The following is a 54,298-nucleotide window of genomic DNA, read 5'->3' on the forward strand; positions in this document are numbered from 1 at the left end:
CTCAGACGCCGGATAGATGAAAGCAAGCCAAACACGCATCAAAAACAGTATTGCAGAAAAGGGGGTAACCATAGATGTGGGAGCGGGCTTGCTCGCGAAGGCGTCATCACATTCAACATCGATGTTGAATGACATACTGCTTTCGCGAGCAAGCCCGCTCCCACATTTAGGGCTCAGTGCACCGCCGCAATGCACCGTGAACCGCAATCGCGCACGGCAACAGATCCGAAATCCCGCCTGCGTTCGCAATCGAACCCCTATCGAAAAAACACAAAAGCCCCGAATTACGGGGCTTTCAGCGCTGCTCAGCGGCTTTCTGTTTCAACTTGTTAAAACCTGGCACGCCCCCTGCAATAGTCCATTCAGTGATTCAGTTCACTACCCGGTTTCGGGGACCTTGGTACAGGCAGGCCGGGGATTCCCCTCTTTACATCGGGCTCACACCGCACAAGCGACGAGCCCAAGCAGTTTTGGGGCCCTTGATACAGGCAGGTCAGGGGTTCCTTCTTTACACCGGGCTCACGACGCAATGCGCGAGCCCTGCCGTTTTGGGAACCTTGGTACAGGCAGGCCGGGGATTCCCTCTTTTATTGCTCTCGGAGATGGATCTCCAGCCGCCAGCGGTCATCGACCTCACTACCGGTCCACTCACCCTGCAGTGGCCGGGCCGCCACCACCGTCAGCAACAACCCTCCATCACTCAAACGCACCCGCCAGTTCACGCTCTTGTCGTTGATTTTGAGCTGACCTTTCTGCGCCTTGCCTTCAGCCTCGAACAGCAGCGCGAGGCTACCGTCGACGAACTCGCCGTGAGCCTTGGGTTCGTTGTTGAACCACACCACCAACCCGTCGTTCGTCACCTCGACCTGCTGCAATTCACTGGGGTCGGGCGTGGTCAGGCGACCGATCATCAGCCCCACCATCACCCCGACAATCGCCAGTGAAGCCATCACTCGCGGGAATAGCTTCGAACGCGGGTCTGCTTCAGGCGTAGAATGCCGCTCATCTTTACCTTCGGAGCCGTGCATGTTTCACGTCATCCTTTTCCAACCAGAAATTCCGCCGAATACCGGCAACGTTATCAGGCTGTGCGCCAACAGTGGCTGCCACCTGCATTTGATCGAACCGCTGGGCTTCGAGATGGACGACAAGCGTCTGCGCCGGGCCGGCCTCGATTACCACGAGTATGCCACCCTGCAACGCCACGCAGACCTCGCCAGCTGTCTGGAAAGCCTCGGTCATCCTCGGCTGTTCGCCTTCACCACCAAGGGCTCGCGGCCGTTCCACGATGCCAGCTTCGCCGAGGGCGATGCGTTCCTGTTCGGCCCGGAAAGCCGTGGTTTGCCGGCCGAAGTACTCGATGCCCTGCCCGGCGAACAGCGCCTGCGCCTGCCGATGCGTGAAGGCTGCCGCAGCCTGAACCTGTCGAACACCGTGGCGGTTGCCGTGTACGAAGGCTGGCGCCAGCTGGGCTTCAAGTAACCCCGCATAACAAATGTGGGAGCGAGCCTGCTCGCGAAGGGGTCATAACATTCAACATCATCGTTGTCTGTTACACCGCTTTCGCGAGCAAGCCCGCTCCCACATTGGACTTGCTTTGACGCACAGACCGCTTATTGAACGGTTGGAGTCTCGCCAGCCGCCTGCATGCGTTGCAGCTCTTGTGCGTACAGCGCGTCGAAGTTCACCGGGGCCAGCATCAGCGCCGGGAACGAACCACGGGTGACCAGGCTGTCCAGGGTTTCGCGAGCGTACGGGAACAGGATGTTCGGGCAGAACGCGCCGAGGGTGTGGCTCATCGAAGCGTCGTCGAGGTTCTTGATCAGGAAGATCCCGGCCTGTTGCACTTCAGCAATGAACGCCACTTCGTCGCCGTTCTTCACGGTGACGGACAGGGTCAGTACGACTTCGTGGAAGTCGCCTTCCAGGGCCTTTTGACGGGTGTTCAGATCCAGACCGACGCTCGGTTCCCACTGCTGGCGGAAAATGGCCGGGCTTTTCGGGGCTTCGAAGGACAAGTCACGTACATAGATGCGCTGCAAGGAGAATTGCGGTGCGGTTTCTTCTTCGCTAGCTGCAGTGTTCTGTTGGTCAGTCATCTCAGATCCTTTCTGATCTTGGGGTCTTATAGGGAAGGCATTCAGGCCTTGAGCATCGCGTCGAGCTTGCCGGCGCGCTCAAGGGCGAACAAATCATCACAACCACCCACGTGGGTGCTGCCGATCCAGATCTGCGGCACGGACGTACGTCCGGCCTTCTGAGCCATGGCGGCACGCACCTGCGGCTTGCCATCGACCTTGATCTCTTCGAAGGCCACGCCTTTGTTCTCGAGCAGGTACTTGGCTCGCGAACAGTAAGGGCAGTAATCGCTGGAATAGACGACGACGTTGCTCATATCACTTCACCAGCGGCAGGTTGTCGCCTTTCCAGCTGGAAATACCGCCGGAGAGCTTGGCGGCGGTGAAGCCGGACTTCATCAGTTCGCGGGCATGAGTGCCAGCAGTCTGGCCCATGGCGTCGACCAGGATGATGGTCTTGGCCTTGTGCTTTTCCAGTTCGCCGACGCGAGCGGTCAGTTTGTCGTGAGGAATGTTCACCGCGCCAACGATGTGACCGGCGGCGAAATCCTTGGTCGAACGAATGTCGATCACAACGCCCGCGTCCTTGTTGACCAGCCCGGTCAGTTCACCGGTGCTCAGGCTGCGGCCGCCGCCTTGCATCTGATAGGCCAACAGCAAGGCCGCCAGTACGACGAAGATACCCACGAGAATGTAGTGGTTGGTGGCGAATTGAATCAGATGTTCAACCATCGAAGGAGGTTCCAGGGCGTTAAAATGTCGGCCAGTATACACAGCCACTATGGTGGGCCAAACCCCGTCCGGCGGTGACGCCGTCGGAACTTAGCTTTAAACTGCCACTCCCTTTTCCATCGCCCTCTTTTAACTCAGCCACGAGTGGAATCCATGACTACCACGCCTAAACCTTTGGTCCTGATTATTCTCGACGGCTTCGGTCACAGTGAGAGCCCTGAATCCAACGCCGTCTTTGCGGCGAAGAAGCCCGTGCTGGACCGTCTGTGGGCCACCGTGCCGAACAGCCTGATCTCGGGCAGCGGCATGGACGTCGGCCTGCCGGATGGCCAGATGGGTAACTCCGAAGTCGGCCACATGAACCTCGGCGCCGGCCGCGTGGTGTATCAGGACTTCACCCGCGTGACCAAATCGATCCGCGACGGCGAGTTCTTCGAGAACCCGACCATCTGCGCCGCTGTCGATAAAGCCGTCGCTGCCGGCAAAGCCGTGCACTTCATGGGCCTGCTGTCCGATGGCGGCGTTCACAGCCATCAGGATCACCTGGTTGCCATGGCTGAACTGGCTTTCAAGCGCGGCGCTGAAAAAATCTATCTGCACGCCTTCCTTGATGGTCGCGACACGCCGCCGAAAAGCGCTCAATCGTCCATCGAACTGCTGGATGCGGCCTTCCAGGCCCTCGGCAAAGGCCGGATCGCCAGCATTGTCGGCCGTTACTTCGCCATGGACCGCGACAACCGTTGGGACCGCGTGTCCCAGGCTTACAACCTGATTGTCGATGGCAACGGCGAATTCAACGCCGCCACTGCACAGGAAGGCCTGCAAGCCGCGTATGAACGCGGCGAGAGCGACGAATTCGTCAAAGCCACCTCCATCGGCGAGCCGGTAAAAGTCGAAGACGGCGACGCCGTGGTGTTCATGAACTTCCGCGCCGACCGCGCCCGAGAACTGACCCGCGTATTCGTCGAAGACGATTTCAAGGAATTCGAACGTGCCCGTCAGCCGAAGCTGGCCGGCTTCGTCATGCTGACCCAGTACGCCGCCAGCATTCCCGCGCCATCGGCCTTCGCCGCGGGCAGCCTGGACAACGTGCTGGGCGACTACCTGGCGAAAAACGGCAAGACCCAGCTGCGCATCGCCGAAACCGAGAAGTATGCCCACGTGACCTTCTTCTTCTCCGGAGGCCGTGAAGAACCGTTCCCGGGCGAAGAACGCATCCTGATCCCGTCGCCAAAAGTCGCCACTTATGACTTGCAGCCCGAGATGAGCGCCCCGGAAGTCACCGACCGCATCGTCGATGCCATCGAAAACCAGCGTTACGACGTGATCGTGGTCAACTACGCCAACGGCGACATGGTCGGCCACAGCGGTGTGTTTGATGCAGCGGTGAAAGCCGTAGAATGCTTGGACCTGTGCGTCGGCCGCATCGTCGATGCGCTGGAAAAAGTCGGCGGCGAAGCGCTGATCACTGCCGATCACGGCAATGTCGAGCAGATGTCCGACGAGACCACTGGCCAGGCGCATACCGCGCACACCACCGAACCGGTGCCGTTCATCTATGTCGGCAAGCGCGACTTCAAGGTTCGCGACGGCGGCGTGCTGGCGGATGTGGCACCGACCATGCTGATGTTGATGGGCCTGGAAAAACCGGCGGAAATGACCGGAATGTCGATTCTGGTGTAATCGGTCTCTCAGACACCACTAAACCCTGTGGGAGCGGGCTTGCTCGCGAATGCGGTGCGTCAGTCAACGTTGGTGTCGACTGACGCACCGCATTCGCGAGCAAGCCCGCTCCCACATTGGTTTTGCGGTGTTTTCACCCCCGAACCTACTCCAGTTATCACACAGCCCCAATTGGGCGTTTTTTTTGCAGCGCTTGGCGGGCATACTAGGCTGTCCCTTTCCCTGGTGTCGCCCGCCTCTATGCTTCGCGTCCTGATAGCCCTTGCTCTGACTTGCCTGCTCCAACCGGCCTTTGCTGACGAGCGCGCGCAAACCCAACAACAGTTGGACGCCACGCGTCAGGACATTGCCGAGCTGAAAAAGCTGCTGGGCAAGCTCCAGGAAGAAAAGTCGGGTGTGCAAAAAGACCTCAAAGGCACCGAAACCGAGATGGGCAAGCTCGAGAAGCAGGTCGATGCCCTGCAAAAAGAGCTGAAGAAAAGCGAATCCGAGCTGCAGCGACTCGATGCCGAGAAAAAAAAACTCCAGAGCGCGCGCATTGAACAGCAGCGACTGATCGCCATTCAGGCCCGCGCGGCCTATCAAAACGGCCGCCAGGAGTACTTGAAGCTGCTGCTCAACCAGCAGAACCCGGAAAAATTCGCCCGCACCCTCACCTATTACGACTACCTGAGCCAGGCCCGCCTGGAGCAGCTGAAGAATTTCAACGAAACCCTGCGCCAACTGGCCAATGTCGAAAAAGACATCGCCATGCAACAGGCGCAATTGCTGGTGCAGAAAAGCAGCCTCGACAGCCAGCGTGACGAACTCGACAAAGTCCGCAAGGAGCGCCAGCAAGTCCTGGCCAAGCTTAGCGACGACGTGAAGGCTCGCGATCAGAAGCTGGCAGCCCGCGAGCAAGATCAGGCAGACCTGTCTAAAGTCCTTAAAACCATTGAAGAAACCTTGGCCCGTCAGGCCCGTGAGGCAGAAGAAGCGCGGCAAAAAGCGCTGATCGCCCAGCAGGAAGCCGAAAAAAAGCGTTTACGTGAGGCTCAGGCTGCAGCAGATGCAGACGCCACTGATGCCCCACGCAAACCCGTTAAATCGACACCCGGCGCATTGGTTTCAAGTTCAGGCGAGACCTTTGGCGGCCCCTTTGCTTCAAGCCGGGGAAAACTTCCGTGGCCCGTTGATGGTCGACTGCTGGCACGCTTTGGCGAAACCCGTGGCGACGACGCCCGCACCAAGTGGGACGGCGTGATGATCAGCGCCTCCGCCGGCAGCCAGGTGCACGCCGTGCATGGCGGTCGCGTGGTGTTCGCCGACTGGTTGCGAGGCGCCGGGCTGCTGGTGATTCTCGACCACGGCAACGGTTTTTTGAGTCTTTATGGTCACAACCAGACGCTGCTCAAGTCTGCAGGTGACGTGGTAAAAGCCGGTGAGTCCATCTCCACTGTGGGTAGTAGTGGCGGGCAGGACACACCAGCGCTGTATTTCGCTATTCGTCAGCAGGGTCACCCGAGTGATCCGGCGCAATGGTGTCGTGCGCAAGGATAAGTACGCCATCTACTTCAGGAGTTCGTTCGACATGCTGCATTTGTCCCGCCTTACCTCGCTGGCCCTGACGATCGCCCTGGTGATTGGCGCGCCTCTGGCGTTCGCCGCTCAACCGGCCCCGGCAGTCGCGCCTGCGGGCACTGCTGCGACCACCAAGGCGCCGTTGCCTCTGGAAGAGTTGCGCACCTTTGCCGAGGTCATGGATCGGATCAAGGCCGCCTATGTCGAACCGGTGGACGACAAGACCCTGCTGGAAAACGCGATCAAGGGCATGCTCAGCAACCTCGACCCGCACTCTGCCTACCTGGGCCCGGAAGACTTCGCTGAGTTGCAGGAAAGCACCAGCGGCGAATTCGGCGGCCTGGGCATCGAAGTGGGCGCTGAAGACGGTTTCATCAAGGTGGTTTCGCCGATCGATGACACCCCGGCTTCCAAGGCTGGCATTCAGGCCGGCGACTTCATCGTCAAGATCAACGGCCAGCCGACCCGCGGCCAGAGCATGACCGAAGCCGTGGACAAGATGCGCGGCAAGATCGGCCAGAAAATCACCCTGACCCTGGTGCGCGACGGCGGTACACCGTTCGACGTGACCCTGGCCCGCGCCATCATTCAAGTGAAGAGCGTGAAGAGCCAGCTGCTGGAGTCCGGCTACGGCTACATCCGCATCACCCAGTTCCAGGTCAAGACCGGCGACGAAGTCTCCAAGGCCCTGGCCAAGCTGCGCAAGGACAACGGCAAGAAACTCAAAGGCATCATCCTCGACCTGCGTAACAACCCGGGCGGCGTGCTGCAAGCGGCGGTGGAAGTGGTTGACCACTTCATTACCAAGGGCCTGATCGTTTACACCAAGGGCCGTATTGCCAACTCCGAGCTCCGCTTCTCCGCCACCGGCAAGGACGAAAGCGAAGCCGTGCCAATGGTCGCGCTGATCAACGGCGGCAGCGCCTCGGCGTCGGAAATTGTCGCCGGCGCCTTGCAGGATCAGAAACGCGCGGTGGTCATGGGCACCACCAGTTTCGGTAAAGGCTCGGTACAAACCGTCCTGCCGCTGAACAACGAACGCGCACTGAAGATCACCACGGCGCTGTATTACACGCCGAACGGTCGCTCGATCCAGGCTCAGGGCATCGTCCCGGACATCGAAGTGCGCAAGGCCAAGATCACCAACGAGCAGGACGGCGAGTACTTCAAGGAAGCCGACCTGCAAGGTCACCTTGGCAACGGCAACGGCGGCGCCGACAAACCGACCAGCTCCAGTGGCAAAGCCAAGGCCATGCCGCAGGATGATGACTATCAATTGGCCCAGGCCCTGAGCCTGCTCAAAGGGTTGAGCATCACCTCCGGCCGCTGAGATGCGCCTGCGGTTATTCCTCGGTCTGCTATGTTGTCTGGCGGGTGTTGCTCACGCAACGCCCGCCCCTCAAAAGGCCTACATCACTCTGATCATCGATGACCTGGGGCAGAACCTGCCCCGGGATCGTCGCGTGCTGGCCCTGCCCGGCCCGGTCACCACGGCGATCATGCCCGATACGCCCCACGCCACCGAATTCGCCCGCGAAGCCCATCGCGCCGGAAAGATCGTCATCCTGCACATGCCTATGGACCCGGCCACCGGGCCGTTTGCCTGGCATCCCGAGATTCCCATCGAAGAACTGGAAAAGCGTCTTGATGCGGCGTTCAAAGCCGTGCCTTACACCAGCGGCATCAACAACCACATGGGCAGCCGCATGACCGCCCAGCAACCGGCGATGGCCTGGCTGATGGCCGAGCTGCAGGGCCGGCACAAGTTCTTTGTCGACAGCCGTACCAGTGCTCAGACAGTCGCCGCCGCCGAGGCGCAGAAGATTGGTCTGGCCAGCGTCTCGCGAGATGTATTTCTCGATAATGAGCCCACTGAAGCCGCGATTTTTACTCAGCTACAGACGGCTATCAGCCTGGCGCGCAAGCAGGGTTCTGCAGTGATGATCGGGCATCCGTATCCGCAGACATTAGCGGTGCTTGAACGTGAATTGCCCAAGCTCAAGACTCAGGGCATTGACTGGATCGACATCAAACAGATGATCAGCGTGCGCGGCAATCGTGCAACGGCAGCGCACGGCAAGGATGGCCAGTACCGCCTCCCGACCTCCCGATAATTCCTCGCAGCCCACTCCATTTCGCGATAACTATTTATACCTGCCGGTACACCGCCGCGTGCCACGATAGCGCTCACCCTGAATTTCATCACCAAGGAATGGACATGAAATACCGTAGCTACTTTTGCTTCGCGGGCCTGATTGGCCTGCTGGCTATTTCCGCAGTGCAGGCCCGCGATCTGGGCGAAGGCGCCGTCAACGACTCACCGTCAAGGGCACTGCAAAACAGCGAACATCTTTATGAAATCTGGAGCGGCGTGGGACGACTCAATCTCCAATCGGGCTTGACCTGCGGCGCCGTTCTACTGGATACGCGAAACAGCCAAGGCCGAGCCACCGGCCCTGCCTACCTGCTCACCAGCGGTCATTGCGTGTTGTTTCAGTACGGTTCGGCGCGGACCCATCTGCCTTTGAAAGCCAGCGTCACCTTCCACTACTTTCATGACACGCCACAGCGTAAACGCCAATACGCCATCCGAACTGCCCGATGGAGCAGTCTGGTCGGGACCGATCTTGCAGTACTGGAGGTCGACGCAACATTGGCGTCGCTGATACACGCCGGGGTCAACCCGCTCAAGCTGGCGTCCCATCAAACCAACGAGAGTCATGATGCGCTTAACATTGGCGCGCCGAGCGGCTTTACCGAACAAGGGCTTCGATTGAGTGCCTGCACTGAACAAACCGCCGGAACGTTCATCGACCACCCTGGGGTGTTCCCTTTGGCCATGAAAAACAGCTGCGACCTTCGCCCTGGCAGCTCCGGTAGCCCGATGCTGAACCGCCGCACCAATGAAATCACCGGCATCGTCAGTAAAGTCGTGAGCTCGCGCAATACACCAGCGCCGCCTGGCTGTGAGCACTCGACGTCCTGCACGGCTGGCCGTTTCAACTACAGCTACTCTGCCAACTTTCTACACAACTGCTTTATTGACGGTGTCTTCACCAGCGATGGGGCGAACTGTTCGTTGGAGCCGGTCGAACTGACTGTCACGGAGCCCTGGAAGCTCAAGTCATACGTTCATAGAACGCAAAACGTGGATGAGCAGATCGTATTGCCTACGTGGGACTTCAGGTTCTCCCTCGAGGCGCCCTTCTATCGCTACAAAACGGTCCATAACGCCAGGGACTGCAAAGCTTCCGACAATTACAGCGCCGCCATCAGCGCTGAAGATGCTTACATCAATACTGAAATCGGGCCACAAAGCGGCGCACATGCACTGTGCATTATCGGCGTCGCCTCAGGGGAACTGCAGCTGACAAGGGCGATGTTGAATAACGTGTTTACAAGTGCCGTGTACTTGAGCGCGACGCCGGCCGCTCCGCCTCAGGTTGCATCGAAGTGATGGTTACAGATACTTCGCCATGATGTCGTCCACCACGCCTTCCTTGCGTAGCTGATCCAGCGCGGCTTGCAGCTTGGCGACGACGTCATCCGGCACGTCCTTGTTCAATGCCAGATACAACTCGGCGCTGTTAAATCGCAGCACGGTCTTGAGCCCGGTCACACCGTCCTGGCGCGCCAGATAGCGCCCGGCCGGATCACCCGTGGCCCACAGATCAATCTGGCCATTGACCAGCTTCTTCGCGTTGTCCTGATCCCGCAGCACGACTATCGGCTTCAATCCTTGCTTGGCCAATGTCTCGGCAATCGCATCGCCCTTGTAGGCGCCGATCTTGTATTTGCGCGCCTGCTCCAGCGACTCAAGGCTGATCTTGCTATCGGCCTTGGCCAGCATGATCCAGTCATCCGGCCCGATCGGGCCAACCCACTTGAACAGGTTCTCGCGGTCCGGCAACCGTGCCATCACAAATACGCCATAACCGGGTTTCTCCAGGGCGAGCTTGTAGATTCGCTCCCAAGGGAAACGCAGCGTCAGGCTGTAGGTGACTTCGGCGCGTTTAAACATCTCGCGGACGATATCCACCGCGATGCCATTGATGTTCTCGTCCTGAGCGAAGTTCTTGCCGTTCTTCGCCATGTTGTAGGGGGGGAAATTTTCAGTCAGCAACACCAGGCCGGTGTCGGGATTTGCTGCGGCATGTGCCCCATTGACGAGCAATAGAGAAGCACTGGCGAGGGCAAGAAGAAGGCGTCTAAGCATGTCTGGCTACCGAAATCCATGGCGTACCCAAGAGTGCCCTGAGCCCGCCATGATGTCCACTGGCCTGTATCGGTTTGTTTAGCGCATCACGATGCCGCGATGAGCCATGTAGGCCTTGGCTTCCTGCACGGTGTATTCGCCGAAGTGGAAAATACTCGCTGCCAACACTGCGCTGGCGTGGCCTTCGAGGATGCCGTCGGCCAAGTGCTGCAGATTGCCGACGCCGCCGGAGGCGATCACCGGGATACCCAGCGCATCGCTGATGGCGCGGGTAACGCCCAGGTCGAAGCCGTTTTTCATGCCGTCCTGGTCCATGCTGGTCAGCAGGATTTCACCGGCGCCCAGGCCTTCCATTTTCTTCGCCCATTCAACGGCGTCGAGACCGGTTGGCTTGCGACCACCGTGGGTGAAGATTTCCCAGCGCGGGGTTTCGCCCGGGCCGGAGACCTTCTTCGCGTCGATGGCAACGACGATGCACTGCGAACCGAAATGCTGAGCCGCTTCACCAACGAATTCCGGGTTGAACACCGCAGCCGTGTTGATCGAAACCTTGTCCGCGCCGGCATTCAGCAAGTTGCGAATGTCCTGCACGGTTCGCACACCGCCGCCCACAGTCAGCGGGATGAACACCTGGCTGGCCATGCGCTCGACGGTATGCAGCGTGGTGTCGCGGCCATCGACGCTGGCGGTGATGTCGAGAAAAGTAATCTCGTCGGCACCCTGCTCGTCGTAACGACGGGCGATTTCCACCGGGTCGCCGGCATCACGGATGTTCTCGAACTTCACACCTTTAACGACCCGGCCGTTATCCACGTCCAGGCAAGGGATGATGCGTTTGGCCAGCGCCATGGTCAGTCCTCAGCCTTTGTACGAATCGCAGAAAGCTTGCGCTTCAGCGACATCGAGAGTGCCTTCGTAGATCGCCCGGCCGGTGATCGCGCCGATGATGCCTGGCGCTTTCGCGTCGAGCAGCGACTTGATGTCACCGAGGTTGTGGATGCCACCGGAAGCGATGACCGGGATCTTCGTCGCGGCGGCCAGCGCAGCGGTGAACGGAACGTTGCAGCCCTGCATCATGCCGTCTTTGGCGATGTCGGTATAAACGATCGCAGACACGCCGTCGGCTTCGAACTGCTTGGCCAGGTCGATCACCTGAATGGTGCTGATTTCAGCCCAGCCGTCAGTGGCGACAAAACCGTCTTTGGCATCCAGACCCACGATCACTTTGCCCGGGAACGCGCGGCAGGCTTCGGCGACGAAGGCCGGATCTTTCACGGCTTTGGTGCCGATGATCACGTAGCTCACGCCCGCTTTCACGTAGTGCTCGATGGTTTCCAGGGAACGGATACCGCCGCCGATCTGGATCGGCAGGTTCGGGTAGCGCTTGGCGATGGCGGTGACCACTTCGCCGTTGACCGGCTGGCCTTCGAAGGCACCGTTCAGGTCGACCAGATGCAGACGACGGCAACCGCCCTCCACCCACTTGGCAGCCATGCTCACCGGGTCATCGGAGAACACCGTGGAATCTTCCATGCGGCCCTGGCGCAGACGAACACAGGCACCGTCTTTAAGATCGATAGCGGGAATAATCAGCATCTGGCAAACCTTCAAATTCGATTGTTCAGCTTCGCTCGAAAATCAGTTTTTCTCGAGCGCCCACAAGTCGCTTTCGATGCTTTCGAACCTCTCTTTGAGGTGCGTCTGCACATCGAAAATCGCCCTGTTGTAATAGTGCGGCGCAATTTCACGGGTAAACAGCTCAAGGATTTCAGCCGCTTCGAACGAACCCAGGTCCAGCTCGAAGCGATCCTCCATGAAGCGTTTGATCTTCTGGTTGGCCTCGTTCTCCTGTTCAGGAGTGAGAGTCAGGATCGGTGGCTTCTTCTTGACGGCCATTTACCAGCGACCATCCCACGCGGCGAAGTTCTGCAGCAATTGCAGGCCATGGGTATGGCTCTTCTCCGGGTGGAACTGCACGGCGAAACGCGAGCCATCGGCCAGCGCCGCAGCGAAATCGACACCGTAGTGACCGCCACCCACCACTTGCCGCGGGTTGCCGGCAGCGATGTAGTAGCTGTGCACGAAGTAGAAACGCGCCAGGTCCGGAATGTCGTGCCACAGCGGGTGACTCACCTTCTGCTTCACTTCGTTCCAGCCCATGTGCGGGACTTTCAGGTGTTCGCCATCTTCGTGCAGGTCTTTGCCGAAGAACTTCACCGCGCCCGGAAACAGGCCGATGCAATCAACACCGTCGTTCTCTTCACTGGTGTCGAGCAAGGCTTGCATGCCGACGCAGATGCCGAGGAACGGGCGGTCCTGGCTGACTTCGCGCACCAGCGAATCGAAGCCCAGGCGACGGATCTCCGCCATGCAGTCGCGAATCGCGCCGACGCCGGGGAAAACCACCCGGTCGGCTTCGCGAATCACATCGGCATCGCTGGTGATCAAGACCTTGCCGGCACCGACGTGCTCGAGGGCCTTGGCCACCGAGTGCAGGTTGCCCATGCCGTAATCGATAACCGCGACCGTCTGCATTACAGAACGCCTTTGGTCGATGGCATCTGACCGGCCATGCGGTCATCCAGCTCTACCGCCATGCGCAGGGCGCGGCCGAAAGCCTTGAACACGGTTTCGATCTGGTGGTGAGTGTTGGTGCCGCGCAGGTTGTCGATGTGCAGGCTGACGAGCGCGTGGTTGACGAAGCCCTGGAAGAATTCCTGGAACAGGTCAACGTCGAAGCCGCCAACGGTGGCACGGGTGTAGGGAACGTGCATCTGCAGGCCAGGGCGGCCGGAGAAGTCGATCACCACGCGCGACAGCGCTTCATCGAGCGGCACATAGGCATGGCCGTAACGACGGATGCCTTTCTTGTCGCCGATGGCTTTGGCGAAGGCCTGACCCAAAGTGATACCGACGTCTTCCACCGTGTGGTGGTCGTCGATATGCAGGTCGCCCTTGCTGACAATATCCAGGTCGATCAGCCCGTGACGGGCGATCTGGTCCAGCATGTGCTCAAGAAAAGGAACACCGATATCAAATCGGGCCTTTCCGGTGCCATCCAGGTTGATCGAGGCTTTGATCTGGGTTTCCAGAGTGTCGCGCTCGACTGACGCCTTACGTTCGGCCATCACCAGCTCCGCAAAATCATTGGGCGAAAAAGGCAACCATTATAGGGGCGCGGGCGCCAAACAGAAACACGATACGTGATATCCCTGACGGGCTGAACCCTGCGCTGTCGGGGATAGACATGTCCATACAAGCCATTTGTACACACCACAAAACAAATGTGGGAGCGGCGGTGCGACGATTCGACTTGCTCGCGAAGAGGGAGTGTCAGTCGACATTAGTGCCGCCTGACACACCGCCTTCGCGAGCAAGCCCGCTCCCACAGGGGTTATGCGTTAATGGAACAGTACTGCCGTTTTCTGCAGGGTCACCCAAACACCCCACGCCAACGGAATACCCACCACCAGCCACGCAGCCACTGCCAAAGGCTTGGTACCCGCATTCGCTTTCCACTCCAATACGGTGCTGCTGTCAGCCCCCTTGTCGTGGCCCAGCGCCTGTTCGGCAGCCAGTTCAGCGTCGGTCATGAAGTACTTGTCAGCCACCGGACGCACCAGCAGGTTGCAGATGAAACCCAGCACCAGCAGGCCTGCGAGGATGTACAGGGTGATGTCGTAAGCCGCGGCGCGTTCAACGCCGATGCTCAGCTGATACTCACGCAGGTAGTTCACCAACACCGGACCCAACACGCCTGCCGCCGCCCACGCCGTCAGCAGACGACCGTGGATCGCGCCGACCATTTGCGTACCGAACAGATCCGCCAGGTAAGCCGGCACCGTCGCAAAACCACCGCCGTACATCGACAGGATGATGCAGAAGGCCGCTACGAACAGCGCAACGTTGCCCAGGTGACCGAGGTTCGGAATCAGTGCATACAGGGCAAAACCCAGGGCGAAGAACACGAAATAGGTGTTTTTACGACCAAGGTAATCCGAGAACGAGGCCCAGAAGAACCGGCCACCGATGTTGAACAGACTCAGCAAACCGGTGAAACCGGCAGCAATCGCAGCGATCGAGGCCAGTTGCCCAGCGTCCAGTTGACCGAATGGCAGGTCCACACCGATCAATTTGCCGCCGAATACTTCCTGCAACAGCGGCGAAGCCATGCCGAGGATGCCGATACCCGCCGAAACGTTCAGGCACAGCACCAGCCACACCAGACGGAATTGCGGGGTTTTCCACGCCACGTTCACGTGGACGTGACGGTGGGTGATCATCGCGTTGGAAGCTTTTTTCGCCGGAGCGGTCCAGCCTTCAGGCTTCCAGCCGGTTGGCGGAACGCGGTAGGACAGTGCGCCACCGATCATGAACACGAAGTAGATCGCGGCCATCACCAGGAAGCTCTGCCATACGCCGACGCTGGTTGGCGAAGCGAAGTGGCCCATCAAGGCTGCGGCCAGCGGAGCACCGACCATCGCGCCACCACCGAAACCCATGATCGCCATGCCGGTCGCCATACCGCGCTTGTCCGGGAACCACTTGATCAGGGTCGAGACCGGCGAGATGTAACCCAGGCCCAGGCCGATGCCGCCAATGACCCCGGAGCCGATCCACATCAGCCATATCTGGTGGGTATAGACCCCCAGCGCTGAAATCAGCAGACCGCCACACCAGCACAGCGCCGATACAACGCCAGCCTTGCGTGGCCCGGCGTGTTCCAGCCAGCCGCCCCAAATGGCGGCCGAGCAACCAAGGAAGATGAAGAACAGGGTGTAGATCCAGCCGAGCATCGAGATCGGCCAGTCACATTGGGACGAGAAGACCTGCGAGATGAAGCTCATGTCCGGCGCACAGGCCACTGCCTTGGTCACGCCCAGGGCTTTGGACAGTGGCAACCAGAACACCGAAAAGCCGTAGGCCATGCCGATGCAAAGGTGAATGGCCAGGGCGGCCGGTGGTACCAGCCAACGGTTGAAACCGGGCTTGGCGATGATGCGTTCCTTGGACAGGAACGCAGGCTGGTCGGCTTTGAGGCCGTCCGCCGTGATGCTCGTGGTCATTGTGTATCCCCCAATTATTAGAATGGTTCGTCAGCGCTCCTCACCCCCAGCCTTTATGCGCACGCATGACTGTTTTTGAGGTGAAGCTCCATTTTGGTGCAACATCACGTCGCAGAAGGACGGACGAACCGGCAGAGGTTACCATCTGCACGTGACAGAAAAACCAAAGTGACATCACCTTTTGTATGTCATCAGTTCTCGTACCACTGAAGGAGCCTTCATGCCGATCGTTGTCGAGCCGTTGAACGAAGCCACTTATCAGGATCAGCAAGATCTGCAGAAGATCTACCGCGATGCTCCGGACTGGCTGTTTGCCCCGTTCACCGGAGATTTGCAGCTGATCGAAGCCTGCCTGCTGGACGGCTCGCTGATCGCTGGCCGCTTCAACGATCGGCTTTTGGGCGCGGCACGCCTGCAACGGCACTCGGATGTCTGGCATCTGTCCCAACTATGCGTACGAAAAGTTACCCGTCGTCGTGGCGTGGCCGAGCGCCTGGTGAATGAAGCGCAGAAAATGGCGTCACAATCGGGCGCGACATTGCGCTTGCTGGCGCCTGCCGGACATCTGGAGGCGCAAGCGCTGGCGGCCAAACTGAAAATACCGCTGGATGTGTTGCCGACGTGATCGCTGACCGGTCGTCCGCTACGGAGCGCTATACTCCCCGGCTAAATTTCGAATTCGACTAATTACAAGGACTCGCCCATGAAAGCGTTCGGCAAAATCCTGGGTCTGGTACTTCTCGGGCTGTTGCTGATCATTGTGGCGCTGGGCTTTGCCCTGACCCACCTCTTTGATCCCAACGACTATAAAGACGAGATTCGCCAGATAGCCCGCGACAAGGCCCACATCGAGCTGACGCTCAATGGCGATATCGGTTGGAGCCTGTTCCCGTGGCTGGGCCTGGAATTGCACGAAGCCAGCGTCGCGACCCTGGCCAAGCCCACCGAACCGTTCGCTGATTTGCAGATGCTCGGCCTGTCGGTTCGCGTGCTGCCGCTGCTGCGCCGTGAAGTGCAGATGAGCGATGTACGCGTCGAGGGCCTGAACCTGCGCCTGACCCGCGACAAGGACGGCCACGGCAACTGGCAAGACATCGGCAAGGTACCGGTGCCGGCCACACCGGCCACACCGCCCGCAACCACTGGCGAACCAGCGACCGAGACTACCGCCCAAACGGAAAAACCGGCCCAGCCGATCCGCCTGGACATCGACAGCCTGACCGTCAACAACGCCCGCGTTGAATACAGCGACGAACAAACCGGCAAGCAATTCAGCGCCGAAAGCATCCAGCTGAGTACCGGGCCGGTGCATGACTCCACGAACATACCGGTCAAACTCACCGCGTTCCTGGGCACCAACCAGCCGGTCTTGCGTGTCCGTACCGAGCTCAATGGCGAGCTGCGTTTCGAGCGCGCACTGCAGCGCTACAAGTTCGAAGACATGAAACTCTCTGGCGAAGTGGCTGGCGATCCGCTGCAAGGCAAAACCATGACCTTCGCCGCCCAGGGCCAGTTACTGCTCGATAAAGCCGCGAACGTCGCCGAATGGACTGGCATCAAGATTTCCGCCAACCAACTGCGCGCATTGGGTGAACTGAAGGTCAACGACCTCGACAAAACCCCGCAAATCAGCGGTGGCCTGTCGATCGCCCAGTTCGATCTGGCGAAATTCGTCGACAGCATCGGCCAGAAGCTTCCGGCGATGGCTGACGGCAGCCTGAGCAAAGTCGAGTTAGTCAGCCGTCTGGCTGGCACGCCGACCAGCGTGGTGTTCGACAACATCAATCTGAAAGTCGACGACAGCACTTTCAGTGGCCGCATCGCCGTCGAGGACTTCGCCAAACAATCGCTGCGGGCGACCCTCAAGGCCGACACTTTCAACGTCGACCGTTATCTGCCACCAAAATCTGCCGAAGCCAACAGCGCCACGCAGGTGCGTCAGGCCGAAGTGGCCAGCACCGAAGCCGACGCCATGGCTGGCCCGGGCAACACCCCGCTGCCGCAAGCACCGACCAAAGACGCGTGGAGCAACGAGCGCCTGCTGCCGGTGGAACGCCTGGCCAAACTCGACGTAGACGCCGACCTCACCTTCGGTCAGTTGACCCTCGATAAATTGCCGATCCAGAACGCTGCGCTCAAAGCCACAGGCCAGGGCGGTCTGTTGACACTGGAAAGCCTTCGCGGCGACCTGTACGACGGCAACTTCGACGCCAAAGGTACGCTCGACGTGCGCCAACAGGTGCCAGCGCTGAACATGCAGACAAGCATCAGCAAAGTACCGGTGGAAAAAATCCTCGAGAGCCAGGGTAAAAATCCACCGGTCAAAGGTCTGGTGACGCTCAACAGCAACCTGACCGGCAGCGGCAACAGCCAGAAAGCGCTGATCGAAACCCTCAACGGCAACGCCAGTTTCGTCGTCAACAACGGCGTGCTGCTCAATGCCAACCTCGAACAACAGCTGTGCAAAGGCATCGCCACCCTGAACCGTAAATCCCTCAGCGGCGAGCCACGGGGCAAGGACACACCGTTCCAGGAACTCAAGGGCAACCTGACCTTCCATAACGGCGTGGCCAGCAACCCGGACCTGAAAGTGCGCATCCCGGGCATGACCGTCAACGGCGACGGTGATGTCGATCTGCGGGTGCTGGGCATGGACTACCGCGTGGGCGTTATCGTCGAAGGCGACAAGAGCGACATGCCGGACCCGGCTTGCCAGGTCGGCGAGAAGTTCGTCGGCATCGAGTGGCCCCTGCGCTGCCGTGGCCCGCTGGAACTGGGCGCCAAGGCTTGCCGCCTCGATAACGAACGCATGGGCCAGGTCGCGAGCAAACTGGCCGGCGAACGGATCGGTGAAAAAATCGACGAGAAGCTTGGCGACAAAGTCAGCCCGGAACTGAAAAACGCGCTGAAGGGGCTGTTCAAGCGATGAGAGCCGAGCAGTTTTCATCGGCGGTGCTGGACTGGTACGACCGCCACGGCCGCCACGATTTGCCCTGGCAACAAGGCATCACCCCGTATCGGGTGTGGGTCTCGGAAATCATGTTGCAGCAAACCCAGGTCAGCACGGTGCTGAACTACTTCGACCGCTTCATGACCTCGTTGCCGACGGTCGAGGCCCTGGCCGCCGCGCCGGAAGACGAGGTCCTGCACCTGTGGACGGGCCTGGGTTACTACACCCGTGCGCGCAATTTGCAGAAGACCGCGAAGATCGTCGTCGAGCAGTACGGCGGCGAGTTTCCCCGTGATGTGGAAAAGCTGGTTGATCTACCGGGCATCGGCCTGTCCACGGCCGGCGCCATCGCCAGCCTGAGCATGGGCCTGCGGGCGCCGATCCTCGACGGCAACGTCAAACGGGTGCTGGCGCGCTTTACCGCGCAAGAGGGTTATCCGGGCGAGCCAAAGGTCGCCAAACAGCTGTGGGCGAACGCTGAGCGCTTCACGCCACATGATCGGGTCAACGCCTACACCCAGGCGATGATGGATCTGGGCGCCACGCTTTGCACCCGCAGCAAGCCGAGTTGCCTGCTCTGCCCGCTCGAAAAGGGCTGCGAAGCGCACATGCTCGGCCTGGAGACGCGCTACCCGATCCCCAAACCGCGCAAAGCCGTGCCACAGAAGCGCACGCTGATGCCGATGCTCGCCAACGGCGAAGGCGCGATTCTGCTTTACCGTCGCCCTTCCACGGGCTTGTGGGGCGGTCTATGGAGCCTGCCGGAACTCGACGACCTCGACGACCTGCAACATCTGGCTTCGCAGCATTCGCTGGAGCTGGGCAGCCAACAAGCGCTGCCGAGCCTGGTACACACCTTCAGTCATTTTCAGTTGTCCATCGAACCCTGGCTGGTTCAGGTCCAGGAGGCAGGCCATCACGTGGCCGAGGCCGACTGGCTCTGGTATAACCTCGCCACCCCGCCGCGCCTGGGCCTTGCCGCCCCGGTCAAAACCTTGCTCGAACGCGCGGCCGCCGTATTGAACGCAGGAGAGTCGTCATGACCCGCACCATCATGTGCCGCAAGTACAAAGAAGAATTGCCCGCCCTGGAGCGAGCTCCATTTCCTGGCGCAAAAGGTCAGGACATTTTTGACCACGTCTCGGCCAAAGCCTGGGCAGACTGGCAAAAGCACCAGACCCTGCTGATCAACGAAAAACGCCTGAACATGATGAACGCCGAAGACCGCAAATATCTTCAGGGCGAGATGGACAAGTTCTTTTCCGGCGAGGAATACGCCAAGGCTGACGGCTACGTTCCGCCGGCTGAATAATCCCGCTTTTTCGAGGGTCGGAACGTAAGCGACGGTAATAATTAAAATTTTTTTGAAAACTTTCTTGACGACCCCCTGAAAAACCAGTTTAATGCGCCCCGTTGCCCAGATAGCTCAGTCGGTAGAGCAGGGGATTGAAAATCCCCGTGTCGGCGGTTCGATTCCGTCTCTGGGCACCAAATACCGAAAACCCTGAATCGCAAGATTCAGGGTTTTTTTATGCCTGCGATTTAGTTGATGACGTTACGCAGTCGTCGCTAGTTCTCAGTCCCCCAGTGGAAGACCAGGTTACGAGCGGCGCCGCTGCCTACATCCGCGGTATCACGCCGCACTTCACCTTTATGCGTGGCGACAACTGTGTACTTGCCTGCAGGCAGCTGAACGTAGACCAGCGGACCCGCCTCACTCAGCGTCAGCACGGGCTGCCCTTGGGCTTTCTGGATGATTACATCCACGTCGGGAACATATTCGCTCGCAGGCCCGGTGGAGAAGGTCATGTGCAGGTTGTACCCAGTGGTTTGCTGGATGGCCTTTGACTCATCCTCGCCAACACCGCCGGACAAGTAGGCGATCCCGTTTTGCTCTTGCCTCTGGACTTGCACACCTGAGCTGTCGATGGGCTCCAGACTGGCGGCCGGTGAAATGGCTGGAAACATCAACACGCCGATTGCGACGATGGGCAACATGAGTGAATGGATGTACTTCATGATGGCGACTCCCGGGCTCCACAGAGCCCTACCGTTACTCTTTTTAGATTTGTTACCGAATGTTCAAGTTTTAGATTGATTAGTACTTGAGCTCAGTGCGAATCGGACTACGTGATGTACTCCTCATGCATGGGCTGTCGTCGGCCCGGTCCTGCAAAGCAAATTCGCCTTTCCTTCCGATTTACCAGCAACGCCCGGCATCGCGGGCTATCACTCTCTTGCCATCCTCTTCCGCCTGTTTCCTTCAGCGGCGGAAAATGTCATGACCTCCCTCAAACCCGGTAACACTCAAGATCCACAAATTACTTCACTGCTCGGCAATCTTGGCGAGTTGATCCGCGAAGCGCGTCAGAAGGTATTACGAGCGGTCGATACCGTTCAGGTGCAAACCTGTTGGCAGATCGGACGGCATATTGTGGAGTTCGAGCAGGAAGGCGCTCGCCGGGCGGGTTATGGCAAGCAGCTGCTATCGACACTGGCGAAAGTACTGACGTCGGAGTTTGGGAAAGGTTTTGACGAACGCAACCTGCGATACATGCGGGACTTTTATCAGACCTTTCCAATTTGGAACGCAGTGCGTTCCGAATTGAGCTGGACCCACTACCGCAGACTGCTACGAGTCGACAACGACAACGCTCGCCACTGGTACATGAACGAATCAGCTATGCAGAACTGGTCAAGTCGCGCCCTCGAGCGCCAGATCAATACCCTCTATTACGAACGCTTGCTGGCGAGCCGCGACCGGACTGCCGTCAAACAGGAAGCCGCCACCAACATCCAGCAAATGAACGCCAGCCCTCGGGATTTCATCCGGGACCCGGTGCTACTGGAGTTTCTCGGCCTGCCCAATGCGGGCTTGATCCAGGAAAGCGAACTTGAACAAGCATTGATCAATCAACTCCAGGGCTTCCTGCTCGAATTGGGCAAAGGCTTCGCCTTCATCGCTCGCCAGCAACGCATCAGTACCGAGAGCAAAGACTTCTACATCGATCTGGTGTTCTACAACTACCTGCTCAAGTGCTTCGTCATCTTCGACCTCAAGCGCGGCGTACTGACCCACCAGGATGTCGGCCAGATGGACATGTACGTGCGCATGTACGACGACCTCAAGCGCGGACCAGAGGATGGCCCCACCGTCGGCCTCATTCTCTGCGCGCAAAAAGATGAATCGGTGGTGCGCTATTCAGTGCTGCAAGGCAACGAACAACTGTTCGCCAGTACCTACAGACTGGTACTGCCGAGCGAGGAGGAACTTCGCACAGAACTGGATCGGGAGTGGGCGGTGCTTGAGGAGCGGTTACTCAAGCAGAAGCTCCGATAAGCACGGGTGGATTGTTCATAAACGGCGCGAAGACTATGGTGACTGGCTAACCGCAAAGGTTCAAAGCCGATGAATTTGCAGGACATGCCCTCACTGGCCCCGACGCAACTTGAATTGCCGTTACCCACCGGCACACCTGGTGACTCTTTCAAGGAACCCGCCGCCGACGGTTTCATCCTTGGCGGCTTCACCTGGCGGCATGCGAATCAAGACTCGACCCGTCCCGTGGTGATCATCAACGCCGCCACCTCAGTCCGCTGTCGCCACTACTCACGCTTCGCCGATTACCTGTACGCCAACGGCTTCGACGTGATCACTTACGACTACCGTGGCATCGGCGAATCGCGACCCGCGTCGCTGAAAGGGCTTCGGGCTTCATGGTCAGATTGGGGCGCGCTGGACTTTGAGGCGATGCTCAAGCGCGCTCAGCGTGAATTCCCCGGGCAACCCATCGATGTCGTAGGCCACAGCTTTGGAGGCTGTGCAGCGGGCCTGGGAGCTTCCGGGCATATGATTCGACGTCTGGTGACCGTCGGTGCGCAATTCGCCTACTGGCGCGATTACGCGCCCGCCCATCGCTGGCGGATGTTCGGCAAGTGGCATCTGGTGATGCCGTTGATGACATTGCTGTGCGGCTACTTCCCCGGCAAACGTCTCGGCTGGCTAGAGGACACCCCCGCCGGCGTGGTTCGCGACTGGAGCATGCCCACCGCACATTACGAGAAACGCCCCAGCGGTCGCGTCCTTCACGCAAAATCCGGGCGACTGCCCTTCTCATCCGTCACCGCACAAAACCTGGCCATCAGCATCAGCGACGATCCTTACGGCACGATTCCGGCCATCGAACGGCTGCTGGGTTACTTCACCGGAGCAACGAACAGCCACCTGCGAATCGCCCCCGATGACATCGGCGAACAAGAAGTCGGACATTTCGCCTTTTTTCGTAGCGCATACCAAGCCACACTATGGCCCATTGCATTGTCCTGGTTGCAGACCGGCAAACTGGCCCCCGACACACCTGGGCGGCTAGTTCCACGCAGCTGATTGACGTGTCCATTCAACGAAATACGGAACGACGCCCATGGCCTCCGCCAACAAGCAGCAAAAACGCGCCACTCGCGCCAAAGCCAAGGCCAAGCAGAACCGCACCCAACGGGCCGCCGCGCCGGTCGAGCTGGACCCGAACGACGATCGCATCGACTTCGAATCGGTGGACCTGACCGAGCTGTTCAAGAAAATGATCGACGCTGAAAAAACCAGTCAGCAAGCCATGTGCACAGCCTTCCTCGAAGACCCGCTGCTGGAGCTGGTGTACGAGCAGGAAGGCGAAGAAGGCGCGACAGACTTCATCCTCGCGGCGTTGATCGAGTATCGCCAATGGTCCACCGAAGTCGACGAAGCCGGCGCATTGGCGTGGATCGAATCCCCGGCCTTCCAGGCTGACTACGTGGCGGCGTCCGACGCCATCGCGGCCCAAACACAACCGAAAGCGAACTGAATTTAATGGCCTCCCTGAACAAGCAACAGAAACGCGCCAAACGCGCCAAGATCAAAGCCAAGCAAATCAACATCCACGGCAGAAAACCCGCCGCACTGGACGATGACCTGGGTGAAATCGGCGAGCCGATCCCGGAATACACCCTGGCAATGTTCAGCAAAATGCGCGACGCGGAAGCCACCAGCCGCAACGACATGCTGCTGACCCTGCTATCGAACCTTGCCGGCATCATCAGCGACCATCCAGAACTGCTGGACATGGAAAACGCCGACAACGAGGCCATGGCCGCCACTCACCTGGCCGCCGACATGCTGATCGATTACCGCATGTGGGCCGACGGTATGGACCGCGACACCGCCCAGGCCTGGCTGACAGATCCGCAGTTCATCACCGACTTCGGCACGGCGCTCGACAGCTATCGCGAGTCGCTGGACGCGCAGGAAGAAAAGGCTGAGTAAACACTCGCTTCAGAAACAAAAACGGCCGTTTGTCATCACTGACAGCGGCCGTTTTTGTTTGAGAAGCCAATAACCCAAAACAATTTGACATGACCCCTCGTCAGCGGCCACGTATATCCCATTGACATATCCCTTAAGAAATCTATTCTTTTGACTCACAGCACACACAAAAACGCAGGAGGCCAAAATGGAACAGACCACCCTTTTCATGAGCAATCGAAGCCAGGCTGTCCGCCTCCCCAAAGCTGTTGCGATGCCAAGCGACGTGAAACGAGTCAACGTAGTTGCCATCGGCAGGGCTCGCATCATCACTCCCGCAGATGAAACATGGGACAGCTGGTTTGACGGGGATGGCGTGAGTGCAGATTTCATGACCGATCGTGAACAACCCGCCGATCAGGAGCGTGAGTCGTTCTGATGATCAAATACATGCTCGATACCAACATCTGCCTCTTCACCATCAAGAACAAACCGCAAATCGTCCGAGAAGCTTTCAACCGTCATAACGGGCAGCTATGCATCAGTGCCGTCACGCTGATGGAGTTGTTCTACGGCGCCGAAAAATCGGCCGCACCAGAAAAGAACCTCGCGGTGATCGAGGGTTTTGTGGCACGTCTTGAGGTCTTGCCTTTCGACAATGAAGCGGCCGCGCACACCGGCATGATTCGATCCGAGTTGGCCAAGGCCGGAACGCCTATCGGGCTCTACGACCACATGATTGCCGGCCACGCACGTTCACGCGGCTTCATAGTGATCACCAACAACCTACGAGAATTTGAACGGGTTCCAGGGCTACGCGTAGAAGACTGGGTTCACCCCGATTGAGCCAGTGCAACCGACAGAAACAAAAACGGCCGCTTGTCATCACTGACAGCGGCCGTTTTGCGTTATGCGGTACGAATCAGTTCAGCACCACCGCACCCATCTTCTGCAGCTTGCGACGACGAGCCACAAACAAACCAGCAGCCACCACCAGCAAACTCAGCAGACCGGTCGCGAGGATCTCCACGCGATGCGCTTCCTGGAACAGCATGATCGTCAGGGCCGCAACGATGAATATGATCACCGCGTAGGTCAGGGCCGGGAACAGCCACATGCTGAAAGCGATTTTCTCGCCACGTGCCATGCGCTGCTTGCGCATACGCAATTGCGAGATGGCGATCACCAGGTACACCAGCAGCGCGATAGCGCCGGAGCTGGCCAGCAGGAATTCGAACACGGCGGCCGGGGCCACGTAGTTGGCGAAAACCGCGATGAACGCAGCACCAGTGGACAACATGACGGCCCAGTACGGCGTGCCGCTCTTGTTGGTGCGCTGGGAAACGGCCGGTGCATCACCGCGCTTGCCTAGGGAGAACATCATGCGCGATGCAGTGTAGAGCGCCGAGTTCAGGCAGCTGGTCACAGCAACCAGCACCACGATGTCGACGATCAGCTTGGCATTCGGGATGCCCATGCGCTCAAGCACAGTCTGGTAAGAACCAACGCTGGCCAGGATCGGGTCGTTCCAAGGCACCAGGGCCACAACGATGAAGATCGATACAAGGTAGAACAAGCCAATCCGCCAGATCACCGAGTTGGTGGCCTTGGAGATTTGCTGGCCAGGGTTCTTCGATTCCGCGGCCGCAATGGTCACGATCTCGGTGCCCATGAAGGAAAACATGGTGGTCAGGATCGCGCCCAACACTGCGCCCATGCCGTTTGGCAGGAAGCCTTGGGTGTCGAACAGGTGCGAAACGCCGCTGACTTGGCTGTTCGGCAGGAAGCCGAAGATCGCCAGAATGCCGAGGCCAATGAAACCGATGATCGCCACGACTTTGACCAGGGCGAACCAGAATTCGAATTCACCGTAGTTCTTCACGCTGAACAGGTTCGTCACCGTCAGCAGCAAAGTGATGATCAACGTGAAGGCCCAGATCGCCACATTCGGGAACCAGGCGTGCAGGATTGTCGCGGCGGCGTTGGCTTCCAGCGGAATCACCAACACCCAGAACCACCAGTAGAGCCAGCCGATGGTGAAACCGGCCCAGTGACCGATCGCGCGATCGGCGTACGTCGAGAAGGAGCCTGTGTCTGGCGAAGCCACGGCCATTTCGCCGAGCATGCGCATCACCAGCACCACCAGCATACCGGCAGCGGCGTAGGCCAACAGCACGGCTGGGCCTGCGGCGGCGATGGCGTGGCCGGAGCCGACGAACAGGCCGGCACCGATAACCCCGGCGATCGACAGCATGGTCACATGACGCGGTTTGAGCCCCTGTTCGAGGCCATTGGAGCTTGGGGTACTGCTCATTGAAACTACCTTTGTAAGGAAAAGCGATTACGTCCACCCGGTGTGGCGTTCCTTCTCGTAAAAAGAAACCAACGGGGCGTTCCGTATTCTGCACGCAATAATTGCGCCAAAATGTTACAGAACGCCCAAGAATGGGGCTCTCCGCCGGACCGGACAGTCATCGCAAGTCATTGAGATTAATGGCAATTCGCCAGAGCGTTACCCTGCGACCCACTTTAAGAGCGAAGCGGCGCACCAGAAACACACCCAAAAATATAGCGATGCACAATAAAAGTGCGGTTTGGGAACGTTTGGCCGGTTAGCGCTTCCAACCCCCCGCCAAAGCTGGCAACATCGCGCCCTTTTTTACGGGACCCGCGGCTGTTTTGTATTTAAAAGCAGGTTCAAACGGCTGTTCGGTTGATAGCAGCGCGACAGTCTGCTGTACCGATGCGACAACCTGCCACAGCCCACCCGTTTACCGCCCGTAGCGCTGTTGGCTGCCATTCAGACGCTATGCTAGCTTGGCCGCCTCGCCAGGAAGGCCGCCAACAGCAGGAGCGAAATACTTATGAGGAACGCACATGGCTGAGGCCACGCCCGCGCTTGAAATCCGCAACTTGCACAAACGCTACGGACAGCTTGAGGTGCTCAAAGGCATCTCGCTGACCGCCCGCGACGGCGACGTGATCTCGATCCTGGGTTCTTCCGGTTCCGGCAAGTCCACCTTCCTTCGTTGCATCAACCTGTTGGAAAACCCGCATCAGGGCCAGATCCTGGTGGCCGGCGAAGAACTCAAGCTCAAAGCCGCCAAGAACGGCGAACTGGTCGCAGCCGATGGCAAGCAGATCAATCGCCTGCGCAGCGAGATCGGTTTTGTATTTCAAAACTTTAATCTCTGGCCGCACATGAGCGTGCTCGACAACATCATCGAAGCCCCGCGTCGGGTGCTCGGCCAGAGCAAAGCCGAAGCCATCGAAGTCGCCGAAGCCTTGCTGGCCAAGGTCGGCATCGCTGACAAACGCCATGCCTACCCAGCGCAACTCTCCGGCGGTCAGCAACAACGCGCGGCCATCGCCCGAACGCTGGCAATGCAGCCCAAGGTGATCCTGTTCGACGAGCCGACCTCTGCCCTTGACCCGGAAATGGTCCAGGAAGTACTTAATGTCATCCGCGCATTGGCCGAAGAAGGCCGCACCATGCTGCTGGTCACCCATGAAATGGGCTTCGCCCGTCAGGTTTCCAGCGAGGTGGTGTTCCTCCACCAGGGCCTGGTAGAAGAGCAAGGATCGCCACAGCAGGTGTTCGAAAACCCGCTTTCGGCGCGCTGCAAACAATTCATGTCCAGCAACCGCTAACGGAGCTACCCGCATGCAGAACTACAAAAAAATCTTCCTGGCTGCTGCCGTCACCCTGGCCTTCAGCGCCGGTGCCGCCGCCGAGACCTTGAAGATGGGCATCGAAGCGGCCTACCCGCCGTTCAACAACAAAGATGCCAGTGGCAATGTCGTCGGCTTCGACAAAGAAATCGGCGACGCCCTGTGCGCCAAGATGAAAGTCGAATGCACCGTGGTCACGTCCGACTGGGACGGCATCATTCCGGCCTTGAACGCCAAGAAATTCGACTTCCTGATCTCCTCGATGTCGATCACCGACGAGCGCAAGCAAGCGGTGGACTTCACCGACCCGTACTACTCCAACAAGCTGCAATTCATCGCCAAGAAAGACGTCGACTTCAAAACCGACAAGGACTCTCTGCAAGGCAAAGTGATCGGTGCACAACGTGCGACCCTCGCTGGCACCTGGCTGGAAGACAACATGGAAGGCGTTGAAGTCAAACTCTACGACACCCAGGAAAACGCCTACCTCGACCTGACCTCCGGTCGTCTGGACGGCATCCTCGCGGACAAATACGTCAACTACGAGTGGCTGAAAAGCGACGCCGGCCGTTCTTATGAGTTCAAAGGCGACCCGGTGGAAGAAAGCGACAAGATCGGTATCGCTGTACGTAAAGGCGATGAGATTCGTACGAAGCTGAACACCGCACTGAAAGAAATCGTCGCTGATGGCACCTACAAAAAGATCAACGACAAGTACTTCCCGTTCAGCATCTATTGATTCTGACCTGCCGGGCTGGCGCCGTTATTTGACGGCGCCAGTCCCTGGCATTGCCTGCCGCGATTTGAAAAGAAATCCATGACTATCGATCTCTACGGATTCGGCCCGGCGCTCGCCGCTGGTGCGCTGATGACTGTGAAACTGGCACTCTCGGCCTTGTGCCTGGGGCTGGTGCTCGGTCTGCTTGGCGCCTTGGCCAAGACTTCCCCGTACAAGCCACTGCAATGGCTTGGCGGCACTTATTCGACCCTGGTTCGCGGCATCCCTGAATTGCTCTGGGTGCTGTTGATCTACTTCGGCACGGTCAACTTGATGCGTGCCCTGGGCGAGTTCTTCGGCAACCCCGACCTCGAACTCAATGCTTTCGCCGCCGGCGTAATTGCGCTGGGGCTGTGCTTCGGCGCCTACGCCACGGAAGTGTTTCGTGGTGCAATTTTGGCTATTCCCAAAGGTCACCGCGAAGCAGGTGTGGCCTTGGGCCTGTCGAAATTCCGTATCTTCACCAAACTGATCATGCCGCAGATGTGGCGCATCGCCCTGCCCGGGCTGGGCAACCTGTTCATGATCCTGATGAAAGACACCGCGCTGGTATCAGTCATCGGCCTGGAAGAAATCATGCGTCACGCGCAAATCGGCGTGACCATATCCAAGCAACCGTTCACCTTCTATATGGTGGCCGCGTTCATGTACCTGGGCCTGACGGTTCTCGCCATGACCGGCATGTACTTCATGGAAAAACGTGCCGCTCGCGGCTTCGCGAGGAGCACCCAATGAACTGGGAAGTCATCATCAAGTGGCTGCCGAAACTGGCTCAGGGCGCGACACTGACTCTGGAACTGGTGGCCATCGCCGTGATCGCCGGTTTGCTGCTGGCAATTCCGCTGGGCATCGCGCGCTCGTCACGACTCTGGTACGTGCGGGCATTCCCCTACGGCTACATCTTCTTTTTCCGTGGCACGCCGTTGCTGGTTCAGCTGTTCCTGGTCTACTACGGCCTGGCGCAGTTCGACGCGGTCCGTAACAGCTCGATGTGGCCGTACCTGCGCGATCCGTTCTGGTGCGCCACGGCGACCATGACGTTGCACACCGCGGCCTACATCGCCGAGATCCTGCGCGGCGCGATTCAGGCGATTCCACCCGGCGAGATCGAAGCGGCGCGAGCCTTGGGCATGTCCCGGGCCAAAGCGCTGGTCTACATCATCCTGCCCCGAGCCGCGCGCATCGGTCTGCCGGCCTACAGCAACGAAGTCATCCTGATGCTCAAGGCCAGCGCCCTGGCCAGCACCGTGACTCTGCTAGAACTGACCGGCATGGCCCGCACCATCATTGCCCGGACCTACCTGCCGGTGGAGATCTTCTTCGCGGCGGGCATGTTCTATCTGTTGATGGCTTATGTGCTGGTTCGCGGCTTCAAGCTGCTGGAGCGCTGGCTGCGCGTCGATGCCTGCCAAGGGCGTTGATGCCTGCGTGCTGACGGGCGAGGCGTTACTCGCCCGTTTCGCGGCGCTGGATGCTTTTCTGATCGAGCATCAGGCGCTGTGGAAGCCTCGGCCGTTTACTCATCTGCAGCTTCCTTGGGAAGTGTCCTACCCGGAATTGGCGCGTTGGCTACGGTGTCGGTCGCTGGAAGATGCAGAAAACAGTCATAACCAACCTTATTTGCTGGATGCGCCGGAGCCTTTTGCTTCGCTGGCGGCGCTGTCCCTTGAGCTGAGCGCGGTGGGTGAACTGCCGGCGCATGCACTGGAAGCGGCCGGGCATCGATTGAATGTCGATGTGCCGGGGCGCAAGTGGCAGCAAATTGAGGCGTTTGCCAGCCGGTTGGCGTTTGTCTCTGCACCGAAACATTGGCTTGATTGGTGCTCGGGCAAGGGCCACTTGGGGCGACGGCTGCTGCAAACCGGTCAGCAGCTCACTTGCCTTGAATACGATCCTGCGCTGGTCGCCAGCGGTCAGGCACTCAGCCAGCGTCATCAATTGCATGCGCTGCATGTCGAGCAAGATGTACTCGCTGCGGATACCGCCTTTTTCCTGAATGCTGACCACACGCCCGTAGCGCTGCACGCCTGCGGCGATCTGCATGTGCGGCTGATCCAGCTCGCCAGTGCGTCTGGTTGCAAGCAACTGGCCATCGCGCCTTGCTGCTACAACCGGATCAGTCTGAGCGAGTATCAGCCGCTTTCCTCGTCGGCCAATCGCTCCGACCTACAGCTATCCCTCGAAGATCTTTCGCTACCGATGAGCGAAACCGTCACCGCTGGCGCTCGCGTCCGACGTCAGCGTGACACCTCCATGGCCCGACGCCTGGCCTTCGACCTGCTCCAGCGGCAATTGCGCGGCATTGACGAATACCTGCCCACCCCTTCCCTGCCCAGCACCTGGCTGGATAAATCCTTCGCTGATTACTGCCATCATTTGGCCGCGCTTAAAGAGTTATCCACAATCGGCTCGCAGGATTGGTCAGCACTCGAAGCCGCCGGTTGGCAGCGATTGGCCGAAGTGCGCAATCTGGAGCTGTTGCGCGGTCTTTTCCGACGCCCGTTGGAGCTTTGGCTGGTACTCGATCGAGCACTTTTCCTGTTCGAGCAAGGCTATGCCGTTCGCCTCGGCACCTTCTGCGAAACCCCGCTCACACCGCGTAACTTTCTACTCTTGGCCGAACGCCCTTAAATACGCCCAGCCTGTGGATAACTCTGTTGATGGAATTATCATGGATCCAATAAACACGCCTGTTTCGGGGTTGAAACACCACTGTTCATTTTTCGTACACATGAATAAAAAACCGGAAAAACAGGCATTTGCGAGCAAATTGAGAACCGATCCACAATTGCGCTCTTGACTGTAGGTGCCACAGGTCTGCGTTGTGCATAAGCGTTAAGCCAAAAGAACATAAACGACCTGGAAATCCTCAACTATCTTTGCAAAGCGCCAGAATTCTCTGGCATCAGGGACAGCAAGGAGCTGGGAAAACATGAGCACATTGAACAGTGCGCAGGAAGCCGTCGATACCGTCGCCAACGAAGCCATTTACGCTGCACTGCAGCAAACCTTCGCGGTGGGCGGCGCCATCATCAACAACGCAACGGGCGAAGTCATCGCCGCGCTGCACAACAACGTGCTGATGCCTTTCCCCGGCAATGGCACCACTTACTTTCTACCCCATGACCCGACCGCCCACGGCGAGCGACAGTTGGTGGACTGGTACTACGAAAACGTCGCGCCATTGAACCTGCCACCGCCCAATCAGTTGACTGTCGTCACCACGCTGGACCCGTGCGCCATGTGCGCTGGTTCACTGCTGACTGCAGGATTTAACGTCGCCGTCAGTGCGATCGATGACTACGCAGGCATCAACTACAACAGCCAGTTCACCTTTCCGTCGCTGCCGCCGCAGATCCGCCAACAGGCGCAGGACACTTGGGGTTATTACGCGATTGCGGCGCCTGTCAGCCGCGCCTATCAGGGCTCGAACAGCCCGGTGTTCGGCGGACAAACAATCGATTCGGCGGCGTATTTCCTCTGTAGTTCGATCTTCTCCGCCAGCGTCAACACCGTGCGCGAGGCCAGCAACAACAGCGGCCTGCCACCAGATCAACTGCAAAACCCGGCCAACCTGCCGGCCAACAGCAAAGTGCGCCAGGCACTGACGGCGCTCAGCCCGTTTGCACTGACCGTGCAATCGGCCAACCCACGCGACCCCGGCGCAGAACTCGCTCCGCCACTATTACAAACCGCACAGCACAGCCCGGTGTTCAACTCGGTGGCCCTCATCGATCCGTTCGGCAACCTGCTGGTGTGTCTGGGCGGCGTCGAGAACCAGTCGCCGATTCGTACAGCGTTCATGGAAACGACCCGCAACTACGCCGTCATGCGCTGGACCCTGATGAACGACCCCGACCCGGCGGTGCGCGCCCAGGCAGAGCAATACCTGACGCATCCAAAGTACGGCACCTTCGTCTTCCTCTATGCACCCGATCCCACCACACCGCAGGCCGTGATGACCTTCGGCGCGTACGGCTCGACCATGGAAGGCCCTGTGCCACAAAGCTATCCGTCCAACCTGCAATATGTGTTGTTGCCGGGCAACACCACCGCCCAAGCGTTATCGACACTGGCCCAGAACCTGCCGCCGTTCTACACGCAAAGCGTGCAAGTGGCACCCGCGCAGGTGCTGAGTCAGGACCTGATCAACGCGGTTAAAAACGGCGTGTAAGGGGCTAAAGCAATTGCACCGGTCGGCCCCGCAGAAGCATCCGCGGGGCCCGCCTGACGCCTGCGCAAAAATAGTCTGAATTCAGGGGTTTACAGAACCAACCCAATCGCTATAATCGTCGCCCAACACGCCGGTATAGCTCAGTTGGTAGAGCAACTGACTTGTAATCAGTAGGTCCCGGGTTCGACTCCTGGTGCCGGCACCATACAAAACAAAGCCCTCGTAGAAATACGAGGGCTTTGTTGTTTCTGGAACGTCCACTTTTTGTCCGCACACACTGAAACCCGTGGGAGCGAGCCTGCTCGCGATGAGTCCGCCAAACCCAACGACGATCTACTGACCAAGACAAAGGGCTGCCTTTCCAAGGTTCCAAAAACGAAGCAACCTCAACCAAACAGCATCCTTTGCCAATGATCCTCACCCACAATGGCAATCGAAGCTCCTGCCTCCCGCAACTCCACTGCCTTCATGATCTTTGTTCCATAAGTACTGTGGCGCCACTGCTCATTACCCACGCTACCGACCACCAGGTAATGCACCTTCTTACTCACACCGCCCCCAATCAAACCACCTCGTTCTTCGACCAGCGCCTGACAATCCTTACGCGGCCCAAAGGCCATGACACCCGTAAATACAAACATCCGGCCATCCCACACCAAATCAGGGGCCGGTAAATTGAAGGGAAGGTCCGTAGGAGCAACGGCAACAGCACCGCCGACCTTCGCTCCCTCAATGCCCACTCCAGAAAAACCACGCAGAATGTTAAGCAGCTCCAGGGACTCATCCTTGTCTAGAGCATTGTCCTGAAGCATGCACGCCAAACGCGAATACAGCAGATTGATCACCGGATCGTTCAGATGCGCGAGATTGTTTTCCAACCATTGCTTTAGAAAAACCGCTTCCGTGACGTTCACAACACCATCGGCCGTAATACCAGCGGCCAACCCGACCAAGGCATCGGCGGCGCGTCGATCGATTCGGGCGCGGTTGAAAAATTTGCTGCTCTCAAACTCGTGGTGTAGGTCCATTACGGGTTTTCCCTGAGGTGGTTACTAGCTCGATACCGAAGCATTAGCAAGTAGATGTTGTGTTCAACGCTAGCACCACTGCGCGCCGACACCCCATTTTTAATCAGGAAAATAGATCCGTCCCCTTTCCTGCTTTGCCATGCCAGATACCTCCGCCGGCACGCATCCATTCGACACCACCGTAACCGATCGTCCCTTCCCCATTATCCGAATCGTTAGCGCACACGGCCTTCTGTAAAAACCGTCACGGTGGCTATGCCCGAATGGGGATGCAAAGGCATGCTCTCCATCGCATGGATAGCATCTCCACTGACGTCAAAGATGTCGAGGAACACGAAGGACTTGAGAGTCTGACCCAGATCAGAAGGACTCATCAGGCGTGTAATAGGCCCATGACCTACCGTTCCTCGCGTGTACTGTGCAATACGCCGGAACAGACTCGTATCAAGGTTGGTTGAGGAGGTGGTCATGGTTTCGATTCCCGTAAAGTCAGGCTTGCATTGGACGGATGAGGTTCAAGATGCCGACGCGGTGGAGCCAGGCGATACTCGCCGTGATCAGCAGCAGCGCGATTGCCGGTACGGGGCTACCGCCAATAACGGACAGATGGGTGAAAATAGCAAAGCACATGGTGATCGCGAGCAGCAGACCGCCCAGTCCGGCGGTGACGGGTATCAGTAGGGCGATAGCACCCGTTACTTCGACCAGTCCCGTCACGGTCCGGAACCACTGACCCAAGCCAATATGTTCGAAGAACTCGACCTCATTGGCACGCGGAAGCTTGGTTGCTCATAGTAGTGTTCTCTTTAGAGGGGTCAGAGCCGAACGAGGACAGAGTTAGTATGGGGGACAGCGCACTGGCCAAAAATAAATCCCCCCTTGCCCTGACTGTTTAAACCCCGGCAATGGCTTCGCGCACGAAGTCTTCATAGGTGCGCAGCGGGTGCCCAATGATGGCCTCTAGCCGGTCCACTGTTCCGTCAGCCGCTTGCATGCCGAACTTCTGGATACCTGCCATCATCAGGCGCATGTCATAAGCCAACCAGGTGGGACCGTACGAAGCTAGTTGTCCTTCGAAGGCCGCTACATCGTCACCACCGTAGGCAATGTCGCGACCCAGGGCGGAGCTCCAGATCTTCGCCACGGACGCACCGGTAAGTACCTGCGGGCCGACCAACTCCAGCGTTACACGATCAAGAGCTGAAGATGCCTTGTCGCGTCGCAGCAGCTCTGCCACGGCGACATCAGCAATATCGCGCGCATCAATCATCGAGACGCCCGCCGCGCCGATTGGCATCGGGTATACCGAGTAGTTCTGAATCGTCTGCTGGACCATGCGTTCGTTTTGCATGAAGTAAGCCGGACGCAGAATGGTTGCGGGGATGTCGAGGCTTTCGATCATGCGTTCAACCGTATGTTTGCCGGTGAAGTGCGGAACATTGGTGAACTTGTCGGCGTGAATCACCGACAGGTAAACGATACGCTCGATGCCAGCCTCCTGAGCGAGGTTCAGCGTGATGAGGGCTTGCGTCACCTCATCGGGCGTAACGGCGTTGAGCAGGAACAGCGTCCGCACCGACGACAGCGCGACGCGCATCGACGGTACATCGGTGAGGTCTGCGACAACTTCAGTGACGCCAGCCGGGAAGTCCCGCTTACCCGATTGGCGCACTAGGGCTTTGACCTCGGCGCCCGCGTTGGCAAGGCCCTGAGTGATGAGTGAACCAATGGTACCCGTGGCGCCAATAACGAGAATGCTCATTTTTGAATCTCCTACAGTGGATATTTTGGGTGGATCAGCGAGAGCAGTCCGCAACGACCTTGCCAGTCCGTGAAGCGCTGCGATTACGTTCGATGGCCTCAGGGATGTCGGTGAAGCCGACGACCTTGCCGATCCTGGACTGCAGCGTGCCGCTGGCGATTTCCTGGGCCAGCGTCTCCAGAAGTTCGGGATCAGGTTTGTTCATGAACCATAGGCCTCGGCAATTTGCCGGTGTGCGCGTCAGAATGTCGGGGGATGACGTGCCGACAATGACGCCGTTCTGAGTCAGCACTTGCCAAGAGCGATCCAGTACCTCACCCCCGACGTAGTCGAGCACCAGGTCAATGTCCTGGACGACGTCCTCGAAACGTTGGGATTGATAGTCGATGACATGATCCGCGCCGAGGTTGCGCACATAATCCAGGTCAGCCGTGCCCGCAGTTGCGAAGACCTCGGCGGCAGCCCGCTTGGCGTACTGCACGGCATAGGCGCCCAGCGCACCCGCCGCGCCATGAATAAGGATTCGCTGGCCTGGGTGAATCGGCCCTGCGTAATGAAGACTCTTCCAGGCTGCGACGGCGGCTACGGGAATCGCGGCAGCCTGGACGTCATCCAGGTTTTCAGGCGTAAGGGAAAGACTCGCTTCACTGACGGTCACGAATTCAGCGTACGCGCCCAGCCCTCCCACCGCGCCCATGACGCGATCGCCAACACGAAAGCGAGAGGCGCCGGGACCGACAGCCTCGACAACCCCCGCCATTTCAGCGCCCAGCACTATTGGCAATGGAAGCGGGAAAGCATTTCGCACATGGCCTTCGCGAACCTTCCAATCGATGCCGTTCACGCCAGCGGCTCGAACTCGAACCAGAACCTGGCCGTGCCCTGGTTCCTGCTTTTCGATCTCGGCCACTTCCGCGGCGTCAGCGCCGCCGTATGCCTGGACCAGTACAGCGCGTTGCAGGGTGTTCATTGCAGTTCCTCGTATCGAGTTCCGATGACGAGAAGATATGCTGTTGCGCAGGTAAAGCGGAGACACCAAAATGCAGACACTTCGTTTCAAAAGTGGAACACCATGAACCTGAACGCTCTGATCGATTTCACGCTCGTCGCGACGAATGAGGGGCTCGGAAAGGCGAGCCGTGCGAGCGGCATATCCAAAGCAACCTTATCGCGCCGAATCTCCGACCTTGAGGAGCAACTGGGCGTGAGGCTGATCGAGCGCAGCGCTCGCGGCCTGAAGCTCACCGAAGCCGGCGAAATGCTGATGGCTCGAACAGAAGGTCCGTTGGGCGAGGTGGCTGAAGCCATGACGGCGGCCCGTGAGGGCGTTTCGACGCCGCGCGGACGCTTGCGTGTCGCTGCCCCAGTCCTGTTCTCCCAGCTTGCAATGGGCCGCATTGGCGCCGAATTCTGTGCCGCCTACCCGGAGGTCGAAATCGAAGTCGTGGCGGAGGATCGCCTGGTCGACCTGGTCGAGGAACACTATGACGTCGCCATTCGGATCAACCCGAGCCCCGACAGCAGTTTGGTCGGCCGCTGCTTCGCCAAGGACCGGTTGGTTGTAGTGGCGGCGCCTGAAGTACCTAAGCCAATGACCGGCGCGATCAGACCAGTTCCTAGCATCGTGGCTTTGAATTTCCAGCCCACTCACTGGAAACTCGATGGAGGACACTTGGTTCTGGAGCCGATTCCAAAGCTGCGGTTCTCTTCGTTACTGATGATCCGCGATGCTGCTATTGCTGGCGGTGGTGCAGCCCTCATTCCACAGTCCATAGCATGGAACCAGCTTGCCCGTGGCGAGTTGGTCCAGTGGGGCACGGTATCGGGTGTAGAACCCGAGCTCTGGGTCTTGCACACGTCCAGGCGTCTGGCTGCTCCGAAGGTTCGCGCATTTGTCGATTTCATGTGCGCTAAATACCCGGACTTGTCTCTGGTCCTAAAGGGATAGAGGACCGTTCACCAGTCTCAGGTATTGATTCGAACGTCCGGTTATGGCCGCCTGCTGCCTATCGCCACGGGCAGCTTTTGGCGGATTCCTGCCTATTCTCTACGGATGGGATGATCGAGAACGTTCGAATTCAGGAGGTTTACCATTCCGTATGCGGCTCTTAATTACTTGCAGACCGATAACGTGCCGACATCTAAAAAATCCCGAGTTCGATTCCACAGAACGCCATAACTAGCTGATTTATATATAGTTACTAGTTTTGGTACGCCGAATTTTCCAACGAACTCCAGGCGCCCGAGAAACCTAGTCTCGCCGAAACATACCGTTCGTCTGGTGCCGCACCATACAAAACAAAGCCCTCGTAGAAATACGAGGGCTTTGTTGTTTCCGGGGTTTGAGTTTCTATGCCCCGAGGGTTTCGATCAGTCGAACTCCGTCGATTCCGAAAGGTGCTCCCAAGCGTCGATTTCCGCCTGAAGGTGCGCAATCTTTTCGCGCACCAGCCTCACAGCATCCTTACCCAGTAGCAGATGAACCGGCGGCTTTTCAGCAGCCACCAGAGTCAGCAACGCTTGCGCCGCCTTGTGCGGATCACCGGTCTGCTTGCCACTCTTTTCTTCACGCGCCTTGCGGACCGGATCGAACACCGCGTCGTACTCACCCAGTGTGCGACCCGAACGGATCATCGAGCGGCCTGCCCATTCGGTACGAAACGAGCCCGGCGCCAAAGCGGTCACGTGGATGCCCAGACTTTCCACCTCTTTGGCCAGCGCTTCACTCACGCCTTCGAGGGCGAATTTGCTGCCGCTGTAGTAGGCGATGCCCGGCAAGGTGATGAAGCCGGCCATGGAGGTGATGTTGACGATATGCCCGCTGCGCCGCTCACGCATACCGGGCAGAACCGCCTTGATCATTGCCACCGCGCCAAACACATTAACGTCGAACTGGCGCTGCATCTCCGTCAGAGGTGACTCTTCGAGGATGCCCTCATGACCATAACCGGCGTTGTTCACCAACACATCGATCTGCCCCACCTCGCGCAGAATATCGGTCACCAGCGGTTCGATCACCGGAAAATCGGTGACATCGAGCACGAATGCTTTAGCGTGATGGGCGTCCAGCGCTTCGAACGCAGCACGCTCGGATTCGCGCCGCACCGTCCCCACCACCGTGTGCCCCGCCGCCAGTGCAGCTTGCGAAAAAGCCAGGCCGAAGCCTGAACTGACTCCGGTGATCAGGAAAACCTTGTGGAAGTGGATGGTCATGGTGTGCTCTCCAATGAAAACGCCGTCGACATTGATCGACGGCGCTTCGGACAAGTAAGGTCTTAGTGACCGGCGCTCTGCCCACCATCAACGTGCAGGATCTCGCCGGTGACAAAGTTGGCGCTGTCCAGATACACGACCGCCTGAGCAATGTCGCTGATCTCGCCCATGCGCCCGACCGGGTGCAGATTGCCCAGCGCTTCATGAGTTTCCTCGCCATGCATTGGCGTCTTGATGATGCCGGGGCTGACCGCGTTCACACGAATCCCGCGCTTGGCGTATTCGATGGCCAGGGATTTGGTCGCCGCGTTCAGGCCACCTTTGGTCAACGACGCCAGTACCGATGGCACACCGTCAATGGCGTGGTCCACCAGGCTGGTGGTGATGCTGACGACGTGGCCGCTGCCTTGTTTTTCCATCTCGGTGATCGCGAGTTGGGTGATGTAGAAAAAGCCATTCAGGTTTACCGACAACACGGCGGCGTAGTCTTCCGGGGTGTAAGCGGTGAACGGCTTGGCAACGAAGATCCCGGCGTTGTTGACCAGGGTGTCGATGCGACCAAAACGTGCGATGGCTTCACGGATGACTTGCTGGGCGACTTCCGGGTTGCCGATGTCGCCCGCCACGGTGAGGATGTCCGGGTCGGTGGACGGTTTGATCGAACGCGAAGTGGCGACAACTTGGTAATCCAGATCACGGAACGCCTTGACCATGCCTGCGCCGAGACCTTGGGAGGCGCCAGTAATAACGATGACTTTCTTCGAATTGCTCATGATGAACCTCAACTAATAAATGATGGTTTGAAAAAGTAAGTAATCAGGCTTCGGCGGGGGCCGTCGCCATTTGTCTCAACATCTGTTCGTAGTACTCGACCGACTGCGAACCGGACACCAGGTGACGACCGTTCAGCACCATGGCCGGAACCGAATTGATGCCGCGCTGGCGGTAAAACTCTTCAAGCTCACGCACTTCCTTGGCGAACGCTCCGGACGCCAACACCTCTTGCGCAGCCACCGCACCCAGTCCCGCTTCAGCAGCCAGACCCACCAGCGTCTCGCGATCGCTCGGGTTCTGGCCGTCGGTGAAATAAGCGCGCAGCAGGATTTTCTTCAGTGCGACCTGCCGCCCTTCCTTCAACGCCCACATCAACAACCGGTGAGCATCAAACGTGTTGTAGAAGTGGCTACGCTTCTCCAGATCGAACTTGAAACCGATGGCCGCGCCACGTTCGATCTGCATCGCCTTACCGGCGGCGACGTCTTCGGCGGTTCGTCCATACTTGCGCATCAAATGCTCGACCGCTTTTTCCCCGACTGCCGGCATGTCCGGGTTCAACTCGAAGGGCTTGTAGGTCAGCTCGACCGACACTTCACCGGCCACGTTTTCAATGGCCTGCCCCAGCGCCGTCGCACCCAACGCGCACCACGGGCACACCACGTCGGAGATGAAATCGATGGAGACCGACGCGGTCATGACTGCCCCTCCGCCTCAGCCAGCTGCTTGCGGTACTGGGTGGTGGTGATGCCGGCGTAGCCCCAGTTATCGGTGTCGACTTCTTCGATCACGATGTGGGTCAGGTGCGGATCTTTTTTGAGGACGCGTTCCAGGGTTTCAGTGATTTCGGCGATCACCTGAGCTTTCTGCTCAGAGGTAACGCCATCGCGGGTGATGCGTACGCTTACGAAAGGCATGAGGAATCTCCAAGTGACCTTCCCTTCGGAATGAATGGGTAGGCGTTGGAGTTCAATGTAGGGAGTTAGCTGGAGGGGATAAAGGTGGGGGCGGGAACATCATTAGTTACGTGGTGTAATGGGTTGTATCTCGCAGACACAATACGTTTGCATCGAAAACGATCAATCGACTAGCCTGCGCTTATCGCAAATTTTAGATAACTCAAAGGAGGGAGGCGTTCATGGCAATTCAATTTTTCGACAGCCCATTCCATGCCACGCATGACAGCGAAGTCGCTAGCAAAAAAGCGTTGAAGATGGAGCTATCGATATTCATCACTGACTACATCAAAACCCTGGGCCTCAAACAAAGTGAGGCTGCAGCCAGGTTGGGCGTGACCCAATCACGCGTCTCAGAACTCACCACTGGCAAGATCGAGAAATTTACGATCGATGCAATGATGGACATGCTGGATAAACTCGGCTTTCGAACGACTTTTACCTTGCCGTCCAACGATGGCGGGGCTTTGCCTCTGATCGTAATTTCACAAGCTAACGCCTGCTAGACGTTGTGCGATTTTGCAGTAGGACTCAGCCCCTTCTGATGTAGTCCGTCTTGTTACGTGTCGCTTTTTTTCACTTTCAGCGACACGTTATTAGAACGTGTCGCTGGAGACGACATACGCGAGTCGATGCGTTCCTTCGTTAACGGCCTCCCCTCAGCGATTCGAAGCGCTTGGCTCTCATTCATTTCGCGTACAGATTCCAGCAAATACTTTTGAAACTTATCCAATTCAATGTCCATTCCTGATGTCTCCTTCAGCAAGTCGGCAAGGCCATCAGCACGCCTTCTTCAAATTATGAAAATTATGACTGACCAATAATTAATGCCCAGCCATAAAAATCACTAAAACCCTTCAACCCACGCCACCACCTAGCCACGATTGCGCATCCTCCCCCCTCCAGCTACCTTCAACCCGTCGCTGCCAATTCAGCGACCGGGCCTGAGAACTCGAATTCGATGCAGAAACCAATCGGAGTTCTCCTTATGCATGCCCGCAATCCATTCAAAATTTTCGCTACTGCTACACCGGGTCACGCCCACCACCGCCCAAAAACCGGAGGTGCCCAATGACCAACCCCCAAGACCTGAAAACCATCGGCCTTACCCCTTTTTCCTACCACGCCAACCAACCCCTGTTCCGCATCAACGCCGGCGTCCCGGTCATCCAGGCCCTCTCCCACGCCTCCGACCTGCTCCACATCGCCAAACTCCTTGCATCAGACGCCGCCATGGTCCGCGACACCGACCGACATGCCTGGGCGTCGCATTTTTTGCAGGATATGAGTAAGGCGATCATTGATGACGTAGCGAAGGTGCTCGATGCACCGGGTAACAATCGTAACCAGTGACGTCGTCACGTAGACCCAAGCCGCACGCATAAAAAAGCCCCGAATCAATCGGGGCTTTTTAGTTTCCGGCTCACACTTCGCTGACCTCAAACACAAACGAAATCTTCCGGCTGCTCGCACTCCACACATAACGAATGTGCTTGCCTTGCTTCGGGATAGACACGGCCGGCGGACGAAACGCAGCGACACACTCATGCCCAGGTAGACGAACGCTGTTGTAAAGCAGCCCCCACGACAAGGTTTCGCGCAGTTGCCGGGCAAACGCTTGTGACGGCCCGTAAGCGTCAGGATCCGGGTTGTGCAGCTCGGGGTAGTGTTGGCGAACGTCATGTATCGGTTTGACGACTTTGTTGACGTAGGTGCGCAGGGTCAACTCGATGTCGGGCTCGTTGGTCGCGGCCAGGAAGCGTTCCTGGTGATAGCTCGTTTCGGCGATGGCGGCGGCCTGGCTGCTGGCGGCGTAGTAGACGCCGTAGGTGCCGTCGGTGAAGCGGCTGGTTTTACCGATGTGGGTGAACGCGGCCATGACCGGTGATGAGCCGGGGCCGGAGATTCGGTCTTCGGGCAGCACGCGGGAGAGCACGCCGGCTTCTTGCGCCAACCGGTCGTTGGTCAGGGCTTCCAGGGCGTAGGCGGTTTGCAGGTCTTCGGGGTCGAGCACGTCTTCAAACAGGGTGATCGGGGGGAACGCGCTGTTGATCATCCGGTAAGCACGGTTCCACTCGGGGAGCGCGACTTCCGGGGCCATCAGCCGCGGACGCCATCGAGGTAGCGACGCACGTCAGCGATGTCCACCACCCGGCCGGCCAGCATATAGCTCAACGCGGATTGACCATTGAACGGGGCGGCGGTGTTCGGGCTGCTGACCCATTCGTAGGCGCGGTCGCGGTTGTTGCTGAAGATGATGCTCAGCGCTTTGTGGATGCCCATCAGGTAGGAGATGCGCTCCAGGGTGTCATGCGGGAGACGCACATTGGGCGGCAGGTGTTTGTATTTATAGAAGGTGGTGTTGCCGACTTTGCCCAACAGCGTGCGCTGTTCTTCGGTAGTGCAACCCCAACGCTCCATCAGGTTGAAGAAGAACTTGAGCGCCACACGGCCGGCTTCCGGGGTGTCGAGTTCTTGGGGAGCCGTGCGGACGGGGGATGAAGTGGCCATTGGAAGGACTCCTTCGGGCAAAGGGATATGCCTTCAGAGTAGTACAGATCCGAACATCTTTTAAATTTTTGTTCGCTTACGGATTTTCTAAGGCTTTTCGACGATCACGGTTTCCACAGTGATTTGCTGAATCGCCCGAAACGGCGCCAGTGCCGCTTCATCGGCCGTAGCACCGGTAATCAACCGCCATTCCCGCTCAATCGGCGTCCAATGCTGTTGCCGCGCACGACCGAGTTTGTCGGTGTCGGCGAGGACAACAATCTGCGCCGCACGCTTGATGATGCATTCCTTCAGATACGCCTGCTGCGCGCTCGCTTCGCACAAACCAAACTCGGCAACCACGCCGTCAGCACCGAGGAAGGCTTTGTCGACGCTCAACCGGCTCAACGTCAGCTCGGCCAACGGCCCCAACGTGCTCATGCTCGAACCGCGCAGATCGCCGCCGATCAAGGTCAGTCGCACGCCCGGCGCATTGGCCAGGGTCATCACGGCCAGCAGGTTGTTGGTGACCACATGCACGTCTTGTCGCGAGCACAAATGATGGGCCAGCGCGGCGCAGGTGGTGCCGCCGTCGAGCAATACAGTGTCGCCGTCCTGGACGTGAGCCGCTGCCGCCTGGGCGATGGCGTCTTTCTGCTCCCACTGGCTGGTCTTGCGCTCTTCCAGTGAAGCTTCCGGCTCATGCACGCCAACCACCGCGGTCGCGCCACCGTAGGTGCGCACCAGATGCCGCTGTTTGGCGAGCATGGTCAGGTCGCGCCGCACCGTCGCTTCCGAGACCCCGAGCGCCGCGCTCAATTGCTCGACGTTGGCATCGCCAATACGCACGAGATCGAGGATGGCGCGGTGGCGTTCGGAGGCTTTCATGGCGGGTCTCGTTGTGTGGACGGTGGTCGATCTTACACGACAGCGTCCCTGCGACTCATCCCCGTCGCGTGGCAAGCTCCGCACCCTGGCGCAGTGCTTCGAGCAGGCTGCGTTCATCGGCAATGCCCTTGCCGGCGATATCGAAGGCGGTGCCGTGGTCGACCGACGTACGGATCACGTCCAGGCCGACGGTCACGTTCACACCCGCTTCAAGTCCCAGCACTTTGACCGGGCCGTGGCCCTGGTCGTGATACATCGCCACCACCAGATCGAAGTCGCCGCGTCCGGCACGGAAGAACAGCGTGTCGGCGGGCAGCGGGCCCGTCACGTCAAGGCCGCGCTCCTGCAACAGCTTCACCGCCGGGATGATTTTTTCTTCCTCTTCGCCATAGCCGAACAAACCGTTTTCGCCGGCATGAGGATTGATCCCGCACACGCCAATACGCGGTTTGGCGATGCCGGCCTTGATCAGCGTCGCGTTACCGCGCTCGATCGTGCGCTGGACCAGGCCCGGCTCGATCTTGCGGATCGCGTCGATGATGCCGATGTGGGTCGTGACGTGAATCACCCGCAACTGCGGCGCCACCAGCATCATCGACACTTCGTCGACGTTGGTCAGGTGCGCGAGCATTTCGGTATGGCCGGGGTACTTGTGGCCGCCGGCGTGCAGCGCTTCCTTGTTCAACGGCGCGGTGCAAATCGCATCGATTTGTTTGGCCTGCGCCAGCTCGACGGCACGGGCGATGTATTGATAAGCAGCGTCACCGGCAATGGGCGAGAGCTCGCCGAACGGCAGGTCGTCGGGAATCAGGTCGAGGTCGATGCAGTCAATGGTGCCGGCCTCGTACAACGCCTGGGAGGCATCCTCGATGCGGCGCACTTTGGCGCTGCCGCCGACGATGACATTGGCCTGCTCAAGACGACGGGCATCGCCGATCACCAGCGGCCGGCACTGTTGGTAGACGACGTCATGAGTCAGGCTCTTGACGATGATTTCCGGACCGACGCCCGTGGCGTCGCCCATGGTGATGCCGATGATGGGGAGGTAGTTGCTCATAGTGTTCATTCGAGTCCTTGGATTCGTGTGCGTTTGGGCGGGGAGCGATCGGCGCTATCGCTCAGGTGTTGCCATGCCGCGTACAACGCGTGATCGCTGCCGAACGCGCCTGCCTTGGTAACAATTGCGGGACGATGGCCCTGCCGGGAAACGGTCGGTCGCGCGAAGGCGACGCCGGCTTCGATTTCCGTCAGCAATTGCAGGCTGTCGATCCCGACAGTGGTCAATATGGCCCGCGCCGTCTCGCCGCCCGTGGCAATTAGGCCACCGACCTTGGCGAAGTGCGGTTCTACCAGCACAGCCAGCATGGTCGAGAGTTGCGCGCCCTCTTGGGGATCGAACGCCTCATCGCGGCCGATGCGCAGCAGCAGATCGCTCCAGCCGTCGAGTTGCTCGCCGATGCGCGCCTGCCAGATCGCCCAATCGCCATGGGTTGTGCCTTGGCGAAGGACCTCAGGCGGAACGACCAATTCGCTGACCCCACCGCGCTCTTTGAGCAGCGCGCACTGGCGTTCGCAGACGCCGGAGAGGCTGCCGACGAGTATCAGAATGGGTGCCTGACTTTTTTCGACGGCATCGGGTTCGATGGCCGCATCGCGTACTTCGGAGAAATCAGGAAGGCTGGCTATTTCCCGCGCAAGGCCACCCGAACCGATCCAGAACAGTGGCTGGTCCATCGACGTGGTCAGGCGCGCGAGGGTTAGCAAGTCGTCTTCGGTTTGCGCGTCGACGATCAACGCCTGCGTGCCGCTGCGGGCGACTTCGGCAATGTGCCGGGCGAGCGCGTCTTCGTTGCCGCGCAAGGTGTCGAGGTCAAGTTTCGCGGTGGTCAGACCTGCGGTGACAAGCATCGCTTCGACATCGGCCGGGCGGTCGGCATTTTCCAGTTTCCAGGTATCGGTGGTTTCCAGCGGCTGGTCGTTCACGAACACCCGACCGCCGCGCAACGTACGGCCGGTGGCGGGGAACGCCGGGGCGACAATGGCCAGTCCCGCCAACGGTTGCAGAGCAGCGACTTCCGCCGCCCAGTTGCCGCGCAGAGTCGAATCGATTTTCTTGTACAGCCGCTGCCCGGGTTGATGCAGTGCCTTGAAGGCGGCGACGGTACGCTCGGCGGCCCGCGCCGGTGAGAGGCGTCGGGTGTCCGTGTCGGCGGCAATCACTTGAGCGTCAGCCTTGTCATTCAAGGGGTCGAGCGTGACGACCGTTTGCATTCCCGCGCTCGCAAAGCCGATGGCGCAATCCGCCGCGCCCGACAGATCGTCAGCGATGATCAGCATCCTCATCGCAAGGCCTCCTGCTTTTGAGGTTCAATTTCCGGCTCAGGAATGGCGATGGGGTTGCGCTGCTGCACGCGCTTGGCGACGGCGGCGGTGAGCAGCGGCGCGAGGATCGCGGTCACTACGACGCAGGAAGCCACCAGGATTGTCGCGCTCTTGGCTGCTTCGGCGTACACCGGATTGGCTGCCGCGATCAGCGCAGGGACGGCGGCGGCATTCCCGGCGGTGGTGGCTGCTGCAACACCGGCGACGCCAGTGCCGCCGGTCAAACGATCGGCGAAGAACAGCGGGATCCCGGTCAAAACGACAACCGCAACACCCATGCCGAGCCCCAGCAAACCGGCCTGCCAGACGTTATGCAAGTCCAGACTGGCACCGAGAGCCAGAGCGAAGAACGGGATCATGACGGGAACGGCTTTGGCCAGGAAATCGCGCATGTCACGGTCGAGATTGCCCAACAGCATGCCGAGCGCCAGTGGCAGGATGCTGCCCACCAGCGTCGGCCAGGGAAATGCCGACAACCCAGCGATGCCCAAGGTGACCATCGTCAGAAAAGGACCGGACTCCAACGACATGACCGAGTAGGCGCCGACGTCTTCGGAGCGACCGTACTGCCCCATCAGCGCCATATATAAGCCGCCGTTGGTGTCGTTCATCGCAGCGACCACCGCCAGCGTTGAAATGCCGGCGAAGAGGCCTGACGAAATCGGCTGCTCGCCCAGGAAGTGCCCAAGCACAATACCAATGAGGACGGCGATGCCGACTTTGGTTGCGAGCAACGTGCCGCCCTTCTTGAGCAGGTAAGGCGTGGCTTTGATATTGATGCTCGCGCCCATGCAGACGTAGAACACCGCGAGGATCGGCAGCGCCCCGGTGAACAGTGCATTGGTGAATGAGCCGAAAAACTTGGGAGTGTCGGGCAGGAAGGTTGCCACCAGCGAGCCAATCAGCAGGGGCACGATCATCATGCCGCCCGGTATGCGCTCAATGGTGCGTTTAATAGGAAATTGGGCCACGAGGGTCTCCTTTTATAATTGTTGGGTAAGACGTACACCACCTCGAAACTGACTGAACCGATCATTTACTGATTGTTTCAGTCAAATTTATCTTAGGCCTTCGGTTTAATTTGCGCAAATCAATCATTCAAATGATCGTTTCGATCATTCGCGATGGAAAATCTAGGCTGTGACGGGAAGCTCGAATCGCCAGGTGACGCAAGCCAGAGCCCTGCAGCGCCCACAAAAAAGCCCCGAACCAGTCGGGGCTTGTGTTGAGAGGCGCTACTTGAACAGTTCGGAATGACTTCCGAGATCAACAAATGTGATCAGATCGGAGCGCGTGTGCTCATAAATCATCAAGAAATCACCGCCTATATAGCACTCTCGAAATCCAGCCCAATCCCCCGTCAACGGATGATCCAGATACTCGGCTGGCAATGGCTCTCCCAGAAATAGCATGACCATCACCTGACGGACTTCATCCATGTCACGGCGTCCGGCCCGCTTGTAACGTTCCCACGACTTCTTGAATTCCGATGTTTGCGCGCACTGTTTTGGCAGCTCAGCGCGTTTTTGCTTTTTCTCCGGTTTCGCCATCAGCGTCCCTCAGCATGTCGTCTATCGAGTCGAACCGCTGGCGAATATCTCGTGCTTCCATCATGGCGCGGGCCGTCTTCTCCGAGGGGACGCGTACCTCAAACGGGAGGCCCTGAGTTGCTACAACCTGACGAAGAAAAAGACGCATGGCATCACTGATGCTCAGGCCGCAAGCGCTCAAGACTTCAGTAGCCCGAGCCTTCAAATCCTCATCAATGCGGCAACGCACGTCTGTGGTTTTCAGTAATGCACCCATGGTAATAACCTCATCGTTAATTTGTAGCTACATTGGCGCTACCTCGAGCATTGTGGTTGAGCGGGATCTTTTTGGTCAACTTCAGCGTGATGGACGGCTCGAAAGCTTAGGAAGCATGATAATCAGCTGGATTCCTCGCCCAGTATTTCAACTGTTTGAGCTCGCGATGAATATCAGCTTGATCCCTTTCCTACTCGAGAACCGTCCTGGTTCAACGCAGGAAATAGCTGAGAGCGTTGAGCTCTAAATCGCGCCCACAAAAAAGCCCCGAACCAGTCGGGGCTTTTCCTTTCTCAGCCTTGCATCAGGCCTCGATGGTGCAACCGATCATCAGAAAATGTTGATCGGGTAATCCACGAACACACGCACTTCGTTACCGCTGGAGTTGTACTCACTCGATTTCTGCGAGACACGCAGGATCGAGCTGCGCAGTTTCACGCTCAGGTCTTTGGCCGGGCCGCTTTGCACGACGTACTTGAACTGGTTGAAGATTTCGCGCTCGGTACCGCCTTCGCTGGTGGAGGTGGTGATGTTGTCGCCGCGCACGTAGGCGAAGTTGTAGCTCAGGCCTGGAATTCCGAAGGTGCTGAAGTCGAGGCCGTAGCCCAGCTGCCAGCTGCGTTCGTCTTCGGCGTTGAAGTCGGACCAGTAGGAGTTCGCCAGGTAGATAGTGTTGCCGCCGTCGCCGACGCGACCTTGATCTTTCTGGTAGCCGCCGTAGGCGTAGCCCAGGTTGCTGTCGCCGGTGCTGCGCTGGTGGGCGAGCGTGAACGAGTGCGCGCCGGTGGCGAATGTGGCGGCCAGGCTCCAGATTTTGTTGTCGTCGCCGGTGACGATGCTTTGGCCGGGCACGGTGTTTTCGCGGACGTAAGAACTGTCCAGCTTGGTGCGGTAGCCGTTGAAGTCCAGGGTCAGGGACTGATCCTTGTCGATCGGGAACATGTAGTTGGCGTTCACGTATTGCTTCTTCAACACGTCTTCGACGTCGGAGGCGTACAGCGCAGCCTTGAACTGTTCGGTGAACTGGTAACTACCGCCCAACACGTTGATCGACTTCAGGCCGCCGCTGTCATGGCCTTCAGCGCTTTTGCGCGATTCGGCGGTGAAGCGACCGGCGTTCAGCTCCAGGCCTTTGATCTCCTTGGAGGTGATCAGGGTGCCGGTGTAGCTTTCCGGCAGCAGACGCCCGTTGTCGTAGCTCAACACCGGCAGGACCGGCATCTGGTCGCCGTAAGTCAGAACGGTGCTGGATAGGCGGAATTTTACCGCGCCACCGGCCTTGGCCAGATCGCCGGCCGGGTTACCGCTGTCGCCTTCCTTGAAGAAGTCGATGCCTTGGCCGCCGCTGTGGCTACCACGGTCCAGACGCAAGCCGTACAGACCAAAGGCATCAACGCCCACGCCGACGGTACCTTGGGTGAAGCCCGAGGTGTAGGTGCCGATGGCAGCCTGACCCCATTCACGCTGGTCGTCGTTGCCGTCTTTTTTGTCGCGATTGATGTAGGCATTGCGCAGCAGCACTTTGAGGCTGCTGTCTTCAACAAAACCCTTGGATTCGGCCTGGTCGTTAGCCATGACCTGTGTAGCACTCAACATCCCCAGAGCGATCAGGCTGATTCGCTTGTTCAACATGTTGTTCTTTTCCTTATGATCGGTTGATACGCGCTGCGTCGAACGGCTGAAACGGCGCTATCGCACTCTTTTTTCACCCCAAACAAAAAGGCCCGCGCACGAAGAAATCGTGGCGGGCCTTTTAGTTATTTTATGAGTCATGGCGGTTAGCCACAGGCGTGGGGCGAATCCTAGCTGCGCCCTTAACGATGTGTCAATTTCATGAATCGTCTGTAAACAGGCGAAAAACGTCTAAGAAATCACTTGTCGACGTCAATCGGCGCAGCCGTTCAGGCCACAGGCTTGAAGCTCCGATGACGACGCTTGTGCGGGAATCGACTGACTCAGCCATGCCGCAAAGGCTTGCGGCTTGCCGAGCCACGGGCTGATATCGATCAGGGTGAATTGGCCGTTGTGTTCCAGGGCGAAGGTCGGGAAACCCTGGCCGCCGACTTCGGCCAGCAACGCTCGACTGTCCTTGATGTGGCGATCGGTTTCAGCTGCTTTGAAAGCCGCCTGGAACGCTTGAGGTTCCAGACCGATGTCTATCGCGAGTTCTAACAACACCGCTTCATCGGCAATGCGTCGACCTTCCTCGTAGTGAGCACTCTGCAAGCGCCCCAGCAACTCCAGTCCGCGGCCGGCGATCTGCTCGGCTGCCAGCACCGCGGCAATCGGCGGTGCGGAATCGAAAACCGCCGTCTCATCGCGCAACAACCCTTCGAAATACGCCTCGCCGAACGGCTGGCCGGTGTACTCGGCGATACGCCGGTCATGGGGCATCACGTAGTTACGCAGTTGTGGCGAGACGGTCTGGCGGTTGGCGCCGGTCATCATGCCGCCGCCGTGGGCGATCACTGGCAACACAGCCTGGGCGGCTTGCACCAGCGGTTTTGCGCCGTAGCACCAGCCGCACAACGGGTCGTAAATGTAGTGAAGGATCATGGGAAGACTCCGGCAAAAGCGTAGGAAAACGAGATGCCGGCAGATTAGTCCTCCGTCCGTTTCTGAAAAACGCTGGAATGGCTTTCAGTCTGTTTCATGAATCGGTCGAATGGCCTAACGACCCCACTGTCGCCATCTCGACACAATTCGAAATAATCAAACAGCGGAACCTTTCAAGAATAATTAACGGAAGCAAATAACAAGCATTACCATTCGCACCCTCGAATTACTCCACCCTTTCGGATGCGCTTCAGATGCCTGCCCCCTTTCGCCTCACGCCCGTTACCCTTGGGCTTTCTGCATTTCTCTCTGCCGGTTTTACCTGCGCCGCCCCCACCGTTTTACCCGAGACGTCGATCAGCGCCGAAGCTGAAGCCGATGACCCGCGTGTGAAGGAAACCAGCACCGCGACCCGCACCGCCACGCCGGTGCGCTACGTTCCACAAGCCATCGACTCGATCAAAACCTCGAACGTCGTGGATTACGGCACCAACGATCTGGGCACTGCGCTGAGCGGCATCCCCAACGTCAGCAGCGGCGCCGACACTCGCTTCGACAGCCTGCGCATCCGCGGTTTCGACGCCAGCAACGACTTCTACCTCGACGGCATCCGTGACGACAGCCAATACGTACGCGATTTGCACAACATCGAACGCATCGAAGTCCTCAAAGGCCCGGCCGCTGTTTTATATGGTCGTGGCAGTCAGGGCGGGATCGTCAATCGGGTCAGCAAACTGCCTGAATTCGGTCGCCGCTCGACCCTCGAGGCCCAAGGCGGCAGCGATGATTTGCGCAGCCTCTACGCCGACCTCAGCACCGACCCGAGCGAGAACATCAGCCTGCGCCTGAACATGGGCAACATGGATCAAAACAGCTTCCGCGACGGCGTGAGCGGCAATCGTCAACTGTTCGCTCCGTCGATGAGCTGGCAACTGACGCCGGACCTGAACTGGCTGGTGCAGTACGAATACAGCCGCTACAACCGTACGCCGGATCGCGGTATCCCCGGTGTAAACGGACGCCCGGCGGACGTAGGACGGAATACGACCTACGGCAGCGAACACGATTTCATCGACGACAAGTCGCAATCCCTGCGCTCGAAACTCAGTTATGAGCTCAGCGACAACTGGCAGCTGCGCCACACCCTGGGCGTGTTCAAGCTCAACAGCGATTTCGACAACACCTACCTGACGGGTTACACCCCGGCGACCAACAAGGTCACGCGCCAGCACTGGCAACAGGACCTGACCACCCGCAATGTCTACAACAACGTCGAACTGGAAGGCGGTTTCGACACGTTCGGCCTTGAGCATCGTTTGCTGACCGGCATCGAAATCGGCAGCCAGCGGCGTGACCCTACGTTGTATAACGCCGCCACCGGACGCGGGACTCAGCCTGTACCGGCACTGGACCTGTACAACCCCGACCGCAATTTGCGCCATACCGGGCGGATGCAGGTTTCCAGCAGCACTCACACCGAAGTCGAAAGCCGTGCGGTGTACGTGCAGGATCAACTGCGTCTGAACGATCAATGGCAATTGCTGGCCGGCTTGCGTTACGACACCTTCGACATCGAGTCGACCAACAAGCTGCGGGACATTTCCGAAGACCGCGACAGCCATAGCACCAGCCCGCGTGTAGGACTGGTGTGGACGCCGCTGCAGAATCATTCCTTCTACGCCTCCTGGACCAAGACGTTTTCCCCGGTCGGCGGTGGTTTGATCGGTATCACCCCGGGTGCCGCCGGCAACAGCAACGACCTGAGTCCCGAGCTGACCAAGCAAAAGGAAATCGGCGTGAAGAGCGACTGGCTCGATGACCGCCTGAGCACCACGCTGGCGATTTACGAACTGGAACTCTACAACCGCCGTACCAGCGATCCGAATGATCCAAGCGTGACCTTGCTGACCGGCGTGCAACGTTCCCGCGGGATCGAGCTGACTGGCACCGGCAAGATCGCTGGCAACTGGTACGTGCGCGGTGGCGTGGGTGTGCAGGACGCGACGGTCGAGAAGGACAACAACGGCTTTGAAGGCAAACGCATCAGCAACGTGGCCAAGCATAACGGCAGCCTGTTCCTGACCTGGAAACCGGAAATGGGCTGGTACGCCGAAACCGGTCTGACCCTGGTGGGCCAGCGTTATGCCGACAACCTCAACACCACCGTCCTGCCGGGTTATGGCCGTTGGGATGCATTGGCCGGGTTCCGGCAGAAAGATTGGGATTTGCGCGCGGCGCTGAACAACATCAGCGACAAGACCTATTACTCATCGGCCACCAGCGCGGCGCAGATTCAGCCGGGTGAACCGCGTAGCGTGGTCGTGACTGGCACCTATAGCTTCTAAACACCCGCCACCGACTGATCGTTCCCACGCTCTGCGTCCGCTCTTGGGACGCGGAGCGTCCCGGGCTGCATTCCCACGCGGAGCGTGGGAACGATCAAACCAGAAAAACCTTCGCCCATAAAAAAGCGCCGCCATCCCGGCAGCGCTTTTACCAATCCGTTGTTTTTTCTTCTTATCCTTCCATCACATCCCACAACGCTTCCAGCTCCGCTTCGCTGAATAAACCAGCGGGGTAGCGTTCGATCATCATCCGGCGCGGATCAGGTTCTCTGATCTGACGCGTTCCATTGGACTTCAACCAGTGCGCCAGGACCTGGAGCGATTCGCTGTTTACTGCCAGGGGATGCAACGCCCGCTCGCTCACAACATTCATTTCGGCGTTCATTTCCGCGCTCTCTCCTGGTTTGTGAGCGGCTAACTTATCCAAGGTTTATGACAGAACATCGCAGTTCTCCCCCTCCCTGTTTTGCACCATGAGAGATACAAGAGCTGTGCCAAGGTTTCGCAACTGTCGACAAGTGGATACAAAAAAGCCCGCAGTCCTGAAGGACTGCGGGCTCTCTACAAGATGGGAAGCCAAAACGCTTGCCGAATCGATTCTGCAATCAACTCAAGCTGTTACAACCCCACTCACTCCTTGTGCGGTGCTGGCTGTTGTTGGGTAAGGCAGTGGATGTTACCGCCTCCCAGTAACAGTTCGCGGCCGGGCACCATCACCACTTCGTGCTGCGGGAACAGAGCCTGCAAAATCTCTTTTGCCGGGCCATCCAACGGATCGTCGAAGCTCGGCGCGATGATGCCGCCGTTAACGATCAGAAAGTTCACGTAGGAACCGGCCAGACGAACGGTCGGATTTCTTTCTTGAGTCCCGTCCACCGGGTCCACACCAGCGCACTCTTCTTCGGTCGCATACAGCGGCCCCGGAATCGGCATCTTGTGCACCGTGAATGGGCGACCCTTGGCGTCGGTGCTGCTTTCCAGCACTTTCATTGCCGCCTGGCAGCGCGGGTAGTTCGGGTCCTGCGGGTCATCGGTCCAGGCCAGCAACACTTCGCCCGGACGCACGTAGCAGCAGAAGTTATCCACATGGCCGTCGGTTTCGTCGTTGAACAAACCGTCCGGCAGCCAGATGATTTTATCCACAGCCAGATTCGCGCTGAGCACCGCTTCGATTTCTGCACGGTTCATGTGCGGATTGCGATTGCGGTTAAGCAGGCATTCTTCGGTGGTGATCAGCGTGCCTTCGCCATCAACGTGGATCGAACCGCCTTCGAGCACAAAGCCCTCGGTGCGGTAGCGCTGGCTGCGCTCGATCTCGAGGATCTTGCCGCCGACCTGGGAATCGCGATTCCACGGCGAATACAGCCCCCCGTCGAAACCGCCCCACGAGTTGAAGTCCCAATTCACACCACGGACTTCGCCACTGTTATTGATGACAAACGTCGGGCCGGTGTCGCGAACCCAGGCGTCGTCGCTGGACATTTCCACCACACGAATATTCGGCACGTCCAGACGGGCACGGGCGTTTTCGTATTGGCCGGCGGAAACCGCCACGGTCACCGGTTCGAAACGGGCAATGGCTTTGGCCACCGCGACGTGCGCGGCTTGCGCCGGTTTGCCACCCAGGCGCCAGTTGTCCGGGCGCTCGGGCCAGATCATCCAGGTCTGGGTTTGCGGCGCCCATTCGGCCGGCATGTAAAAGCCGTCGGCGCGAGGGGTGCTGTTCAAAGTGGTCATAGCGATCAGGACTCCAGGGATCCGTCGAGGGTCTTTAGTGTGCCATACAGGTTCGGGCGACGATCACGGAACGAACCCCACGCGCTGCGGATGTGCTCCAGTTCATCCAGGTCGAAGCGCTGAACCAGCACACCTTCTTCGGTTTCATTGAGCTCTTGAACCTTCTCGCCGAACTGG

The 54,298-nt window shown here is 58.7% G+C and carries 61 protein-coding genes, 2 tRNA genes and 1 pseudogene (1 of these 64 cut by a window edge); 28 read left to right on the forward strand and 36 right to left on the reverse strand.

What is annotated here, in order from left to right; genetic code table 11:
* Positions 1-587 precede the first annotated feature (587 nt).
* Positions 588-1,028: a hypothetical protein gene (locus tag ASC74_RS26635; protein ID WP_056745470.1), complete on the reverse strand. Its 441-nt coding sequence runs from the start codon at positions 1,026-1,028 to the stop codon at positions 588-590.
* Between ASC74_RS26635 and ASC74_RS26640 the strand changes: the two genes are divergently transcribed.
* The gene (locus ASC74_RS26640; protein ID WP_007949025.1) at positions 1,027-1,482 is read left to right on the forward strand and encodes a tRNA (cytidine(34)-2'-O)-methyltransferase; all 456 of its coding nucleotides are present in this window, start codon (positions 1,027-1,029) and stop codon (positions 1,480-1,482) included. The genes ASC74_RS26635 and ASC74_RS26640 overlap by 2 nt on opposite strands.
* A 131-nt stretch (positions 1,483-1,613) precedes the next feature.
* On the opposite strand, the gene secB is transcribed toward ASC74_RS26640, so the two are convergent.
* From secB to ASC74_RS26655, 3 genes are read right to left on the reverse strand one after another with little or no spacing between them, the layout of a single operon-like run.
* Complete coding sequence (secB, locus tag ASC74_RS26645) at positions 1,614-2,099, reverse strand: protein-export chaperone SecB (protein WP_007949026.1); 486 nt, start codon at positions 2,097-2,099, stop codon at positions 1,614-1,616.
* Positions 2,100-2,140: 41 nt separating this feature from the next.
* Entirely contained in the window at positions 2,141-2,395 is a 255-nt protein-coding gene (grxC, locus tag ASC74_RS26650) for a glutaredoxin 3 (protein ID WP_008149430.1), read from the reverse strand.
* A gap of 1 nt (position 2,396) precedes the next feature.
* Positions 2,397-2,810: a rhodanese-like domain-containing protein gene (locus ASC74_RS26655; protein ID WP_033058272.1), complete on the reverse strand. Its 414-nt coding sequence runs from the start codon at positions 2,808-2,810 to the stop codon at positions 2,397-2,399.
* A 153-nt stretch (positions 2,811-2,963) separates the two neighbouring features.
* Between ASC74_RS26655 and gpmI the strand changes: the two genes are divergently transcribed.
* From gpmI to ASC74_RS26680, 5 genes are all read left to right on the forward strand, one after another.
* Positions 2,964-4,493, forward strand: a complete 1,530-nt coding sequence (gene gpmI / locus ASC74_RS26660) for a 2,3-bisphosphoglycerate-independent phosphoglycerate mutase (protein WP_056745472.1) — start codon at positions 2,964-2,966, stop codon at positions 4,491-4,493.
* Positions 4,494-4,733: 240 nt separating this feature from the next.
* Positions 4,734-6,032, forward strand: a complete 1,299-nt coding sequence (locus ASC74_RS26665; protein WP_056745475.1) for a murein hydrolase activator EnvC family protein — start codon at positions 4,734-4,736, stop codon at positions 6,030-6,032.
* A gap of 31 nt (positions 6,033-6,063) precedes the next feature.
* Positions 6,064-7,383 (forward strand): S41 family peptidase, encoded by a 1,320-nt coding sequence (locus tag ASC74_RS26670; protein ID WP_056745477.1) that lies wholly within the window; start codon positions 6,064-6,066, stop codon positions 7,381-7,383.
* A gap of 1 nt (position 7,384) precedes the next feature.
* Positions 7,385-8,167, forward strand: coding sequence for a divergent polysaccharide deacetylase family protein (locus ASC74_RS26675; protein WP_056745479.1), 783 nt, complete (start codon positions 7,385-7,387; stop codon positions 8,165-8,167).
* 104 nt (positions 8,168-8,271) lie between these two features.
* Positions 8,272-9,510: a trypsin-like serine peptidase gene (locus tag ASC74_RS26680; protein WP_056745481.1), complete on the forward strand. Its 1,239-nt coding sequence runs from the start codon at positions 8,272-8,274 to the stop codon at positions 9,508-9,510.
* Between the two features lie 3 nt (positions 9,511-9,513).
* Here the strand turns inward: ASC74_RS26680 and ASC74_RS26685 are convergent, their stop codons facing one another.
* The 7 genes from ASC74_RS26685 to ASC74_RS26715 form a co-directional block, all read right to left on the reverse strand.
* Positions 9,514-10,269 (reverse strand): substrate-binding periplasmic protein, encoded by a 756-nt coding sequence (locus ASC74_RS26685; protein WP_056745483.1) that lies wholly within the window; start codon positions 10,267-10,269, stop codon positions 9,514-9,516.
* A 78-nt stretch (positions 10,270-10,347) separates the two neighbouring features.
* Complete coding sequence (gene hisF, locus ASC74_RS26690) at positions 10,348-11,118, reverse strand: imidazole glycerol phosphate synthase subunit HisF (protein ID WP_007897430.1); 771 nt, start codon at positions 11,116-11,118, stop codon at positions 10,348-10,350.
* 9 nt (positions 11,119-11,127) lie between these two features.
* Positions 11,128-11,865 carry a 1-(5-phosphoribosyl)-5-[(5-phosphoribosylamino)methylideneamino]imidazole-4-carboxamide isomerase gene (gene hisA, locus ASC74_RS26695; RefSeq protein ID WP_033058290.1) on the reverse strand — a complete coding sequence of 246 codons (738 nt, stop codon included), beginning with the start codon at positions 11,863-11,865 and terminating at the stop codon, positions 11,128-11,130.
* 42 nt (positions 11,866-11,907) lie between these two features.
* Positions 11,908-12,165 carry a DUF2164 domain-containing protein gene (locus ASC74_RS26700; protein ID WP_050682512.1) on the reverse strand — a complete coding sequence of 86 codons (258 nt, stop codon included), beginning with the start codon at positions 12,163-12,165 and terminating at the stop codon, positions 11,908-11,910.
* Positions 12,166-12,804, reverse strand: coding sequence for an imidazole glycerol phosphate synthase subunit HisH (gene hisH, locus ASC74_RS26705; RefSeq protein ID WP_056745485.1), 639 nt, complete (start codon positions 12,802-12,804; stop codon positions 12,166-12,168).
* Entirely contained in the window at positions 12,804-13,397 is a 594-nt protein-coding gene (hisB, locus tag ASC74_RS26710; RefSeq protein ID WP_003218037.1) for an imidazoleglycerol-phosphate dehydratase HisB, read from the reverse strand. Before hisB ends, hisH begins: the two co-directional genes overlap by 1 nt.
* Positions 13,398-13,670: 273 nt before the next feature.
* Entirely contained in the window at positions 13,671-15,335 is a 1,665-nt protein-coding gene (locus ASC74_RS26715; RefSeq protein WP_056745487.1) for an OFA family MFS transporter, read from the reverse strand.
* A 220-nt stretch (positions 15,336-15,555) separates the two neighbouring features.
* Here ASC74_RS26715 and ASC74_RS26720 point away from each other — a divergent pair, with 220 nt between their 5' ends.
* From ASC74_RS26720 to ASC74_RS26740, 5 genes are all read left to right on the forward strand, one after another.
* Positions 15,556-15,960 carry an acetyl-CoA sensor PanZ family protein gene (locus ASC74_RS26720; protein ID WP_056745489.1) on the forward strand — a complete coding sequence of 135 codons (405 nt, stop codon included), beginning with the start codon at positions 15,556-15,558 and terminating at the stop codon, positions 15,958-15,960.
* A gap of 78 nt (positions 15,961-16,038) precedes the next feature.
* Positions 16,039-18,264, forward strand: coding sequence for an AsmA family protein (locus ASC74_RS26725; protein WP_056745491.1), 2,226 nt, complete (start codon positions 16,039-16,041; stop codon positions 18,262-18,264).
* Positions 18,261-19,328 (forward strand): A/G-specific adenine glycosylase, encoded by a 1,068-nt coding sequence (mutY, locus tag ASC74_RS26730; protein WP_056745493.1) that lies wholly within the window; start codon positions 18,261-18,263, stop codon positions 19,326-19,328. Before ASC74_RS26725 ends, mutY begins: the two co-directional genes overlap by 4 nt.
* On the forward strand, positions 19,325-19,597 hold the full coding sequence (locus tag ASC74_RS26735) for an oxidative damage protection protein (protein ID WP_008149405.1): 273 nt from the start codon (positions 19,325-19,327) through the stop codon (positions 19,595-19,597). Before mutY ends, ASC74_RS26735 begins: the two co-directional genes overlap by 4 nt.
* A 103-nt stretch (positions 19,598-19,700) precedes the next feature.
* Positions 19,701-19,776 (forward strand) — tRNA-Phe (locus ASC74_RS26740).
* Between the two features lie 78 nt (positions 19,777-19,854).
* Here the strand turns inward: ASC74_RS26740 and ASC74_RS26745 are convergent.
* A complete protein-coding gene (locus ASC74_RS26745) occupies positions 19,855-20,304 on the reverse strand; it encodes a hypothetical protein (RefSeq protein ID WP_056745494.1) in 450 nt (149 codons plus the stop codon).
* A gap of 262 nt (positions 20,305-20,566) precedes the next feature.
* Between ASC74_RS26745 and ASC74_RS26750 the strand changes: the two genes are divergently transcribed.
* From ASC74_RS26750 to vapC, 6 genes are all read left to right on the forward strand, one after another.
* Entirely contained in the window at positions 20,567-21,625 is a 1,059-nt protein-coding gene (locus tag ASC74_RS26750) for a PDDEXK nuclease domain-containing protein (RefSeq protein WP_056745496.1), read from the forward strand.
* A 69-nt stretch (positions 21,626-21,694) separates the two neighbouring features.
* Positions 21,695-22,669, forward strand: coding sequence for an alpha/beta hydrolase family protein (locus tag ASC74_RS26755; RefSeq protein WP_056745499.1), 975 nt, complete (start codon positions 21,695-21,697; stop codon positions 22,667-22,669).
* A 37-nt stretch (positions 22,670-22,706) separates the two neighbouring features.
* The gene (locus ASC74_RS26760; RefSeq protein ID WP_056745501.1) at positions 22,707-23,123 is read left to right on the forward strand and encodes a hypothetical protein; all 417 of its coding nucleotides are present in this window, start codon (positions 22,707-22,709) and stop codon (positions 23,121-23,123) included.
* Positions 23,124-23,128: 5 nt separating this feature from the next.
* A complete protein-coding gene (locus tag ASC74_RS26765; RefSeq protein WP_046045548.1) occupies positions 23,129-23,581 on the forward strand; it encodes a hypothetical protein in 453 nt (150 codons plus the stop codon).
* Between the two features lie 187 nt (positions 23,582-23,768).
* Positions 23,769-23,999: a type II toxin-antitoxin system VapB family antitoxin gene (gene vapB, locus ASC74_RS26770; RefSeq protein WP_033058311.1), complete on the forward strand. Its 231-nt coding sequence runs from the start codon at positions 23,769-23,771 to the stop codon at positions 23,997-23,999.
* Complete coding sequence (gene vapC / locus ASC74_RS26775) at positions 23,999-24,406, forward strand: type II toxin-antitoxin system tRNA(fMet)-specific endonuclease VapC (protein WP_056745503.1); 408 nt, start codon at positions 23,999-24,001, stop codon at positions 24,404-24,406. Before vapB ends, vapC begins: the two co-directional genes overlap by 1 nt.
* Positions 24,407-24,482: 76 nt before the next feature.
* On the opposite strand, the gene gabP is transcribed toward vapC, so the two are convergent.
* Positions 24,483-25,874 carry a GABA permease gene (gene gabP / locus ASC74_RS26780; RefSeq protein ID WP_056745505.1) on the reverse strand — a complete coding sequence of 464 codons (1,392 nt, stop codon included), beginning with the start codon at positions 25,872-25,874 and terminating at the stop codon, positions 24,483-24,485.
* 563 nt (positions 25,875-26,437) lie between these two features.
* On the opposite strand from gabP, the gene ASC74_RS26785 reads away from it, so the two are divergent.
* The 7 genes from ASC74_RS26785 (at position 26,438) to ASC74_RS26815 (ending at position 32,389) form a co-directional block, all read left to right on the forward strand.
* Complete coding sequence (locus ASC74_RS26785) at positions 26,438-27,211, forward strand: ABC transporter ATP-binding protein (protein WP_007897462.1); 774 nt, start codon at positions 26,438-26,440, stop codon at positions 27,209-27,211.
* Between the two features lie 13 nt (positions 27,212-27,224).
* Complete coding sequence (locus ASC74_RS26790; RefSeq protein ID WP_056745507.1) at positions 27,225-27,971, forward strand: ABC transporter substrate-binding protein; 747 nt, start codon at positions 27,225-27,227, stop codon at positions 27,969-27,971.
* 78 nt (positions 27,972-28,049) lie between these two features.
* Positions 28,050-28,745 (forward strand): ABC transporter permease, encoded by a 696-nt coding sequence (locus ASC74_RS26795; RefSeq protein ID WP_046045544.1) that lies wholly within the window; start codon positions 28,050-28,052, stop codon positions 28,743-28,745.
* The gene (locus ASC74_RS26800; protein ID WP_046045543.1) at positions 28,742-29,431 is read left to right on the forward strand and encodes an ABC transporter permease; all 690 of its coding nucleotides are present in this window, start codon (positions 28,742-28,744) and stop codon (positions 29,429-29,431) included. The genes ASC74_RS26795 and ASC74_RS26800 overlap by 4 nt, the downstream gene beginning before the upstream one ends.
* The gene (locus ASC74_RS26805; protein WP_056745509.1) at positions 29,412-30,641 is read left to right on the forward strand and encodes a methyltransferase; all 1,230 of its coding nucleotides are present in this window, start codon (positions 29,412-29,414) and stop codon (positions 30,639-30,641) included. Before ASC74_RS26800 ends, ASC74_RS26805 begins: the two co-directional genes overlap by 20 nt.
* A 301-nt stretch (positions 30,642-30,942) precedes the next feature.
* The gene (locus ASC74_RS26810; protein WP_056745511.1) at positions 30,943-32,184 is read left to right on the forward strand and encodes a nucleoside deaminase; all 1,242 of its coding nucleotides are present in this window, start codon (positions 30,943-30,945) and stop codon (positions 32,182-32,184) included.
* Positions 32,185-32,313: 129 nt separating this feature from the next.
* Positions 32,314-32,389: transfer RNA gene (locus ASC74_RS26815), tRNA-Thr, on the forward strand.
* Positions 32,390-32,570: 181 nt separating this feature from the next.
* On the opposite strand, the gene ASC74_RS26820 is transcribed toward ASC74_RS26815, so the two are convergent.
* The 5 genes and pseudogenes from ASC74_RS26820 to ASC74_RS26840 all read right to left on the reverse strand — a co-directional run bounded on the left by ASC74_RS26820 (position 32,571) and on the right by ASC74_RS26840 (position 35,944).
* Positions 32,571-33,212, reverse strand: a complete 642-nt coding sequence (locus tag ASC74_RS26820; protein ID WP_056745514.1) for a BRCT domain-containing protein — start codon at positions 33,210-33,212, stop codon at positions 32,571-32,573.
* A 215-nt stretch (positions 33,213-33,427) separates the two neighbouring features.
* Positions 33,428-33,682, reverse strand: a complete 255-nt coding sequence (locus ASC74_RS26825; RefSeq protein ID WP_330219789.1) for a pirin family protein — start codon at positions 33,680-33,682, stop codon at positions 33,428-33,430.
* A gap of 19 nt (positions 33,683-33,701) precedes the next feature.
* A pseudogene (locus tag ASC74_RS26830) lies at positions 33,702-33,968 on the reverse strand (DoxX family protein); the annotation flags it as partial.
* 136 nt (positions 33,969-34,104) lie between these two features.
* Complete coding sequence (locus ASC74_RS26835) at positions 34,105-34,974, reverse strand: NmrA/HSCARG family protein (RefSeq protein ID WP_056745515.1); 870 nt, start codon at positions 34,972-34,974, stop codon at positions 34,105-34,107.
* Between the two features lie 34 nt (positions 34,975-35,008).
* Positions 35,009-35,944, reverse strand: a complete 936-nt coding sequence (locus ASC74_RS26840; protein ID WP_056745517.1) for an NADP-dependent oxidoreductase — start codon at positions 35,942-35,944, stop codon at positions 35,009-35,011.
* Between the two features lie 102 nt (positions 35,945-36,046).
* On the opposite strand from ASC74_RS26840, the gene ASC74_RS26845 reads away from it, so the two are divergent.
* A complete protein-coding gene (locus ASC74_RS26845) occupies positions 36,047-36,922 on the forward strand; it encodes a LysR family transcriptional regulator (RefSeq protein WP_056745793.1) in 876 nt (291 codons plus the stop codon).
* A 422-nt stretch (positions 36,923-37,344) separates the two neighbouring features.
* Here ASC74_RS26845 and ASC74_RS26850 read toward each other — a convergent pair whose 3' ends face one another.
* The 4 genes from ASC74_RS26850 to ASC74_RS26865 all read right to left on the reverse strand — a co-directional run bounded on the left by ASC74_RS26850 (position 37,345) and on the right by ASC74_RS26865 (position 39,878).
* Complete coding sequence (locus ASC74_RS26850; protein ID WP_056745519.1) at positions 37,345-38,187, reverse strand: oxidoreductase; 843 nt, start codon at positions 38,185-38,187, stop codon at positions 37,345-37,347.
* A gap of 62 nt (positions 38,188-38,249) precedes the next feature.
* A complete protein-coding gene (locus tag ASC74_RS26855) occupies positions 38,250-38,960 on the reverse strand; it encodes an SDR family NAD(P)-dependent oxidoreductase (protein WP_056745521.1) in 711 nt (236 codons plus the stop codon).
* 43 nt (positions 38,961-39,003) lie between these two features.
* The gene (locus ASC74_RS26860; RefSeq protein WP_056745523.1) at positions 39,004-39,660 is read right to left on the reverse strand and encodes a DsbA family oxidoreductase; all 657 of its coding nucleotides are present in this window, start codon (positions 39,658-39,660) and stop codon (positions 39,004-39,006) included.
* The gene (locus ASC74_RS26865; RefSeq protein ID WP_056745525.1) at positions 39,657-39,878 is read right to left on the reverse strand and encodes a tautomerase family protein; all 222 of its coding nucleotides are present in this window, start codon (positions 39,876-39,878) and stop codon (positions 39,657-39,659) included. The genes ASC74_RS26860 and ASC74_RS26865 overlap by 4 nt, the downstream gene beginning before the upstream one ends.
* Positions 39,879-40,099: 221 nt before the next feature.
* Here ASC74_RS26865 and ASC74_RS26870 point away from each other — a divergent pair, with 221 nt between their 5' ends.
* The gene (locus ASC74_RS26870) at positions 40,100-40,423 is read left to right on the forward strand and encodes a helix-turn-helix domain-containing protein (protein WP_056745526.1); all 324 of its coding nucleotides are present in this window, start codon (positions 40,100-40,102) and stop codon (positions 40,421-40,423) included.
* 53 nt (positions 40,424-40,476) lie between these two features.
* On the opposite strand, the gene ASC74_RS26875 is transcribed toward ASC74_RS26870, so the two are convergent.
* Entirely contained in the window at positions 40,477-40,662 is a 186-nt protein-coding gene (locus ASC74_RS26875; protein ID WP_056745528.1) for a hypothetical protein, read from the reverse strand.
* Between the two features lie 326 nt (positions 40,663-40,988).
* On the opposite strand from ASC74_RS26875, the gene ASC74_RS26880 reads away from it, so the two are divergent.
* Positions 40,989-41,270 carry a DUF3077 domain-containing protein gene (locus ASC74_RS26880; RefSeq protein ID WP_056745530.1) on the forward strand — a complete coding sequence of 94 codons (282 nt, stop codon included), beginning with the start codon at positions 40,989-40,991 and terminating at the stop codon, positions 41,268-41,270.
* A 70-nt stretch (positions 41,271-41,340) separates the two neighbouring features.
* Here the strand turns inward: ASC74_RS26880 and ASC74_RS26885 are convergent, their stop codons facing one another.
* The 10 genes from ASC74_RS26885 to ASC74_RS26935 form a co-directional block, all read right to left on the reverse strand.
* Entirely contained in the window at positions 41,341-42,018 is a 678-nt protein-coding gene (locus ASC74_RS26885) for an RES family NAD+ phosphorylase (protein WP_056745532.1), read from the reverse strand.
* Entirely contained in the window at positions 42,018-42,428 is a 411-nt protein-coding gene (locus ASC74_RS26890; protein WP_056745534.1) for an MbcA/ParS/Xre antitoxin family protein, read from the reverse strand. Before ASC74_RS26890 ends, ASC74_RS26885 begins: the two co-directional genes overlap by 1 nt.
* An 87-nt stretch (positions 42,429-42,515) precedes the next feature.
* Positions 42,516-43,295 carry a DeoR/GlpR family DNA-binding transcription regulator gene (locus tag ASC74_RS26895; RefSeq protein ID WP_056745536.1) on the reverse strand — a complete coding sequence of 260 codons (780 nt, stop codon included), beginning with the start codon at positions 43,293-43,295 and terminating at the stop codon, positions 42,516-42,518.
* 55 nt (positions 43,296-43,350) lie between these two features.
* Positions 43,351-44,352, reverse strand: coding sequence for a 4-hydroxythreonine-4-phosphate dehydrogenase PdxA (gene pdxA, locus ASC74_RS26900; RefSeq protein ID WP_056745537.1), 1,002 nt, complete (start codon positions 44,350-44,352; stop codon positions 43,351-43,353).
* Positions 44,353-44,357: 5 nt separating this feature from the next.
* On the reverse strand, positions 44,358-45,638 hold the full coding sequence (locus ASC74_RS26905; protein ID WP_056745539.1) for a four-carbon acid sugar kinase family protein: 1,281 nt from the start codon (positions 45,636-45,638) through the stop codon (positions 44,358-44,360).
* Entirely contained in the window at positions 45,635-46,648 is a 1,014-nt protein-coding gene (locus tag ASC74_RS26910; RefSeq protein WP_056745540.1) for a 2-keto-3-deoxygluconate permease, read from the reverse strand. Before ASC74_RS26910 ends, ASC74_RS26905 begins: the two co-directional genes overlap by 4 nt.
* A gap of 264 nt (positions 46,649-46,912) precedes the next feature.
* Positions 46,913-47,227, reverse strand: coding sequence for a type II toxin-antitoxin system YafQ family toxin (locus ASC74_RS26915; RefSeq protein ID WP_056745542.1), 315 nt, complete (start codon positions 47,225-47,227; stop codon positions 46,913-46,915).
* Complete coding sequence (locus ASC74_RS26920) at positions 47,193-47,483, reverse strand: type II toxin-antitoxin system RelB/DinJ family antitoxin (protein WP_056745544.1); 291 nt, start codon at positions 47,481-47,483, stop codon at positions 47,193-47,195. Before ASC74_RS26920 ends, ASC74_RS26915 begins: the two co-directional genes overlap by 35 nt.
* A 330-nt stretch (positions 47,484-47,813) precedes the next feature.
* The gene (locus tag ASC74_RS26930; RefSeq protein ID WP_056745548.1) at positions 47,814-49,115 is read right to left on the reverse strand and encodes an OprD family porin; all 1,302 of its coding nucleotides are present in this window, start codon (positions 49,113-49,115) and stop codon (positions 47,814-47,816) included.
* 252 nt (positions 49,116-49,367) lie between these two features.
* A complete protein-coding gene (locus ASC74_RS26935; protein WP_056745550.1) occupies positions 49,368-50,039 on the reverse strand; it encodes a DsbA family protein in 672 nt (223 codons plus the stop codon).
* Positions 50,040-50,293: 254 nt separating this feature from the next.
* Here ASC74_RS26935 and ASC74_RS26940 point away from each other — a divergent pair, with 254 nt between their 5' ends.
* A complete protein-coding gene (locus tag ASC74_RS26940; RefSeq protein WP_056745553.1) occupies positions 50,294-52,384 on the forward strand; it encodes a TonB-dependent receptor in 2,091 nt (696 codons plus the stop codon).
* A 172-nt stretch (positions 52,385-52,556) separates the two neighbouring features.
* On the opposite strand, the gene ASC74_RS26945 is transcribed toward ASC74_RS26940, so the two are convergent.
* From ASC74_RS26945 to aguB, 3 genes are all read right to left on the reverse strand, one after another.
* The gene (locus ASC74_RS26945) at positions 52,557-52,769 is read right to left on the reverse strand and encodes a hypothetical protein (RefSeq protein WP_046045525.1); all 213 of its coding nucleotides are present in this window, start codon (positions 52,767-52,769) and stop codon (positions 52,557-52,559) included.
* Between the two features lie 245 nt (positions 52,770-53,014).
* Complete coding sequence (gene aguA / locus ASC74_RS26950; RefSeq protein WP_056745555.1) at positions 53,015-54,121, reverse strand: agmatine deiminase; 1,107 nt, start codon at positions 54,119-54,121, stop codon at positions 53,015-53,017.
* Positions 54,122-54,126: 5 nt separating this feature from the next.
* Positions 54,127-54,298: the 3' end of an N-carbamoylputrescine amidase gene (gene aguB / locus ASC74_RS26955; RefSeq protein ID WP_056745557.1), read on the reverse strand. It continues 707 nt past the right edge of the window; 172 of the gene's 879 nt are visible here — the last part of the coding sequence; the start codon falls outside the window, past its right edge; it ends in the stop codon at positions 54,127-54,129.

This window comes from Pseudomonas sp. Root329 (genome assembly GCF_001424925.1).
Classification (GTDB): Bacteria; Pseudomonadota; Gammaproteobacteria; order Pseudomonadales; family Pseudomonadaceae; genus Aquipseudomonas; species Aquipseudomonas arabinosi.

Excerpts from the sequence above, each read along its gene's own strand:
- ASC74_RS26640 (WP_007949025.1), top strand. The coding sequence starts at position 1,027 with ATGTTTCACGTCATCCTTTTCCAACCAGAAATTCCGCCGAATACCGGC.
- ASC74_RS26635 (WP_056745470.1), bottom strand. The coding sequence starts at position 1,028 with ATGCACGGCTCCGAAGGTAAAGATGAGCGGCATTCTACGCCTGAAGCA.
- secB (WP_007949026.1), bottom strand. The coding sequence starts at position 2,099 with ATGACTGACCAACAGAACACTGCAGCTAGCGAAGAAGAAACCGCACCG.
- grxC (WP_008149430.1), bottom strand. The coding sequence starts at position 2,395 with ATGAGCAACGTCGTCGTCTATTCCAGCGATTACTGCCCTTACTGTTCG.
- ASC74_RS26655 (WP_033058272.1), bottom strand. The coding sequence starts at position 2,810 with ATGGTTGAACATCTGATTCAATTCGCCACCAACCACTACATTCTCGTG.
- gpmI (WP_056745472.1), top strand. The coding sequence starts at position 2,964 with ATGACTACCACGCCTAAACCTTTGGTCCTGATTATTCTCGACGGCTTC.
- ASC74_RS26665 (WP_056745475.1), top strand. The coding sequence starts at position 4,734 with ATGCTTCGCGTCCTGATAGCCCTTGCTCTGACTTGCCTGCTCCAACCG.
- ASC74_RS26670 (WP_056745477.1), top strand. The coding sequence starts at position 6,064 with ATGCTGCATTTGTCCCGCCTTACCTCGCTGGCCCTGACGATCGCCCTG.
- ASC74_RS26675 (WP_056745479.1), top strand. The coding sequence starts at position 7,385 with ATGCGCCTGCGGTTATTCCTCGGTCTGCTATGTTGTCTGGCGGGTGTT.
- ASC74_RS26680 (WP_056745481.1), top strand. The coding sequence starts at position 8,272 with ATGAAATACCGTAGCTACTTTTGCTTCGCGGGCCTGATTGGCCTGCTG.
- ASC74_RS26685 (WP_056745483.1), bottom strand. The coding sequence starts at position 10,269 with ATGCTTAGACGCCTTCTTCTTGCCCTCGCCAGTGCTTCTCTATTGCTC.
- hisF (WP_007897430.1), bottom strand. The coding sequence starts at position 11,118 with ATGGCGCTGGCCAAACGCATCATCCCTTGCCTGGACGTGGATAACGGC.
- hisA (WP_033058290.1), bottom strand. The coding sequence starts at position 11,865 with ATGCTGATTATTCCCGCTATCGATCTTAAAGACGGTGCCTGTGTTCGT.
- ASC74_RS26700 (WP_050682512.1), bottom strand. The coding sequence starts at position 12,165 with ATGGCCGTCAAGAAGAAGCCACCGATCCTGACTCTCACTCCTGAACAG.
- hisH (WP_056745485.1), bottom strand. The coding sequence starts at position 12,804 with ATGCAGACGGTCGCGGTTATCGATTACGGCATGGGCAACCTGCACTCG.
- hisB (WP_003218037.1), bottom strand. The coding sequence starts at position 13,397 with ATGGCCGAACGTAAGGCGTCAGTCGAGCGCGACACTCTGGAAACCCAG.
- ASC74_RS26715 (WP_056745487.1), bottom strand. The coding sequence starts at position 15,335 with ATGACCACGAGCATCACGGCGGACGGCCTCAAAGCCGACCAGCCTGCG.
- ASC74_RS26720 (WP_056745489.1), top strand. The coding sequence starts at position 15,556 with ATGCCGATCGTTGTCGAGCCGTTGAACGAAGCCACTTATCAGGATCAG.
- ASC74_RS26725 (WP_056745491.1), top strand. The coding sequence starts at position 16,039 with ATGAAAGCGTTCGGCAAAATCCTGGGTCTGGTACTTCTCGGGCTGTTG.
- mutY (WP_056745493.1), top strand. The coding sequence starts at position 18,261 with ATGAGAGCCGAGCAGTTTTCATCGGCGGTGCTGGACTGGTACGACCGC.
- ASC74_RS26735 (WP_008149405.1), top strand. The coding sequence starts at position 19,325 with ATGACCCGCACCATCATGTGCCGCAAGTACAAAGAAGAATTGCCCGCC.
- ASC74_RS26745 (WP_056745494.1), bottom strand. The coding sequence starts at position 20,304 with ATGAAGTACATCCATTCACTCATGTTGCCCATCGTCGCAATCGGCGTG.
- ASC74_RS26750 (WP_056745496.1), top strand. The coding sequence starts at position 20,567 with ATGACCTCCCTCAAACCCGGTAACACTCAAGATCCACAAATTACTTCA.
- ASC74_RS26755 (WP_056745499.1), top strand. The coding sequence starts at position 21,695 with ATGAATTTGCAGGACATGCCCTCACTGGCCCCGACGCAACTTGAATTG.
- ASC74_RS26760 (WP_056745501.1), top strand. The coding sequence starts at position 22,707 with ATGGCCTCCGCCAACAAGCAGCAAAAACGCGCCACTCGCGCCAAAGCC.
- ASC74_RS26765 (WP_046045548.1), top strand. The coding sequence starts at position 23,129 with ATGGCCTCCCTGAACAAGCAACAGAAACGCGCCAAACGCGCCAAGATC.
- vapB (WP_033058311.1), top strand. The coding sequence starts at position 23,769 with ATGGAACAGACCACCCTTTTCATGAGCAATCGAAGCCAGGCTGTCCGC.
- vapC (WP_056745503.1), top strand. The coding sequence starts at position 23,999 with ATGATCAAATACATGCTCGATACCAACATCTGCCTCTTCACCATCAAG.
- gabP (WP_056745505.1), bottom strand. The coding sequence starts at position 25,874 with ATGAGCAGTACCCCAAGCTCCAATGGCCTCGAACAGGGGCTCAAACCG.
- ASC74_RS26785 (WP_007897462.1), top strand. The coding sequence starts at position 26,438 with ATGGCTGAGGCCACGCCCGCGCTTGAAATCCGCAACTTGCACAAACGC.
- ASC74_RS26790 (WP_056745507.1), top strand. The coding sequence starts at position 27,225 with ATGCAGAACTACAAAAAAATCTTCCTGGCTGCTGCCGTCACCCTGGCC.
- ASC74_RS26795 (WP_046045544.1), top strand. The coding sequence starts at position 28,050 with ATGACTATCGATCTCTACGGATTCGGCCCGGCGCTCGCCGCTGGTGCG.
- ASC74_RS26800 (WP_046045543.1), top strand. The coding sequence starts at position 28,742 with ATGAACTGGGAAGTCATCATCAAGTGGCTGCCGAAACTGGCTCAGGGC.
- ASC74_RS26805 (WP_056745509.1), top strand. The coding sequence starts at position 29,412 with ATGCCTGCCAAGGGCGTTGATGCCTGCGTGCTGACGGGCGAGGCGTTA.
- ASC74_RS26810 (WP_056745511.1), top strand. The coding sequence starts at position 30,943 with ATGAGCACATTGAACAGTGCGCAGGAAGCCGTCGATACCGTCGCCAAC.
- ASC74_RS26820 (WP_056745514.1), bottom strand. The coding sequence starts at position 33,212 with ATGGACCTACACCACGAGTTTGAGAGCAGCAAATTTTTCAACCGCGCC.
- ASC74_RS26825 (WP_330219789.1), bottom strand. The coding sequence starts at position 33,682 with ATGACCACCTCCTCAACCAACCTTGATACGAGTCTGTTCCGGCGTATT.
- ASC74_RS26835 (WP_056745515.1), bottom strand. The coding sequence starts at position 34,974 with ATGAGCATTCTCGTTATTGGCGCCACGGGTACCATTGGTTCACTCATC.
- ASC74_RS26840 (WP_056745517.1), bottom strand. The coding sequence starts at position 35,944 with ATGAACACCCTGCAACGCGCTGTACTGGTCCAGGCATACGGCGGCGCT.
- ASC74_RS26845 (WP_056745793.1), top strand. The coding sequence starts at position 36,047 with ATGAACCTGAACGCTCTGATCGATTTCACGCTCGTCGCGACGAATGAG.
- ASC74_RS26850 (WP_056745519.1), bottom strand. The coding sequence starts at position 38,187 with ATGACCATCCACTTCCACAAGGTTTTCCTGATCACCGGAGTCAGTTCA.
- ASC74_RS26855 (WP_056745521.1), bottom strand. The coding sequence starts at position 38,960 with ATGAGCAATTCGAAGAAAGTCATCGTTATTACTGGCGCCTCCCAAGGT.
- ASC74_RS26860 (WP_056745523.1), bottom strand. The coding sequence starts at position 39,660 with ATGACCGCGTCGGTCTCCATCGATTTCATCTCCGACGTGGTGTGCCCG.
- ASC74_RS26865 (WP_056745525.1), bottom strand. The coding sequence starts at position 39,878 with ATGCCTTTCGTAAGCGTACGCATCACCCGCGATGGCGTTACCTCTGAG.
- ASC74_RS26870 (WP_056745526.1), top strand. The coding sequence starts at position 40,100 with ATGGCAATTCAATTTTTCGACAGCCCATTCCATGCCACGCATGACAGC.
- ASC74_RS26875 (WP_056745528.1), bottom strand. The coding sequence starts at position 40,662 with ATGGACATTGAATTGGATAAGTTTCAAAAGTATTTGCTGGAATCTGTA.
- ASC74_RS26880 (WP_056745530.1), top strand. The coding sequence starts at position 40,989 with ATGACCAACCCCCAAGACCTGAAAACCATCGGCCTTACCCCTTTTTCC.
- ASC74_RS26885 (WP_056745532.1), bottom strand. The coding sequence starts at position 42,018 with ATGGCCCCGGAAGTCGCGCTCCCCGAGTGGAACCGTGCTTACCGGATG.
- ASC74_RS26890 (WP_056745534.1), bottom strand. The coding sequence starts at position 42,428 with ATGGCCACTTCATCCCCCGTCCGCACGGCTCCCCAAGAACTCGACACC.
- ASC74_RS26895 (WP_056745536.1), bottom strand. The coding sequence starts at position 43,295 with ATGAAAGCCTCCGAACGCCACCGCGCCATCCTCGATCTCGTGCGTATT.
- pdxA (WP_056745537.1), bottom strand. The coding sequence starts at position 44,352 with ATGAGCAACTACCTCCCCATCATCGGCATCACCATGGGCGACGCCACG.
- ASC74_RS26905 (WP_056745539.1), bottom strand. The coding sequence starts at position 45,638 with ATGAGGATGCTGATCATCGCTGACGATCTGTCGGGCGCGGCGGATTGC.
- ASC74_RS26915 (WP_056745542.1), bottom strand. The coding sequence starts at position 47,227 with ATGGCGAAACCGGAGAAAAAGCAAAAACGCGCTGAGCTGCCAAAACAG.
- ASC74_RS26920 (WP_056745544.1), bottom strand. The coding sequence starts at position 47,483 with ATGGGTGCATTACTGAAAACCACAGACGTGCGTTGCCGCATTGATGAG.
- ASC74_RS26930 (WP_056745548.1), bottom strand. The coding sequence starts at position 49,115 with ATGTTGAACAAGCGAATCAGCCTGATCGCTCTGGGGATGTTGAGTGCT.
- ASC74_RS26935 (WP_056745550.1), bottom strand. The coding sequence starts at position 50,039 with ATGATCCTTCACTACATTTACGACCCGTTGTGCGGCTGGTGCTACGGC.
- ASC74_RS26940 (WP_056745553.1), top strand. The coding sequence starts at position 50,294 with ATGCCTGCCCCCTTTCGCCTCACGCCCGTTACCCTTGGGCTTTCTGCA.
- ASC74_RS26945 (WP_046045525.1), bottom strand. The coding sequence starts at position 52,769 with ATGAACGCCGAAATGAATGTTGTGAGCGAGCGGGCGTTGCATCCCCTG.
- aguA (WP_056745555.1), bottom strand. The coding sequence starts at position 54,121 with ATGACCACTTTGAACAGCACCCCTCGCGCCGACGGCTTTTACATGCCG.